The organism is Glutamicibacter sp. MCAF14 (genome assembly GCF_052114325.1).
In the GTDB taxonomy this organism is placed as follows: domain Bacteria; phylum Actinomycetota; class Actinomycetes; order Actinomycetales; family Micrococcaceae; genus Glutamicibacter; species Glutamicibacter arilaitensis.
Window position 1 is genome coordinate 1 of the sequence record NZ_JBFREO010000011.1, and the last position, 45393, is coordinate 45393.

Consider the following 45393-nt stretch of genomic DNA (forward strand, 5'->3'; position numbering starts at 1 on the left):
TCGCCGGTCTGTGGGTTGCGGCCGGTACGAGCTGCACGGTCGGTGCGCTCTACAGCCAACCAACCTGGGATCGAAACCTTTTCACCCTTGGAAATCTGGTCGACGAAAACCTCGAAGACTGCATCCAGAACACCGTTGACGGCAACCTGGGAGTTTTCGGTCTTCGCTGCAACAGCAGCAACAAGTTCGCTACGGTTCATAGCCAATGTATGGTCCTCCTGGACTAGTGATCCAAAGCCCGATGCCGGGCCCCGAACGCCGCACGGTCGCACGGTCTTATCAAGAGTTGAACTTACCAGCTGATGGTGACAAAAAGTGCATCGTCACGCGGATTTTGCTGACTTTTTAGGTTAATCCGGGGTGTCAAAATTCACCCGGGGCCTACAGGGCGAACGGATCCAGGCCCTCATTTGCCCGCACAAACAGCTGCCAGGCCTTGCTCTGAAGTTCCTTGCCCCTTGTCGCTTTCGCCGGTCTGGCCAGTGTGATTGCGCCCTTGGTGAGGTATTTGGGACCCAAGTAGCTGCCCCGCGGGGCGACATCAAGCTCCGGGGCCAGCGCCGCTTCCACCAACGCCACCGCACCTTCGTGTTTGCCCTGCGCGAAACTCGCCTGCAATTGGCCGGCCAACCGCTTGGAATACCCGGGTTCGTTGATCTGAGCGATCTGCGGGCTCAACCCGGAGACCGAGTATCCCGGGTGGATCGCCAGCGCTCGGCCGGGTAATTCCAGCTGGCGCAACCGGTGATCCAACGCGATGGTGAACGCCTGCACGATTGCTTTGGACTGCACATAGGCGCGGTAGGGATGGTAGTCGCGCTCCAGGGCCAGATTCTGCGGGTCGGTGCTGAGCATGCGAGTAGACATCGACCCCAGCCCGATGAATCTCAATGGCTGGCTGAAACGCTCGGCGAGTTCGCCAACCAGTCGGGCATGGCCGATGAAGTTAGTGCTCATGATCTGTTCATAGCCCAGCAGGCCTTGGTGGCGGATCTGCGGGGCGCGGATGATCCCTGCGTTGGCGATCAGCACATCCAGCGGCCGATGACGCAGCTCGGCGGCCAGCCCCATGGCTGATTCAATGCGTGCTGAGTCGTACTGCATGAATTCCAGGTCGGCGCCCGGTACCCGCAGCCGGATCTGTTCCATGGCGGCCTCGGCGCGGCTCTGATTGCGGCAGGCCAGGATTACCTTGGCACCAGCTTGGGCCAGGCCCAGGCTGGCGAAGAAGCCCAGTCCGCTGTTCGCGCCGGTCACTACGACCGTTTTGTCCTGCTCCAACTGCGCCCAACGCTGCCGATTCGCGTAAATGTCCGTTGCTGGTTTGGAATAGGGCATCGCTGGCTTCATGGTTTACACGCTACTACAGCGGCACCTTCCCGGCCGGACGTACTTGGCCAGAGCCGCCGGTGGCTGTCGTTGCCCGCCTGGCACCACGGTGGGATCATGGAGGGATGAGGCACAATGAGGATGCGGCACTGAATGCGGCTCGGTACCAGATGAAGCAGGAGCAAGAGCCGATGCCTGCCGATGAGTACGCGCAGGCAACCGGCATGGCTTCGGTGACCGAGCCGAAAACACCGTTGCAGATCTACGCTCAAGATGAGGCGTGGGAAGTGGCCAACTCCGTGCTCGATGAGGCGTTCGCTAAAGGCGACTTCGACAATTTGGCTCTGGCAGGCCAGAAGATCGATCACATCACCAACAATGATGATCCGGATTGGTGGCTGAAGTCGATGATGCGACGCGAGCAGCTGACCGGGCTTGGTCCCCCGGCACTGACGTTGCGGGTGGAAGATGAGCATATGGCCGAGGTCCTGGATCAGCTGCCGACCAGTGCTGCAGTGCGTGCGCATGTGGAAGATTTCAATGCCCGCATCAAGGAAGCGCGGCTTCAGCTGTTGGGCGGGCCGCCAGTGATTACACCCTTGCGTGATGCCAGCACCGAGGTGCTCGCCTGGCAGCAGCGCCGGGCCTCAACGCCTGGACCGGCACCGGATGCACCGAAGAAGAAGCGGTGGTGGCGGCGTTAAATGGCGAAGCCGCCCTCCCGAAGGAGGGCGGCTTGCTAAGTCAAAAGACTTGCAGGTCTTACCAGGAAGACTTGGTGATGCCCGGAAGCTCACCACGGTGTGCCATGTCGCGGAAGCGAACACGGGAGATACCGAACTTCTGGAAGGTACCGCGTGGGCGACCGTCGATTGCGTCGCGGTTGCGAACGCGGATCGGGGAAGCGTCGCGTGGAAGCTTCTGCAGGCCTACGCGTGCAGCTTCGCGAGCTTCGTCGGTTGCGTTTGGATCAACCAGGGTCTTCTTCAATTCGAGACGCTTTGCAGCGTAACGCTCGACAATGACCTTGCGCTGTTCGTTCTTTGCGATCTTGGACTTCTTGGCCATGTCTTAGCGCTCCTCTCGGAATTCAACGTGCTTGCGGACGACTGGGTCGTACTTCTTCATGACCATGCGGTCAGGATTGTTACGACGGTTCTTACGGGTTACGTAAGTGAAACCGGTGCCAGCGGTGGACTTCAGCTTGATGATCGGACGTACGTCCTTATCCTTCTTTGCCATTTTTAGAGCTTCACACCCTTCGCAATCAGGTCAGCAATAACAGCGTCGATACCGCGAGCATCGATTACCTTGATGCCTTTGACCGACAGGGTCAGGGTCACCTTACGGCGCAGGGAAGGCACGTAGTAGGTCTTCTTCTGGATGTTCGGATCGAAACGACGCTTGTTGCGACGGTGCGAGTGGGAGATGCTATGTCCGAAGGCCGGAGTAGTACCGGTTACCTGGCAAACAGCTGCCATGATCACTCCTCAGTTAGTTAGTAGTAAAATTCGGCGGTACTCGCGCACAGTGCCCATACCTAAATATCGACACCGCTTGATGCGTTATGAGTCCCGCCAACCAGTGAAACACCGTTAATACTGCACACTAGGAAGGTAACCAGGCTGGGTGAGAACCAACCGAAGAGCCTTAAAGTATGTAAGTCGGTGAACTTCGCAACCGGTCGAGCAATGTCCCCGTACTCAGTTGGCTACGATATTCGGTATTACGGGCAACGCGTAGTTGTTCGTCCGTTAGACGGCATAACAACACACGCGATTAACGCCTGATTAGCTTATCGAGAATTCCTCAGTGTTCCAAATTGGAGTTATCCGAATTCAGGATCCAATGATCCGCGTCAAGCGAGGTAGTAATTTTGCGTGCGATCCGGGTGAGATCGTTAACGTCCTTGTCATCGAGGGTATCGAAGAGAAGCCCGTGTACCGAAGCCACGTGATGCGGCGCCATCCGCTGCACAGCTTCCCAGCCAGCGTCCGTTAATGAGGCGATTTTCACACGCGCATCTTCGGCGGACTGCTCGCGTGCGACCCAGCCACGCTTCTCCAGCTTCTTCACCACGTGAGAGAGGCGGGACAGCGAGGCGCTGGTGCGTGATGCCAAAATGGTCATCGTCAACTGGCGATCCTTGGCTTCGGAGAGCATCGCCAGCATGTGGTAGTCAAACAGTGTGATGCCTTCCAGCCCCTGGAGGTCGGAATCCAAGGCAGCTGGAAGTAGTGTCATGACAGCATGTAGTCCAAGCCAGGCATCGCGTTCGGGCTGAGAAAGCCAAACTGGCTTATCACTCATGAAGTTTCCAATCATTTCAAGACCTGCATTCACAGGCCCGCAAGGTATCGACTCGTAGACCATATATTGTAGAGCTAAGTATTTGCTAGGCGCTGTGGCTCTCGCCTCGGTACCGGTATCCCTATTTTGTTGCGCAAATAGCGTTGACTACCCATGCATGTGATCGTTTCCGCAAGCGATGATCCCGCGGGTGCTCTGGAACAGCACGGACCCTCCGGGGATAATCCAGACAAGGCAAGCTTAATGCAGATGCTGCGACAGGCAGCTCCAAGATGCGAGCTAAGTAACGATCATGTTAGTGAATTTCTTTGTTTTTGACTAGCTTGGCGCCTCAAGGCAAGAGGTCCGCACGCAACCGTGCAGACCTCTTGCTCCTAGGAATTTTCTAGCTGTTTCTTCCTCCGATAGCTGATCACCTGGCCGATAACCACCACGAGCAACGCGATAATGAACATCGCCGAGCCAATGACATTGGCCTGGGCCGGGATGCCGCGGGTCGCTGCGACGTAGATAAACTTCGGGAAGGTCTGGAAGATACCGGAGTTGAAATTCGTGATGATGAAGTCATCGAAACTCATCGCGAACGACAACAGCGCCGCAGCCACAATGCCAGGCAGTAGCAGCGGGAAGGTGACCTTCCAGAAAGCCATCTTCGGTGAGGCGTAGAGATCGGCGGCTGCTTCTTCAAGCCGCGGATCCAGCGAGGAGACGCGTGCCCTGACGGTCACGATCACAAAGGACATGCAGAATACGATGTGGGCGATGACGATGGTGGTGTAGCCCAATTCCCAACCGAGGTTCAGGAACTGTGCCAGCAGCGATGCACCAAGCACCACTTCCGGGGTAGCCAACGGCAAGATGATCAGCACGTCGGTGATCTTGCGGAAGCGGAACTTGTAGCGCACCAGTCCAATGGCGATCAACGTGCCCAAGGCAGTAGCCACAATGGTGGCCACGGTGCCCACCTGCAGCGAATGCACCAGCGATTCGCAGACCGCCGGAGCCCCGCACGGGTTCTGCCAGTTATCCAGAGTGAAGCCGCGCCATTCCAAGTTGGTCCGGCCTGCATCGTTAAAGGAGAACACGAAGATGTACGCGATCGGGACCAACAGGTAAATGAAGGCCAGCCCGCCGACCACCGGGATGAACCAGCGTCCAATTTTCTGCTTCACGCTACATCAACTCCTCGGTGCCGAAGCGGCGGATATAAATCGTGACCAGGATCAGGATGGAAATCATCAGCACGAAGCTCAAGGCTGAGGCACCGGGGTAATCGATGACCTTGAAGAACCTGGAGTCGATGACCTGGCCGATCATGGTGGTATTGCGGTTATTGCCCAGCAGGGCCGCGTTGACGTAGTCGCCGGCAGCCGGGATAAAGGTCAGCAGGGTTCCGGCGAAGACACCGGGAGCGCTCATCGGCAGCGTGACCTTGAAGAACGAGGTCATCGGGCTGGCGTAAAGATCCCCGGAGGCTTCAAGCAGGCGGGTATCGAGCCGGCCTAGGTTCGCGTAGATCGGCAGCACCATGAACGGCAGGAAATTATAGGTCAAACCGGCGACCACCGCGAAAGGCGTGGCGGTCAGGTGCCCATCAGCCGGCAGGATCGCCAGGATTTTAAGGCTCTGGGCGATGAACCCCTCATCGGCCAGGATCTGCTTCCACGCCTGGGTACGCAAGATGAAGCTGGAGAAGAACGGGGCGATGAGCAGGACCAGCAAGATGCCCTGCAGCAGCGTCTTCTCGCGCAGCCGAACTGCCACCAGATAGGCCATCGGGAAACCGATCAGCAGGGCCAGGACCGTAGCGATCAGCGCGAACCCGAAGGAGCGGATCAGATCCGGCCAGTAGGCGGCCAGCACGGTGGCATAGTTGCTGATTTCGAAGCCGGGCACGAACTCGCCGATTTCGGCGCCTTCGGGCTTGACGTACAGGCTCATCGCCAGCAGCACTACCACAGGCAGGGCGAAGAACAGCGCGAGCACCAGCATGCCCGGGGCAATCAGGAAGATCCCGGTGCGGCCCTTGCGCCGCTCGGCCCGGATCTCCTCGGCGCTGCGCAGGTCGGTCAGGCCCTTCTTGGTCATCACCGTCATGACTGATCAACTCCGGCGTCCTCGTGCTCATTGCCGGCCAGCCCGAAGGAGTGCCGCGCATCCCAGGACAGGTAGACGTTGTCGCCTTCTTCGGCCGGCTGCTGCCCGCGGTTCTGCGAGAACGTGCCGATGGTGCCGATCCCGTCCACCTCGACCAGGTACTCGGTGGTGGTGCCGGTGAAGGACACGTCGATCACCGTGCCCGACAAGCGGTTCTCCCCCTCATAGCCTTCACGCGAGATCGAGATCTTCTCCGGACGTACTCCCAGCACCACTTCCCCGCTGTTCTGCACCGCCCGGTCCTCGGGAAGCAGGATGGTCTGGCCATTGACCAGCACGCTGAGCATTCCTGCGTTGTTCTGGGTCACCTTGCCCCGCATCAGGTTGGATTTGCCCAGGAAGTTCGCGACGAAGGCGGTTTTGGGCAGTTCGTAGAGCTCGCGCGGCGGGCCCATCTGCTCAATCTTCCCGCCGTTCATCACCGCGACCACGTCGGCCATGGTCATGGCCTCTTCCTGGTCGTGGGTAACGTGGATGAAGGTCAGTCCCACTTCGGTCTGGATGTTCTTCAGCTCCAGCTGCATCTGCCGGCGCAGCTTCATATCCAGCGCACCCAGCGGCTCATCGAGCAGCAATACCTGCGGCCGGTTGACCAGCGCGCGGGCCAGAGCCACGCGCTGCTGCTGTCCTCCGGAAAGCTGGATCGGCTTGCGGTTGGCCAGATGCCCCAGCTCCACCAGCTCCAACCCGGCCTTGGCCTTCTCCATGGCCTGCTTGTCCTTCTTGCGCTTCAGTCCAAAGGCCACATTTTCCAGCACGCTCATATGCGGGAACAGCGCGTAGGACTGGAATACCGTATTCACCGGACGCTGGTGGCTGGCCAGCCCGGTCACGTCCTGGCCGCCGATGGAGATGCTCCCCTCGCTGGGAGCTTCTAGGCCTGCGATCATCCGCAGTGTGGTCGATTTGCCACAGCCCGAAGGGCCGAGCAGTGCGAAGAAGGTGCCCGAAGGGACTACCAAATCCAGGTCCTTGACGGCCACGAAGCTGGCAAACCGCTTGGTGATGCCCGACAGGTTAAGGTCCGCTCCGGTAGTTGTCGTTTCGGTGCGCGATGCCAAGGTGGTCATACCCCAATCACTTCCTGGAACTGGTTCTGGAAATCTGTTTCTTCTTCCACCGACAATTCACGTTCGGTGGTTGCCCGCTTCAAGAAGTCCTGCGTCGGGAAGATCAGCGGGTCGCTGACCAGTTCCGGATCGATCTTCTCCATCTGTTCCTGCGCGCCATCCACCGGGCACAGGTAGTTCACGTAAGCGGCGACTTCGGCGGCCACATCGGGCTGGTAGTAGAAGTCCATGAGCCTCTCGGCGTTGGTCTTGTGCGTGGCACCCATCGGAACCATGAAGTTATCGCTCCACAGCAGTCCGCCCCGTTCAGGCAGTGCGAACTCCCATTTGTTCCCCTCTTCGAAGTTCAGCTGGGTGATGTCTCCGGAGTAGGCCAGGCCCGCGATCGCGTCCCCGGAAATCAGGTCCTGCTTATAGGAGTTGCCCTTGACCTGCCGGATCATCCCGTTCTCGATGTTCTTCTCCAGCACTTCCAAGGCGCTGGAGTATTCATCCTGGCCCCAGTTCCCGGCGATATCCACGCCCTGGTCAAGCAACAGCATCGGCATGGTGTCGCGCATTTCATCGAGCATCGTGATCCGGCCCTTGAGCGCTGGATCCCAGAGGTCCTCGACGTTTTCCAGGCCCTTGGGGAATACTTCCTTGTTCCACACCAGGCCGGTGTAGCCCGACTGCCAGGTCAGCGACTTCTTGCGTCCCGGATCGAAACGAACGTCCTGCAGCTGCGGCAAGAGGTTCTTGATATTCGGGATGTTTGCGTGGTTCAGGTCTTGCACGTAGCCCTGGCGGATAATGCGTTCGGCCATCCAGTCGGTGAGCACCATCAGGTCCTGGCCAATATCCTGGCCTGCAGAGAGCTGAGACTGCACCTTGCCGTAGTAGGAATCGTTGGAGTCGATATCCTCGACGTAGTTGGCCTCCAGCCCGCTTTCCTTCATGAAGCGCTGCAAGGTCGGGTACTTGCGTGTTTCATCGTCGTAATCCAAGTACAACGTCCAGTTGGCCCAGTTCACGATTTTTTCGGAATCCGAAAGGTCCTTCGCTGGGCTCAGCGCCGCGCTGGCTGCGGTGCCGGTGCTTTTGGTGCCGCAGGCCGAGAGCAGCCCGGCCAACGCCAGGCCCGCAGATCCGGCCAGTACCGATCGGCGTGATGCCTGGGCGGAGCCGATGCCGCGCAGCAGGCGCTGGCGTTGGTCATTGATGGCTCGCTGTCGAGTCATGTTTTTCCTTGCTTTCTATGCGCCGATTGCACTCTGGAATTCAGAGTTCAGCGTGGTTTCTTCATCCGCTTCCAGGGAGCGGAATACATGGGCCTTGGCCAGGTCCTCACCGGTCGGGAAAATCAGCGGGTTGCCGACCAGCTCCGGATCGATCTTTTCCATTTCTTCCTTGGCGCCTTCCACCGGGCAAATGAAGTTCACATAGGCTGCGACTTCGGCGGCCACGGCCGGGTCGTAGTAGAAGTCCATGAGCTTCTCGGCGTTGGTCTTGCGCGGGGATCCGACCGGAACCATCATGTTGTCGCTCCACAGGGTGCCGCCGGCCTCCGGGATGATGAATTCCCATTGGTCATCGTTCTCGAAGTTCATCTGCACGATGTCGCCGGACCAGACGATCCCGGCGATTGCATCGCCGGAGATGAAATCTTGCTTGTAGGAGTTGCCCTTGACCTGGCGGATCTGGCCGTTGTCGATGTTCTTGCGCAGCAGGTCGGTAGCTGCACCGAATTCGTTCTCGCCCCAGTCCCCGGCGATATCCACGCCGTTTTGCATCATCAGCAGGCCGATGGTGTCGCGCATTTCATCGAGCACGGTGATCCGGCCCTTGAGCGATGGATCCCACAGGTCCTCTACCGACTTCATGCCCTTCGGGAAGGCCTTCTTGTTCCAGGCGATGCCCGCGTAGCCGGACTGCCAGGTCAGCGAGTGCTTGCGTCCCGGGTCGAAGTCGACTTCCTGCAAGCTAGGCAGCAGGTTGGCCGAGTTCGGAATGTTCGCCAGGTTCAGCTCCTGGGTGTAGCCCTGGCGGATCAGGCGTCCGGCCATCCAGTCGGTGAGCGTGATGATGTCCTGGCCGATGTCCTGGCCTGCTTTGAGCTGGCCCTGCACCTTGCCGTAGTACGAGTCGTTGCCGTCGATGTCCTCGACGTAGTTCACCTTGATCCCGCTCTGCTTGGTGAAGGCATCCAGCGTTGGGTAGGTCTTCTTCTTTTCGTCGTAGTCCAGGTAAAGCGTCCAGTTGGCCCAGTTCACTGTGGGATCCGAAGAGGAGATGTCCTTGACAGCTTCGGCGCTCTTGGTGCCGCTGCTTGAACCTCCGGTGCCGCAGGCGGCGAGCAGTCCGGTCAGGCCTAGGGCACCGGCGGTGGAAAGCACCGAGCGGCGGGAGTAGCTGCGCTGTCCCATCGCCTGGACGAGGGCACGTACTTGCGGATCTTGCGGTAGTCGGCGTTGCGAGTGCGACATGGCTTCAGTCCTAACATCGAATGCAGTGTGATCGTCCACACATGAAAGTGTTGACGTTCATCCTGCCAGCAATGCACAGGTCCAACAAGACCTAGACGAAAGATTCCTTGTAAAAACTGCGTTACTAAAACTGAAATCTTTCAGAAATACCCCTTTCGCAACTGAATCAGTGAAGGTAGGGTCATTGGAAAGTCCCTTAGACCTAGGAGGTCGATATGACGTTGCCCCCGCACCCAGCGCAGGCCATTGATGAAATTTCCAAGGAGATCATCGAACAGCTGCAGGAAGACGGCCGCCGCTCATATGCGGCCATCGGCAAAGCAGTGGGCCTGAGCGAAGCTGCTGTGCGCCAGCGCGTGCAGAAGCTGGTCGAGAGCCGCGTTATGCAAATCGTCGCAGTCACCAATCCGCTGGAGTTGGGGTTCACCCGCCAAGCCATGATCGGCGTCGTCGCTGCCAATGACATCAGCGGCACCGCCGACCTGATCGCCGAATTGCCGGAGGTCGACTACTGCGTGGTCACCGCCGGCACCTCCGATATCCTCGCCGAGGTCATCTGCTCGAACGATGAAGACCTTTTGCGCGTGATCGGCACGATCCGTGGGATCGAAGGCGTGGTCAGCACCAACACGTACACCTACCTTTCACTCAAAAAACAGGAATACAACTGGGGAACACGATGAACACACCACGTGGTACCGATCGCCAGCAAGCCGCCCGCGATCACCTTTGGATGCACATGGCCCGGCACTCCGGGATCTCACAAGGCGGGCACGTGCCGATCATCTCGCGCGGCGAGGGACACAAGATCTACGACGATGCCGGACGCGAATACTTCGACGGGCTGGCAGGTCTATTCGTCGTCAATGCCGGACACGGACGTGCCGAACTAGCCGAAGTCATGGCCAAGCAGGCCGAAAAGCTGGCCTTCATGCCGCTATGGTCCTACGCCCACGAACCAGCCATCGACCTGGCCGAACGTCTGGCCAGCTACGCGCCGGGCGATTTGAACCGCGTCTTCTTCACCACCGGCGGTGGCGAAGCCGTGGAATCGGCCTTCAAGCTGGCAAAGCAGCACTTCAAGATGAAGGGCAAACCTGGCAAGACCAAGGTCATCTCCCGCGCACTGGCCTACCATGGCACCCCGCAGGGCGCACTGGCCATCACCTCGCTGCCGGATATGAAGACCCCGTTCGAGCCATTGGTCCCGGGCACCTTCCGCGTACCGAACACGAACTTCTATCGTGCGCCGGAAATGTTCGCCGATAACGAGAAGGACTTCGGGCTGTGGGCTGCTGAACGCATCCGCGAAGCCATCGAATTCGAAGGGGCCGATTCGGTAGCCGCAGTCTTCCTTGAGCCGGTGCAGAACTCGGGCGGCTGCTTCCCGCCGCCACCGGGCTACTTCGACCGGGTGCGCGAGATCTGCGATGAGTACGATGTACTGCTGGTCTCCGATGAGACCATTTGCGCATTCGGCCGCATCGGCTCGATGTTCGCCTGCAACGACTTCGGCTACGTGCCGGACATCATCACCTCAGCCAAGGCACTGACCAGCGGTTACGCCCCACTGGGCGTGATGGTCGTTTCCGATAAGCTCTTCGAGCCATTCACCAAGGGCGATAACACCTTCTATCACGGCTACACCTTTGGCGGGCATCCGGTCGCCGCGGCAGTGGCCATGGCCAACCTGGACATTTTCGAGCGTGAAGGGCTCAACGAAAACGTCAAGAACAACGCCGACGCGTTCAAGTCCACCCTGTCCAAGCTCACCGACCTGGACATCGTCGGCGATGTGCGCGGCGCCGGCTACTTTTACGGAATCGAGCTGGTCAAGGACAAGGCGACCAAGGAAACTTTCAACGACGCCGAATCCGAACGCCTGCTGCGCGACTACCTCTCCCCTGCACTATGGGAAGCGGGATTGTATTGCCGAGCCGACGACCGTGGCGACCCGGTCATTCAGTTGGCTCCGCCGATCACGATCGGACAGCCGGAGTTCGACCAGATCGAGTCGATTCTTCGAACTGTCTTGAAGGAAGCAGCTAATAAAATCTAGTCAGATCAGGGTTCGCAGGCATTGCCTGCGAACCCTTATCTCTAGTCAGAGGGTGTTACTTCACGAAACTGCACTCAATTGGTACTTTGTGGCACACACCACTAGTCTGAGGTCATTAGACGATTAAGATCGCCTTTTGGAAGATTGCAGGAACCTCATGACTTTGGAACCGACCAGAATCAGGTTGGCACGCGAACGTGCAGCGCTGAGCCGGTCCGCCTTGGCCGCCTCGCTGGGTATTTGCGAGCGCGAACTCGCTCATGCTCCCGAGGCTCTCTCCCTTGCCCTGGCCGAGGCGCTGGGCTGCGCACCGCAGTTCTTCCAGCTTCCAGCAACCCAGGCAATCGACACCGGACGAATCTTCTTCCGCTCCCCTCGACGCACCAGCACCGCGCAGAAGGTAGCCGCCGCCGCGCTGGGCCGCCACGGCGTGGAACTCTACAACTTGATTACCCAAACCTTCCGGCTCCCGCAGACCGAGGTCCCCGAGCTGTGTGGCTTCACCCCGGAAGATGCCGCCGCGCAGCTGCGCACCGAATGGGAGCTGGGCTGCGGCGCACTGCCCGATGTCCTGCACCTGCTCGAATCCCACGGGGTGCGGGTGCTGAGCCTTCCGGCCTCGCTGGAGGAGGTCAAGACCTTCAGCTTCTGGGAAGACGGCCAAGCATTTATCTTCCTGGCCTCCGGCAGCCGCAATGCACAGCGCCTGGCCCTGGCCCACGAACTGGGGCATCTGCTGATGCACTCCTCGCTGGGCGAGAACCGCGAACAGCTGGCGGTTGCCGAACGAGAAGCCGATGAATTCGCCGCCCGGCTGCTCTTGCCCGCACTGTCCTTGCAGGTACGGGTTTCCGATTCCCTGCAGATCCCGCAGCTGCTTTTGCTCGAAGAGCATTTTGGGGCGCCGGCCAAGGTAATCCTGGCTCATGCGCGCGCTTGCCAACTGTTGGGCGAGGACGCCTACCAATGGCTTTCGCAGGAGTTGGCCTTAGAGCCTCCAGCCGAGCACCAGCAACTGGTGTCCCGGGTGTTCTCCCTAGTCTTCCCTTCCCTGCAGCGCGATCATCGGGCCAGCACGGCGCGGATCGGACGCGAACTGGGGCTGACTGCCGAGCAGATCCACGAGCTGAGTTTCGGGCAGGCCTTCGTACTGCTTGAAGGGCAGAATCGATGCGATACCGGTGAAGCGGTACGCGGGCACCTACGCGCACTTTAGCGCAACGGTCGCAGCTTAATCGGCTGGGCTCAAGGCTCGACGATTTCCACTTCGATCAACCCTGCCCGCCATTGCCTGGTCGCTTCCTCCGCCAGTGTGTTTGCGGCAGATGCCTCATCCGGGGTCATGAAGTACGTATTGAAACGCAGCTTCTGCTCCGGATCGAGTTCCGGCGGCAGCAGCACCATCGGGCGACTGCCGGGCACCTTGACGGCGTGGAATAGCCCGCAGTGCCTGGCCGGGTGGTGGATCAGGCAGTTCAAGTCAGCGGATTTGATATCCGTGCGTCCGCCTTTCTCCCAAGGATCCAGATGGTCGATCTCGCACTGTTCGGCGGGCATGGAGCAGCCAGGATAGGAACAGCCGCGATAGGCTGCCCGGATGGCTCGGCCTTGGGCCTTGGAGAAGAACCGCTGGGTTCTGCCCAGATCCAGCGGCAGGCTCTTGGAATTGAGCACCAGTGGATAGATCCCGGCATTGCACAGCGCTGCCCTGGTTTCCCCCGGTGAGAGCGGTATTCCTGCAGAAGTCACCGCGAAGCTGCTGGCTTGCTGCTGCATCTTCTCCCAATTCAAGATGATGCTCACCTGTGCGCGCGCTAGGCCCGGTATTTCTTCTGGCTGGCTACCGGTGGGTTTGCGGTCGGTCATCAACAAGGCCATGAAACCCACCAACCGTCTTCGTTCGGGTTTCAAATCTTCCCACTGTCCAGGTTCTCCCTGGCCGGTGGCCCGATTTTCCTTGGAATCGGATAATTCCTGCTCGGAGTCTGCATCTTCCCCGGCCCATTCGGGTTTGGTTTCCCCATCGTCCCAATCACTGGCTTCTTGGCCGGTGAATTGAGCCTCGGCGTCTTTCAGGCCTTGGCGATTGCCTGCTGCCGTGGCCGGATTGCCCAGCCGGGTGAAGAAGGCTTGCACATAGGCGTCTTGGGAGGGCAAGACGCGCAGCAGGTATTCGACCAGCCCCTTGCGCATGCCGCGCTTGAAGATGCCGATTTCATCGAGCAGGGCCTTCATCGGACGTTGGCCTGATTTGATCTTGCTGATCAGGTCGTTGATGTGCTTGCGCGCCGTCTTGGGTTCCGCACGCAAGAATGCGGTGGCTTGGTCCTGCAGTTCCTGCTTCTTCGCTTCCCCCGCTGTGCCTTCGCCGAGGTCTTTGCGGGCGGAGTGCAGCTTGAGCGCTGTGGAAGCTACCAGTCGCGGGTCCAGATTCCGGACTTCGAATTCTTCGGCCAGTTCCGGCAGCCACGCGGCGATTGGTTGCCCGGCATCATCGACCCCGCCAATCAGGCAGTCGGCCTGCACCAAACGGGTTGAGGCGGTGCCCAAGGCGATGCCCAGCCAGTGCACCATCAGCCCTTTGGCGTCCTTGAAGTGGGTGCGTCCGGTGGTGGTGCGCCCTTCTGCCGCTTCCAGCTGCTCCATGGTGGGATCGAGGCCTGTCTCGGTGATGTTTTGCAGGCTGTCCTGGGTCAGCTTGTGGGCACCGGTGGCGCGCAGGGCGTGAGCGCAGTGGATTTGTTCGCGGGCGACGTCTTCGGAGACCGCTTCGATGAGCATCGCCTTGCAGGCGGCGTGGCCGGCCGGAATGTCCCCGGAGAGCCGCTGCAGAGCAGAAGCCATCAAGGCCTTGGCGTCGGCCAGGTCTTTCAGGGCTTGTGCGGTTTGGGTGCTCATGGAAAACATGATGCCTCGGAACCTGCCGGTGGCGGTGGCGCTTAGGATCGCATGTGGATAACTCAGCCGTGCATGCGATACCAGAGCAGCGCCACCTGCAGTGAGGCACGGGATTCGGCCGAATCCAGCTGCACGCCGAGTTTGGTTTCGAGCTTGGCCAGCCGGGCGTAGAGGGTCGGCCGGGAAAGGTACCCGGCCTTGGCAAGCGCGGATTTGTTCCCGCCGTGGGCCAGATAGAGTTCGAGCAGTTCCAGAGCCGGTTCGTCCACCGGGCTGAGCAGGCCGGAAAGTTCGGCCAGTGCGAAGGTGCGCATTTTCGGGTCGGCGCCCATGGCTGAGAGCACCCCGCGCAGGCGCAGGTCGGCGAAGCGGTAGTAGGGCTGGGCGCGGGTGGGCAGGTGCGGGACGATTTCCGCCACGTGCGCCGCTTCTTCCAGTCCGGCGATGCTGGCGGCCAGGGTGCCTTCGGTTCCGACGCCGATGGCTGCCGGGGCGCGCAGCTGCTCGGCCAGCCGTCGGGTGAAGCCTTGCAGCGTCCAGTCCACCAGTTCGCGGGCGCGCAGCGGCAGGATCAGTCCCAGGTATCCGGGTTTCAGCGAGCCGGCGAGGATGCCAAGGTGCAGGGTGTCGGCGAGCTGATCGAGCACGTCCAGCAGCGCACGGTCGGCCAGCTGGGTTTCGGTGGGGGTTCCGGAACCGGCCAGCGAAATGACCACCGGGACGTAGTAGGGTGCGGCGGCCAGGCCCAGCGCTTGGGTGCGGATGGCGATCTCCTTGGGCGTGTAGCTGTGCCCGGCCTGCAGTTCGTGCAGGGTGGAAGTGCGCGCCTGGTAGAGCAGTTCGCGCTGGTCGCGTCCGGAAAGCCGGGCGATGGTCAGCGCCTGGCCGGCGCGTTCCAGGACCAGTGCGGCGCGGTCATCGTCCTCCAGGGCTTCCGGGATCACCAGTCGGCCCCAGCGGCTGCGCACCGCACCGACCGGGGTCTGCAACCAGTTCTCTGCACCCGCGCGCCCGGTGTGTTCCAGGAAGCCGACGAATTTCGAGCGGTCGATCCAGTTTTCCAGTTCTGCACCGGATTCAGCGAGCACGTGGTGGCGCACGTCTTCGAGCACCACCGGGGCATCGAGCAGCTGGGCGGTGCGGGTGACGATTTGCGCTTCGTTCGCTTCGGTCAGCGAGAGCTCGGTGTAGATTTCGTGCACGCGCCGGGAGAACTGCAGGGCTTCGAGCTGCTGGGCCACCAGCTTCTGGTGGATGACCTCGGTGATGGACACGAAGCGGGTGGTGTTACGCAGGGCGATCACCGGGATGCCCAGATCGGCGACGTCCAGGGCCATTCCGGTGAGTTCTTCGATGATGACACCGACGGCGCCGGCATTACGCAGGGCGGTAATGAAGGCGCGGACATCGCTGACGTTGCGCAGGGTGGTGAGGATCAGCTCGCGCCCCAGCAGCAGGTCGATGTTCTCGGTGGATTCGGTGACGTGCACCCAGCGCAACTGTGCCTCCAGCCCGGTGCCGCAGAGGACCTGCGGGGCCGCGGCCTGGACTACTGGCAGCTGCAAAACCTCGTTCACTGTCAACATTTTTTACACTCCGTAATCGTCCGCGCTTAAATCATGACACAGTGATGGTGTTGCCGCTCACATTGATGACCCATGATGAATGCAAGAACCCAACTTCGAAAGGCCTGACCGATGACCGAAACCTTGCAGCACTGGATCAACAACGCCAACTACTCAGCCGACGACCGCAGCGGCAAGATCTACAACCCGGCCACAGGCGAGGTCTCTGGCCACGTGGCGCTGGCTTCCAAAGCCACCACCGAGCATGCCATCGCCGCCGCCGCGGCCGCCTTCCCGAAGTGGCGCGACACCTCGCTGGCCCGCCGCACCGCGATCATGTTCAACTTCCGCCAGCTGCTGGCCGAGCGCAAGGGCGAGCTGGCCGCGATCATCACCGCCGAGCACGGCAAGGTGCTGGACGACGCGCTGGGCGAAGTGGCCCGCGGCCTGGAGGTCGTCGAGCTGTGCTGCAACGCTCCGTACCTGCTCAAAGGCGAGTTCTCGCAGAACGCTTCCACCGGCATCGATGTGCAGTCCATGCGCCAGCCGGTCGGCGTTTCGGCGATCATCTCCCCCTTCAACTTCCCGGCCATGGTGCCGCTGTGGTTCTTCCCGGTAGCCATCGCTTCGGGCAACGCGGTAGTGCTCAAGCCATCGGAGAAGGACCCATCGGCCGCCAACTGGCTGGCAGAGCTCTTCGCCGAGGCCGGCCTGCCCGAGGGCGTGCTGAACGTGGTGCACGGAGATAAGGAATCGGTGGACACCCTGCTGACCGATGCCCGGGTGAACTCGGTATCCTTCGTCGGTTCCACCCCGATCGCCCAGTACGTCTACTCCACCGGCACCGCGCACAACAAGCGCGTGCAGGCCTTCGGCGGAGCGAAGAACCACATGCTGGTGCTGCCCGACGCGGACCTGGATTTGGCAGCCGACATGGCGGTCAATGCCGGATTCGGTGCGGCCGGCGAGCGCTGCATGGCGATCTCCGTGGTCGTCGCGATCGACACCATCGCCGATGAGCTGGTGGCCAAGATCGCCGAACGTGCCATGACCCTGCGCGTGGGCGATGGCACCCGCGGCTGCGACATGGGCCCGCTGATCACCGGCGAGCACAAGGCCAAGGTGGCCGGCTACATCGAGGCCGGCATCGACGCCGGCGCCGAGCTGGTCCTCGATGGGCGTACCGGCACCGTGGATGCCGAGGGCGAAGGCTTCTTCCTGCATCCGACGATGTTCGACCGCGTGGGCACGGACATGTCCATCTACACCGAGGAGATCTTCGGTCCGGTGCTTTCGGTGGTCCGCGTGGACACCTTCAACGAGGGCATCGATTTGATCAACTCTTCGCCGTACGGCAATGGCACCGCGATCTTCACCAACGACGGCGGCGCGGCCCGCCGCTTCGAAGACGAGATCCAGGTGGGCATGGTCGGGGTGAACGTGCCGATTCCGGTACCGGTGGGCTACCACTCCTTCGGCGGCTGGAAGGCCTCGCTGTTCGGCGACCAGCACGCCTACGGACCGGAGGGCTTCAAGTTCTTCACCCGCAACAAGGTGATTACCAAGCGCTGGCTGGATCCAAGCCACGGCGGCATCAACCTCGGCTTCCCGCAGAACGACTAGGACCATGAGCGAGCAAATGACTGAAGAAATCACCGGCGAGCAGATCGCCGCCGGGAAGCGCGCCTACGAGCTGGACCGCGAACACGTCTTCCACTCCTGGCAGGCCCAGGGCCCCTTCACCCCGATGACGGTGCTCAAGGCCGAGGGCTCCTATGTGTGGGATGGCGAAGGGCGCAAGCTCATTGACCTCTCCAGCCAGCTGGTGAACACGAACATCGGCCACCAGCACCCCAAGGTAATCGCGGCCATCCAGGAACAGGCCGGCAAGCTGGCCACCATCGCCCCGCAGCATGTCAACGACGCGCGCTCGGAAGCAGCGCGCCTGGTTGCCAAGCACACCCCCGGTGAGCTGAACAAGATCTTCTTCACCAATGGCGGAGCGGATGCAGTGGAGCACGCGGTGCGCATGGCGCGGCTGCATACCGGCAAGCACAAGGTGCTTTCGGCGTACCGTTCCTACCATGGCGGCACGCACCTGGCGGTGAACATCACCGGGGATCCGCGACGCTTCGCCTCGGATCATGCAACCGACGGGGTGGTGCATTTCTTCCCGGCCTACCCGTACCGCTCCTACTTCAATTCAACGACTCCCGAAGAGGAGACGCAACGGGCGCTCAAGCACCTGGAAGACACGATTCTGCTTCAGGGGCCGGGCACCATTGCCGCGCTCATCCTGGAATCCATTCCGGGCACGGCCGGGATCTACCTGCCGCCTCCGGGCTACCTTGAAGGGGTGCGCGAGCTGACTAAGAAGCACGGCATCGTGTACATCGCCGATGAGGTGATGGCCGGCTTCGGGCGCAGCGGTAAGTGGTTCGCGGTGGATCATGCCGGCGTGGTTCCGGATCTGCTGACCTTCGCCAAGGGCGTGAACTCCGGCTACGTGCCTTTGGGCGGCGTGGCGATCAGTCCGGAAATCTTCGAGACCTTCCGCGAGCGGGTCTACCCGGGCGGTCTGACCTATTCTGGCCATCCGCTGGCGTGCGCGGCGGCGGTAGCCACCATCACCGCGATGGAAGAAGAAGGCATGGTGGAGAACGCCAAGCGGTTGGGCGAGGAGATCATCGGGCCGCGCCTGGCGCAGTTCGCGGCCGAGCACCCATCGGTGGGAGAGGTGCGCGGCACCGGGGTGTTCTGGGCGATCGAGCTGGTGAAGAACCGGGACACTCGTGAGCCGCTGGCTGCCTATGGCGGCAGCAGCCCACAAATGAACCAGGTGGTTTCCGCGGCGAAGTCCGCAGGGCTTTTGCCTTTCGCCAACTTCAACCGGCTGCATGTGGTGCCTGCAATGAATATCGAGGACGACGTGCTGATCGAAGCACTGGATCGCCTTGAGCAGGCACTGGCCGTGGCCGACACGTTCGTTCAATAATCCCCTACTGGCAGGACAGCACCGCTGTCCTGCCAGTTCTCCTAATAGGAGTCCACCGTGAATGCAGCCGCCACCCACGCCGTACTCAGCGCCCACCCGCGTGCCTCGCTCGATGAGGCCGAGCGCCAAACAGCCAGTATTGACCGCTCCGGCTATGTGCCCCCGAGCTTCGCCGACGGGGTGATCTTTGCCCAGAGCATCGATGACGTGGTGCTGGCGATGAAGTTGGCCCATGAGCATGGGGCGGTGATCGTGCCGCGCGGAGCCGGCACCGGGCTGGCGGCAGGTTCCAGCGCGCAGGCCGGGCAGATCGTGCTGGACATGTCCCGGATGGACAAGATCCTGCACATTGATCCGGTAGAAGCCACCGCTCTGGTGCAGCCCGGGGTGATCAACGCGGCGGTGAACCAGGCTGCCGGGGAGCATGGGCTGTTCTACGCCCCGGATCCTGCCAGTACCGCGATCTGCTCCATCGGCGGCAATATTGCCACGAACGCCGGGGGCATGTGGTGCGCCAAATACGGGGTGACCCGTGAGTCGGTACTCAGCTTGCTAGTGGTCTTGCCCGATGGGCAGCTGCTGCGCACCGGTCGGCGGACCATCAAGGGCGTGGCCGGCTATGACATGAATGCGCTGATGATCGGCTCGGAAGGCACCTTGGGCATTGTGGTCGAAGCGCTGCTGCGCTTGCGCCCCAAGCCCAAGCACACCGCCACCTTGGTCGCCTACTTCCCCGATGAGGATACTGCTGCGCAGGCCGCTTCGGCGGTGATCGCCCAACGGCTGACTCCTTCGGTGCTGGAGCTGATGTGCGGCAAGACCTTGAAGGCCGTTGATGCCGCCCTGGGTACCGAGCATGAATCACGTGGCGGCGCCTTGCTGCTGGCGCAGACCGACGGCTATGGGGCACAGCTGGAAATGCAGGCGCTGCGCGATGCGATCGATCCGCTGGCCGGGCGCATCGAACTGGCCAAGGATGCCCAAGAAGCCGAGGCGCTGATCGAAGCCCGGCGCCAGGCCATCCCGAGCATGGAGAAGCTGGGAACCGCGTCGATCTGCGATATCGGGGTGCCGCGCAATCGGCTGGCCGAAGCTTTCGCTGGCCTGCACCGTATTCAAGATGAACGCGGAGTCTCGATCTTCACCATCGCCCATGCGGCCGATGGCAACCTGCATCCGATCATCGTGGTGCCCGAGGGCCAATCCATTACTACCGGTGCACCCAAGGCCGCATTGGGAGACATGTTCTACCTAGCTCAGTCCTTGGGCGGCACGCTCACCGGCGAGCATGGCATCGGTTTGCTCAAGCAGGATTGGATGGCAGAGGAACTGGGTGAGACCTCGCTGGACCTGCAACGACGGGTTCGCGCGGTCTTCGACCCGCAAGGCATCCTCAACCCCGGAAAAGCGATCTAAATCTAGAAGTTCGCCACTGACTTGGGTAGGGTAAATACATGGATGAGTATCTACCGGTGGCGTTCGGCCTGCCGCTCATGGCGGTGGCAACTTCTGTGGTCTTCCTGCTGATCGGGTTGGCACTGCTGCCCCACGCCCTGTTTCGCCGCAGAAGCTTCTCACGCTTGCGTGACGGGGAACAGACCTACGCCCGGCGTGCATCCATTCGTACCGAGTTCATTGTCGCGGCAGCTGCCGGGGTCATTACGGCCGTCTTCCTGGCCGTGGGAATCACCGGCTATAACAACGCGATGAGCAACCTCGGAGCGAACGTCCACAAGGCGTACAGCCCTGCCGAGCTGGACATCAAGTATTGGAATGGTTCATGGGCCACCGCTGATGTCACCTTTGCGGATGGCACGACCTACAAGGATGCCCAAATCTCCATGCAGGCGGCTTATCGTCCATTTATTGAGCAAAAGATGACGATGGATTAGCTGTCAGAGAACGTACAGCCCCTGCTCTAACGCCTATATGAAATACTGACCACAGAGTATTCTTACACCGATATCCTGTGGAGGGAAAAGATCATGACCGGAAATGGTGCGCCAGCAGGCGATCCGTTCCAGCCGCACCTCGAGTGGGGTCTGAAATCCTCGTTCGTAGGCTACATTTCTTCCCTTGCCGACGGACGCATTGAAGCTTCCAACGGGGTCTGGCAGGTAGGTAATGCTCTGGCGTTCCCTGTCTCCCCCGCGGTTGAGGTTCCCGAGAACGAAATCTGGTTCAACGGTCGTGTTTCCTTCTCCGGCCATGGCGGCATGATGAAGCTGAACCTGATTGAGCCGCGCATCGTGAACCATGATGAGACCATCACCTTGACCATTGACGAAGCAGGCGAGCGCATTGCCATCGCCGAGCTCACCGAAACCAGTGTTTCGAACGCTTTTGGCTTGGTCAAGACCCGCTTCGCAGCGGTACTTACCGAAGCAGGATCGAAGCTCTTCAACGGCCAGTACCCTGCTGGTCAGCAGATGGAAGAAGTTGAGGTCGTGCTGCGCGGCTAGCAGCTGGTTTGCACCAAGGCTCGGCACGGAAGTGCCGGGCCTTTGGCGTACTCAGTTAAGCTGGTTGTGTTCCAGCGTCCGCAGATAAGCAAGGCCGGGGTGCCTTTCCAGCCCTTGCGGCCCCCGCACCGCCCAGATTGCTGTGACGGCAGCATATAGCCCGCCAGTACCTCCGAGCATCAGTGGCTCCGTTGATGGAAATTGCAAAATCATCGTACCGGTTGCACTGTCAACGTCCATGCTGGTCGCTGCCAGGTAATCGAAGCTCACCCATGCTCCATCTTGGCGGCGGCATATGACCCGTTGATTGGTGATCACAGCGAGCACCAGTTGCTGTTCACGCCATTGTTCTTTCGCCATGGCTTCAGCTTGGGAGCGGCGGGCCTTGTTTCCCAATGCCATGGCCAGCACTCCGGCTGCCACCAGCGTGGGATGGCCCATCAAGAATCCCGAGCTGTGCATGTAGCTGACATCGGAACCATAGAACCGCGCATAGTTGGCATTCGCTGTGCAGATGGCCTGTTCGTTGTTTCGCAGTACCACTTCCCATGGAGGGTTCTGTGTTCGCAAATTTCCTTCAAAAAGATCCCGCGCCAGCTCAGCAGCGGCGGCCTGGGCACGTGCCAGTTCGGCCCGCTCTTGCATGATCATCTTTTCGGCTTTGGTAAAGCGTCCCCTGGACCTCATGAATGCTCGCCAGGTAAGACGCATCTTTCCAAACGAGGTCAGCAAGAAGACAAAGCCGGCACAGAAAATAACGAACGAACCGAATACCAGCCCCAGCAGTGACTTATCGGCAATTTTGTCCGTCTGCGACAGCGCGAGGAGAATCAGCCTTCCGCTGGCAAGTAAGAGAACGACAGCCAGGGTCAGACGGATAATCCACGGTGCATGGCGTTGCCAAGCCGAATGGTTGTCGTATTCCATTTCCTTGAGCGCTGTCATTCTGCCCCGCAAACTGCCCATCCTCTTTGTAGCTTGTTCATCTGCTCAGGTGATTTGAATAGGTTTATTGGTGGTGTCTAGGAGTTCTACTGAAACAACACGCTCTGTTGCACGAGCAGTCATCATTGTTTCAAGACTCTAGCTGGCGGGAGAATTCTGAGGCACGCAATACCTGCTCTTCACTTAGTGAATGGCCGGTGTACTTCTGAAACTGCGCCGCGGCCTGCAGGGCGATGACTTCTGCCCCGGTTATGATCTGCTTGCCAGCACTGCGTGCTTTGCAGATCAAGGGCGTTTCACTCGGGAAAGCCACCACGTCGAAGACGGTTCGTGCGGCATCAATCTGCTGAGTACTAAACGCGAGCTCCTCAGACTGCGCCCCGTCCATGCCAAGCGGCGTGACGTTCACAAGAATCTCGTGTCCTGGAGCCGGGTCAGCACCGGTAAATCGGTAACCGTATTTATCAGCTAAGGCTTGGCCGGAAACTTCGTTGCGTGCCAGCACTGTCAGGTCGTTGAATCCGGCTTCGCGGAAGGCGGCTACGACGGCCTTGGCCATTCCTCCGGAGCCTCGGACAAGTACGGTGCTTGCAGGATCGAGTTGATGGCGTTCGATGAGCCTGGCGATCGCTTCAAAATCGGTGTTTGACGCGACTAATCGCCCATTGGTGTTCACGATGGTGTTGACCGAATCGATGGCTTTCGCGGAGGCTTCGATCTCATCGACCATTGCCATGACGTCTTCTTTGAAAGGCATGGACACGGAGCAGCCACGGATGCCTAAGGCACGGACCCCGGCAATGGCGCCGGCCAGGTCATCGGTGGAGAAGGCCTTGTAGATGAAGTTCAGGCCGAGTTCTTCATAGAGATAGTTATGGAAGCGAGTACCGATATTTGACGGTCGACCCGATAACGAAATGCATAGGGTCATGTCCTTGTTCAAAATAGGCACGCGTTGCTCTCCCGCCGTAGTCATTGGTTCGCTACTCAATATACGCGGGTTGCACTTACCGGTGCTTTCGCGAATCCAGGTCGGCGATTATCCTCTTGGGGTATGAACAATGAACTTGATAGCGGTCCGTTCTACCACGGCACCAAGGCCGCATTGCAGCCAGGAGATCTGCTGTCGGCCGGTTTCCCTTCGAATTACCGCCCGCAAATCATCATGAATCACGTGTATTTCACCGCCTTGGTCGACGGCGCCGGCTTGGCGGCTGAAATCGCCGCGCTGGACGGTACTCCGCATGTCTATGAGGTGGAGCCAACGGGTCCCTTTGAAAACGATCCCAATGTGACCGATAAGAAGTTCCCGGGCAATCCGACGCGTTCCTATCGCACTACGGCACCGGTACGGGTCATTCGCGAAGTCCATGAGTGGACCCGGCTGAGCGCCGAAGCATTGCAGGAATGGCGCGAAAGGATCGCACAGCTCACCGAGGATCCAAGCGCTGAAATCATTAACTAGGGCAAAGGCAACGACCGGTGTCCGATGCTCCCACCAGCATCGGACACCGGCCGCTTTTCCAGTGTTTGCCCCTGATCAGCCCTTGATAATCTGAGGCTGGGCCAGCGCCTTCAATCCGTCGAGGCCGAATTCCAGACCATATCCGGACTGCTTCGCTCCACCAAATGGGATACGGGGGTCAATGGTGCCATGGGAGTTGATCCATACGGTGCCAGCCTGGATCTGTGCGGCAACTCCAAGGGCCTTCTCGCGGTTGCTGCTCCAGACCGACGCGCCGAGTCCTACTTCCAAGGCATTGGCGTGCCTAATCGCTTCGGCGCTGTCTTTGACCTTGATGATCGGCAGGGCTGGACCGAACTGTTCCTCGGTGACCAGCCGGTTGCCCGGGTCGATGTCTGCGATCAGCGTGGTTGGGTAGAAGTAGCCGGTGGCGTTCTTTTCTGGGTTGGCACCCAGCAGGACCTTGGCGCCGGAGGCTACCGCATCATTGACGAGGTCAGCCACGATATCGTACTGGGCCTTGTTCTGCAGCGGACCGAGCACGTTGTTCTCATCCAGCCCGGGACCCATTGGCATCGCCTTGGCTACGGCGGTTAGCGCTTCGCAGACTGCGTCATAGATGGATTCGGGGACGTAGAGGCGCTTGAGTGCCGCACAGGTCTGGCCAGTGTTGATGAACGCTCCCCAGAAGAGGTCCTCAGCGATGGCCTGCGGGTCGGCATCTTCCAGCACGATGCCCGCGTCATTGCCGCCCAGTTCCATGGTCAATCGCTTGACAGTGTCGGCCGAAGAACGGATGATCGCCTTACCGGTACGGGTGGAGCCGGTGAACATGATCTTGGCGATGTCCGGATGCGAGGACAGCTTTTCTCCCACTTCGCGGCCACCGGCCACAATCTTCAGGACGTCGGCGGGCAGTACTTCATTTAATACATGAGCCAGTGCCAGGACCGAGAGCGGGGTGTATTCGCTGGGCTTCATCACTACGGTGTTGCCCATGCGCAGGCTCGGGGCCAGCTGCCAGATGGAAATCATCATCGGCCAGTTCCACGGGCCGATGGCACCGACCACACCCAGGGCGCGGTAGTGCTTGGCGGCATAGGTTTCGCCATCGTCCACGACGACTTCTGGATCAACCTCGTAAGCGGTCGCTGCACGCAGCCAGGCAGCCGCGCCTCCGACCTCGAAGCGCGCATTCGGCCCGTTCAACGGCTTTCCCTGCTCGCGGGAAAGCAGCTCAGCCAGCGCCTCGGCGTTGGCCTCGATTTGGTCAGCGGCGGCATTGAGCAGGCGCTTGCGTTCGGCATGCCCCAAGGCATCCCAAGCAGGCTGCGCGGCCTTCGCTGCGGCGACTGCAGCATCAAGATCCGCTGCATTTTGCTCGGCTACACGGCCAACCAGTTCCCCGGTTGCTGGATCGAGAATTTCGGTGCCACCGTTTGCTGGCTGGATTGCTTCCAGCAGTTCTTGGGCATTTGCGTAAGCCATCTTTGAGCTCCTTTGTACTGAAGTGTTATCCGACGGGAAGTTTGTTAGCTTTCGGCGCTTTTCGCGCAGAGGACCCGATAACCAGGGCCAGCACCCAGGCGATGAGGCCCGGGAGAATCACGATGCCTTGCAGGACATAACCGAGCATGCCCGGTTCTTCCATGCCAAGCAAGATCTCGAAGTTGATGATGATTTGCATGAAGACATATGCCAGCGCAATGCCGGCGATCAACGGTGCGATCACTCGGGTGATGACTGAATCGGAGGTGCGGTTTCGCTTGAAGTATCCGATGACAGCAAACGAGGTCAAGGACATGAGCAGCACCAAGCCATAGGCAGCAAAGTTTGTCATCCAAGTGAACATCGTAAACACAACATACATTGGGTCTTTGCCGTGGGAGATGACAGCGAATATCAAGATCACGAGCAAGCCCAAGGTTGACTGTGCCAACGACCCAGCAACGGGTGCGTGGGTGGTGCGCGAGGTGGTGGATAGGAACTTTGGCAGTGCCCCGCCTCGGCCCATGGCGTAGAAGTATCGGGCGATGACGTTATGGAAAGCCAGCAACGCAGCGAAAAGACTGGTGATGAACAGGATATTAGCCAGGTCCACGAACCACAGCGGGGCATGGGCACCGAAGAAAGCGAAGATCAGGTCCGGACCTAGTTCTACAGAAGCGCCAATGACATTCGAAGCACCTTCTCCGACGGCTACGGCAAAGGCCGAGAATGCGTAGAAGCAGGCGATGATCACCACGGCAATCATCGTGGCACGACGAGCGGTGCGCTTCGGATCCTTCACTTCCTCGTTGTAAATGGTGCCTGATTCAAACCCCATGAAAGCAGCAATGGTGAAGGCCATAACCGCGCCCATTCCCGGGGCCACCGCATCAGCGAGGTTGAAGGATGTTGCCGGCTCAGGTGCTTCGGGAGCCACTGCGAAGGCCATGATGTTGTAGATGATCACTATGAGGAATTCAGCGGCGACGACGATGCCCAAGACCTTGACCGAGAAGTCGACACGGTTCATGCCGAGGAATCCGACTACTGCCCACGCGGCCAAGGCCATAACCCACCACGGGATGGCGGTGCCAAAGGAGGCATTCGCGAAAGATGAGGCGGCGAAACCGAACAAGCCGTAGATACCGATCTGCATCAGGTTGTAGCTGACCAAGGCGATCATGGCAGCGCCCACGCCTAGCGCACGGCCTAGCCCCTGGGCTACATAGGCGTAGAACGCTCCGGCATTGGGAATGTAGCGGCTCATAGCGGTGTAGCCGATGCTGAAGATCAACAGAATGGCACCAATGATCAGGAAGGAGGCCATGCCAGTCACTGCGTAGTTGGTAGTCACGCCTCCAGCTACAGCCGTCAGCGGAGCGCTTGCGGCAATGATCATCACGACCAAGGCCGGCACGGTGAGTGTGCGTTGTTCGAGTCCCATTCGTTCTCCCCTTAGGTGAGTGTTCCGATATCAGGATCTCGTGAAGCCGGATTTTTTCCTTGGCCTTGCGTGCAGGAGAATTGCCTGCGCGTGCAGAAACGTGTTCCAGCTCTCATGAAGCATTACGGTATTTGCCCGGGGTTGCGCCGAACTCCTTGGAGAACATGCGGCTGAAACCGGCCGCATCAGCAAGGCCCACCCGTGCACCAATTGCTTGCACCGGAAGGTCTGCCAGGAGCGGGTCACGCAGCATCCGCGCGGCTTTGGCCAGCCGGCGATGGCGGATCAGTGCAGCCACACTGAATGGTTCTTTTTCAAATAGGGCGTGCAGGCTGCGCACGGACATGAAGTGAGCGGCAGCTATGCGCGCCGGGCCGAGTTCGACATCATCCAGGTGCGCCTCGATATAGCTGTTGACCATTTCGCGCTGCCGGCTCTTGGCATCCGCATGGCATTCGCCGCCCATTGCACCGTCCAGCGCGGTAGCCAGCAGGTCTACGGTATTGCGGGCCAGCTGGTACCCGCCGAATTCGTCCCATGCCGGCAAGTTGGAACCAAGATGGCGTAATAGCGGAGCTACCGTTCCCGATAGCGGGTGGGTCTGCTTCAGCGATACTGCGGTCAGTTGGGAAACCTGTTGCTGAGACAGACGGAACTGGTCATGCGGTATCAATGCGACCATGACGGAGGCAGGTTTTTCGAAGGCCAGAGTGTAGGGACGCTGCGTGTCGTAAATAGCCAGGTCTCCGGGAGCGAGCAGGGTCTCCCGACCGTCCTGGATCAGCAGACCATACCCATCGAGCTGGTATGAGACCTTGTAGAAATCCCCATCTCCGCTGGAAGTCAGGTTCTCGGTGCGTTGCACCGCGTGAGGTTTCGCTTGGATGCGCATCAGTCCGATCTCACCGAGCATGGTGGCGCCAAGAGTTGCAGTGAAATGCCCGCCAGAAACTTGCTCGCTATGCAGACGCACAAAGGCATCTGAGATGAGCCGCGACCATGCGGCGAACGAGTCCACGTGCTGAAGTTGATACATCCTTACCTCCCCATCGATCCCCCGTGCTGTGTCGGGCATCACGAATGAGGGTACGCCGAGCGGGAAGAAAAGTCACTATTTTCTTCACACGGAGAATATCCGCTAGGAATCCTTGCTTAATCGACGCAGGGCATCAAGGCGGTACTGGAGCTGCTCTTCCAAGGCTTCAGCAGTATTGACGGCCTCATCGAGCACGCTGCTGATTTGCGCGCCCATCAAGAAGTTGATCATCGAGTCACGTGCCGCCCGCGCCTTGGGGTGCCCAGCTCCGAGCACCTCCTCAAACCAACTGTCCGCAAGCTTGCGCCAGCGGTCCATAGTTTCGGCATTGACGGTGGCCAAGGCACGGTCCGCCAGGGCCAGGTGCCAGAAGTGCACAGCAATACGACCTTCGTTGCGTCGCAACTCGTCCAGCGGCAGCACCTCGCGAGAGAATGCCTCCAATGCTCCCAAGCCCCTAAGGCTCTTGCAGCTGTGGGCAATGCGCCGATCGGTCGCTTCGGCGACATAGCGGAAAGTGGCTACGAGCAATGAGTCGCGCGTTGGAAAGTATGGCTTGAAGGCCCCGTTGGAGTAACCGGCGGCTGCGGCCAAGTCACGCAAATTAAGTTTCTCAATACCCTCGCGGGCAATGAACTTCCAAGTGACTTCAACAATCTCCCGGCGACGCTGATCATGATCCACGATTTTTGGCATGGTTAAAGATTAGCCATAAACACCTTATTTCCCGCGGAGGGTTGCATCGCAGTGGGTCCACCCGTATCCTCTACAACCAGAGAATAATAAATGCTGTAGATCACACTTCGCCGCCGAAGGAGCAGGCCCATGCCTACCACCACCGCCACAGATTTCACGTTGCTCTCAGAAGCAGAAATCACTGCTGCCAAAGAATTGCTGGTTCGCCACCAGTTGTTCACCGAGCACACCCGAATCGCCTACATGGGCTTAGAGGATCCGCGCACCGACCGACCGGGACGTTTCGTTCGCGTGATGCTCATGGATAAGCTGACCAACTCCCCAAAGGATGTTCTCCTGAATCTGACCGCAGCAGCGGTGGTCTCGAAAATCGACCTGGATCCTGCCAAGGTCGGCCAGATGCCCGTGCTGCTGGAAGAATTCGAAATGGTCCAGACCATTCTGGCCGATGACCCGCAGTGGGCTGCAGCCTTGGCCAAGCGCAGCCTGAAACCAGAACAGGTTCGCGTCGCTCCGCTCTCGGCCGGTGTCTACGAGGACGAATACCCGCAGGAGTCGGGCCGCCGCATCCTGCGCGGACTGGCCTTCCGCCAAGATTTCGCCGAAGACTCAGCCTGGGCGCACCCGGTGGACGGACTGGTGGTGTACATCGACACCATTGCCGGCAAGATCGACCAGCTACTGGACTTGGAAATCATCCCCGTCCCTGAAACTCACGGCAACTACACCGACCCCGAGATGACCGGCCCGGTGCGCACCACCCAGAAGCCAATCGAGATCACCCAGCCCGAAGGTGTCAGCTTCACCGTGAGCGCAGGCAACCACGTGGAATGGGAGAAGTGGTCGCTGGATATCGGCTTCGATATGCGCGAAGGGCTTGTCCTCTACAACATCGCCTTCGATGACAAGGGCACGCAGCGCCGCATCCTGGACCGCGCGTCCATCGCCGAAATGGTGGTCCCTTATGGCGACCCTTCCCCGGTGCGAAGCTGGCAGAACTACTTCGACACCGGCGAATACCTGATCGGCCGGCTGGCCAACTCGCTGGAATTGGGCTGCGATTGCCTCGGCGAAATCCACTACATCTCCCCGGTGGTCACCGATGCAGATGGCAACGCCCACACAATCGCCAACGGCATCTGCATGCACGAGGAAGACGCCTCGATCCTCTCCAAGCACGCCGATGACTGGTCAGGAGTGAAGTACACTCGGCGCAACCGCCGCTTGGTGATCAGCTTCTTCACCACCGTGGGCAACTACGACTATGGCTTCTACTGGTACCTGTACCTCGATGGCACCATCGAATTCGAAGCCAAGGCCACGGGCATCGTGTTCACCTCGGCCATGATCGATGACCGCTTCGCCTCGGAAATGGCCCCAGGCCTGGGCGCCCCCTTCCACCAGCACATCTTCGGCGCTCGGCTGGATTTCGCCCTGGATTCCGGGCCGAGCCGCGTGATCGAGGAAGAAGCTGTGCGCCTGCCGATCAGCGCGGAAAACCCGCGCGGCAACGCCTTCACCCGCAGCCATACGGTGCTGGGCACCGAAAAGCAGGCGGTGCGCGATAACAACCCGACGGCCGGACGCACCTGGGTGGTCACCAACCCGGAGTCGAAGAACTACCTGGGCAAGCCGGTGGGCTACAAGCTCATGTCCCAGGGCCTGCCGACCTTGCTGGCGGCTGAAGGTTCCTCCATCCACCGCCGCGCTGAGTTCGCTTCCAAGGCCCTATGGGTCACCAAGCGCGATTATGATCACCGCTACCCGACCGGCGACTTCGTGAACCAGAATCCAGGCGTGGATGGCATCGGCTCATGGATTGAGGATGACAAGAACATCGATGGCGAGCAGATCAGCCTCTGGCACACCTTCGCATTGACCCACTTCCCGCGCACCGAGGACTGGCCGATGATGCCGGTGGATACCGTCGGTTTCACCATCCGCCCCGAGGGCTTCTTCGATCGCTCGCCGGTGCTCGATGTTCCTGCCCCGGTCCAGCATGGTTGCTGCTCCACCGAGGTATCCGATGGCTGCTGTGGCAGCGACAGCTAGCCATATCCACAGCCGTTCAAGCGGACACCGCGCGCTGGGTCTGGCTTCCTTGGGCCTGGCCGCGGTTCATCTGCTGGTGCTTGCATTGCTGCCACATAACGTGTGGTGGGTACTGGCTCTGGGAGCCATGACTTTGTGGTGCCTCAAGTGCTCGTGGTGCGTATTGCGTGGGGGTTCGCCTTTGAGCCTGCTGTCGATGAGCGCGCTCATGGGTTCCTGCCACGTGGCAATGGTCATCGGGCTGCCCTGGTTTGCCGGCCACCACCACAATCATTCCGGGCATGCTGCCACGCATGCGTCGCTCATGCTGGGCATTGCGGTTGCCGAATTCCTGCTGATGTATGGCGCGGCATGGCTCAGCCGCATAGATCAAGACAGGGAAATCCAAGCTCAGTACGGGAAATCAATCTCGGCGCCCATCTAGCGGAACCCGGTCGTCGACGCACGGAATAAGACTGTCGGATACTGGGTTCCGCCTCAGCTGATGAACCTTGACAACCTTGCGCAAGGCAAGCTTAGATGAGTAATGAATCACATTCACTTTGATTCATCTTTTTCGAGAAGAGGGATAGCCTTGACCGCCGAATGGCTCTCATCTGGCATCCTCGGTGCCCAGCAGACGGCAAAGCCGCAAGGACCGCTCGTTGTGCCATTGCCTCGATAGCGACTACTGATCCAGCTATCTTCGAGGAAAGAACCAATGAGCACCATCAATGAACTGACTTTCGACAGGCATGAAGCCGAAGTCTCCCCCGCACTGATCTCCCAGGCACTGGCATCCGCCAAACGCACCAGCTACTGGCTGGACGATGAGCGTCGCCCCGCACCCCACCCGGCACTGCACGGTGCGATCAGTGCTGATCTGCTGATTGTCGGCGGCGGCTACACCGGGTTGTGGACAGCGCTTCAAGCCAAGGAACAGAACCCCGACCGTCATGTGGTGCTCATCGAGGGCCAACGCTTGGGCTGGGCCGCATCGGGGCGCAATGGTGGTTTCTGTGAAGCATCACTGGTGCACGGCGAAGCCAATGGCGAAAACCACCTGCCCAAGGAGAACGCCCTGCTGGCCGAACTCGGTCTTCAGAACCTGGATGAATTCGAGCAATGCGTCAAGCGCCATGCCATGGACGTGGATTTCATCCGTGAAGGGGCCCTGAACGTCGCCACCGAGCAGCATCAGATTTCGTGGGTAGCCGAAGAAGCTGAAGCCGAATGCGTTGAGTACCTCGATGCCCACGAGGTCAAACAGCTGATCAACTCCCCAGATTTCCTGGCCGGCGCCCGCGACCGCCATTCCACCGCGCTGGTCCACCCCGCCAAATTGGTCTGGGAACTGGCCCGGGTCTGCCGCGATCTAGGCGTTGAATTCTACGAGCACACGCACGCCGTGGAATTGAAAGATGAGGGCAGCCAGATTCAGGTGCTGACCGCCGATGGCCAGATCAATGCCAAAAAGGTCGCACTGGCAACCAACGTGTTCCCTTCCCTGCTCAAGCGCCACCGCTCCCGCATCGTCCCGGTGTACGACTATGCGCTGATGACCGAACCGTTGACCGTTGAGCAGCGAGAGGCCATCGGCTGGGATGAGATGGTGGGGTTAGCTGACTTGAACAACCGCTTCCACTACGCCCGGCCCACCATCGATGCCGGAGGCAACTTCCGAATTCTTTACGGCGGCTACGACGCGGTCTATCACTTCGGCGGTAAGGTCCGATCCAGCTACGACACTAATCAGCAGACCTTTGAGAAGCTCGCAGCGCATTTCTTCGGCAGCTTCCCGCAGCTGGCGGATGTGAAGTTCTCCCATGCGTGGGGCGGTGCCATCGATACCTGCTCGCGCTTTTTCTCCTTCTTCGATCTGAGCCACGGAGGCAAGGTTGCCTACTGCGCAGGTTTCACCGGCCTCGGCGTTGGAGCCACGCGATTCGGGGCCAAGGTCATGCTGGATCTGCTATCGGGCCAGAAGACCGAGCTGACCGAATTGGAGCTGGTTCGCACCAAACCGATCCCCTTCCCTCCGGAGCCCGCTGCATGGGTGGGCGTGAAGCTCATGACCGATCATCTGATCAAGGCGGATCACAATTCAGGTGAGCGTTCGGCCTTCCTGAAGCTGATGGACAAGATCGGAATGGGGTTCGATTCCTAATGACCAGCAATTCGCTTCGGGCCAGCCATCATCAAGCCAGCCGCCTTGGACTCCCCCACCAAGAGATCGAATCCGAACAGCAGCTAGCTGGTCAGCCGGCAGCGACTGTCGGCCTCATGGAACTAGGCACCCTCGACGATGCTGAAATTGGCGTCTGGGAAATGTCTGTTGGTGCCATGGCAGATATCGAAAACGACGAATGGTTTGTCGTGCTTTCAGGACAGGCCACAGTGCAGATCTTGGAGGCCGGCGGTTTTGCCGCTCAAGAAATTGAGTTGGCCCCCGGCAGCGTAGTTCGGCTCCATCAGGGCATGGAAACCCGGTGGACCGTTACCCAGACGCTACGCAAAATCTACTTCGCCCGCTGAATCTTCACAGGAGAACTCCCATGACTACTTACGATTTTTCCCTTGGACATCAGTTCATCAATGGCCAGCAAGTCCGTGGACGCGGCCCGGTATTGGAACGCGCCAATCCGGCGACCGGGCTCAAGTTGCTGGATGTCGATACCGCTGACCTGGAACAGGTCGATCTCGCGGTGCAAGCCGCCGCCGAGGCCTTCAAGACCTGGTCCAAGCTCACTCCCGGCGAGCGCTCCGACCATTTGCTGGCCTTCGCCCGCGAACTTGAAAAGCGTGCTGATCTGATCGCCGAGGTGGAGACCGCGCAGACCGGCAAGACCATCCGCATGTCTACCGAATTCGATGTTCCCGGGTCCATCGACAACGTGAACTTCTTTGCCGGTGCCGCACGCAACCTGCAGGGATTGGCTGCCGGGGACTATGCGGGGAATACCACCTCGATGATTCGCCGCGAAGCGATCGGCGTAGTCGGTTCGATCAGCCCGTGGAACTATCCGCTGCAGATGGCTGCGTGGAAGGTTCTGCCAGCGATCGCTGCCGGCAACACCATTGTGCTCAAGCCCAGTGAGCTGACCCCGGGCACTTCGGTGCTCTTTGCCCAGGCAGCCAAGGATGCAGGACTGCCCGATGGCGTGATCAATATTGTCGTCGGCGATGGGCCCAATGTTGGTGCGCCGTTGGTGCGCCATAAGCAGGTGAAGATGACTTCCTTCACCGGTTCAACCGCCGTGGGGCTGAAGATCATGTCCATGGCGGCCGAGACCGGCACCCGTGTTCATCTTGAGCTCGGCGGCAAGGCACCATTTGTAGTCTTCGACGATGCCGATATTGAGGCCGCTGCGCACGGTGCGGTGGCCGGTTCGACGATCAATTCCGGCCAGGACTGCACCGCTGCCACGCGTGCTTATGTGCATACCTCGGTCTTCGAGAAGTTCACCAGCAGAGTCGCCGAGTTGATGGATGCCATGGTGGTGGGTGATCCGACCGATCCGGACACCGACATGGGCTCAATGATCAGCCAGGCGCATCTTCAGAAGGTTTCTTCGATGGTTGAGCATGCTAAGGAGGACGGTGCGAGGGTACTGGCTGGAGGCCAGCAGGTATCTGGGGCGGGCTACTTCTACCGTCCGACCTTGATCGTGGGCGCGACCCAGGATTCTGAGATTGTGCAGCAAGAAGTCTTCGGCCCTGTTCTGGTGGCCTTGCCATTCGACAGCGATGAGGAGGCAATCGAGCTAGCCAACGACACTCCTTATGGTTTGGCGGCCAGCGCCTGGACCAAGAATGTTGATCGTGCCATGCGTGCCAGCGCTGAAATCCAGGCCGGGTGCGTGTGGATCAACGAGCATATTCTGATCGTGTCCGATATGCCTCATGGCGGTTGCAAGGCCTCAGGAATGGGCAAGGATATGAGCCAGTATTCCTTCGATGAGTACACCAACGTTAAGCACGTGATGATCTCTCATGATCCTGCCGCTCATCGGCAGTGGCAGGATACGGTCTTCAAGCAGCGCTAGGACGCCACGAAGGCAGACCGCTGAGCAGCTGGTTCAGTTTCTTCGTTGCCACCCCAGGTTCGGTGGTGGCAAAGAAGTACTGGGCCAGCTGTTTTTGCGCTCCGGCAACTCCCGAAGCAGCGAGTTCCGCCACCCTCTGGGCCAGGCCGTTGGCGTTGCCCAGGTGCTGGCCTAAGGGCAGTCCGTCAAGGAGCTTGCTTGGCCGGTCCCCGGAGAGAAGCAGCGGGATGTTCAGTGCTACGGCGTCATAGGCCATGGCCGAGGTATCGCAGATGGCAACATCAGCCCACACCATTGACTGCGCCGCATCACCGACAGGGTCCAGTGTTTGGGCATAAGCGCTTTTGAGGCCCGTGACGGCCTTTTTTGCCTCGGCCGAAACGTCTCCGGTCTTTGGATGCGGACGGAAGCGCACTTCGAAACGCTCGTCGCTAGTGAGTTGGGCTAGGATCCGCTCGCCCAGCGTACTCACCGAAGAGTACGCCATTGCTTTCGAATCGCCTTCCCAGGTCGGTGCATAGAGCACGCGGATTTTTTCCGATGGGCGGGGCAGCTCCAGTTCGTCGAGCTGCGGGCGTCCGATCTGCACCAGATGCTTCGGGTCGAAACGGGCTATGTTCTCGGTGATCCGTTCCACGGCTGCCGGTCCGGCTACACAAGCGAAGTCATAGGCTTTGAGCTGGTTGGAGACCATGGAAGCCTTTTCGCTTTCGCCATGGTTCAGGTGGATATGCGCCGGTCCGTTGAGTCGAAGCATAGTGAAGTTTCGCTGCGCGTTGTTCACGTAATTGATGGATTTGGTATCCCACTCGCGCAGCTTGGTCTCGATCTGTTCAATGGAACGCGAGAACAAGATCGGCAAGCTGGTGGCGGCCAGGGCTTCGCGTGCGCTCAGGGCGTCCATGAGCACGACTCCGACTTTGAGTCCTTGGGAGGCCAAGCGCTCAAAAGTAGCCAGCCAGACCCCGAGCTGATAGAACTGCCCAGGGCCTTCGGCAAAGAAGATTACATGGTCTGCTTGTTCTATTTCCCGGCCAGCGTCCGCGATTTCTGTCCGCACGGACCGCTCCGCTAGAAGGGAGCGTGCCTTACCTGTCGCTTGAGTGATCTGGGAAGAGAACAATGCCATGCAATAAGTCTACGTAGATTTACCCGTTGATCGCGGAATCCAAGTCGGAAATGTTGGATTCCATCCATTCAAGGTAGCTGGAATCATCCTGAATGGTCTCTGTAAAGTCCACTACCGGCACCTCGCCCTGTTCAGCGCTTTTCTTCAGCTGCTGGGTTTCGCTGCCTTCGGTTTGCACGTTGTAGGCCAGGATATCCGCTTCGCCGGCAGCAAGCTTGTCCTTAGCAGTTTTCAGGGTCAGCGGCGCCACGCCTTCGCCTTCTTCGATGGCTTCGCTCAATCCTTCGGGGGTGAGATTATCCATGCCAGCGTCCTGCAATAAGTGGAATGGAACAGGCTCGGTCATCATGAAGCTCTTACCATCAAGCTTGGCGGCTTGAAGCTGACCCTCCAGCTTGGCCAGTCCTTCGGTGAAGGTTGCTGCGTTCTGCTTGTACTGCTCGGCGTTGGCGGCATCGAGCTTGGAGAAGGACTCTGCCAGCTCGCCGGCAAGTGCCTCCACGGAATCCAAGTCGTACCAGATGTGTTCGTTATAGCCGGCGTGTGCGTGTCCTTCATGCTCGTCTTCGGCTTGCTCTTCATCAGCGTGCTGCGCATGCTCCTCGGCGCTCTCACCCTCATGCTCGTCTTCAGCCTGCTCGGCTACCGGCGAAGAATCGACCGCGTGCATGAGCGTGATCTGTCCCAATGCCTTTTTCGGGAGGGAAGAAACCAGAGAATCCATGAATTGGTCATAGCCTCCGCCGTTTGCCAGAACCACGTCCGCCTCGGAAATCGACAGCTTGTCGCGGGCAGTTGGTTCATAGGAGTGCGGATCCTGCGCGGTCGAGGTGATGATCTCGCTGACCGCGACGCTCTCCCCGCCGATGGCACGGGCGATCTGGCCATAAACATTCGTGGTGGCCACGACGCTCAGCGCAGCATCGCTTTGCGAAGCTTCGCTCTCGGTGGGGCTACCGCATCCGGCAAGGATCAGTCCGGCAGCAGGCAGTGCGACAGCAGCTGCGAGCAGTTTGCGGTAGTTCTTCATGGGACTCTCCATCTATGTCAGGTCGCTATTGAGAACTATTCTACATTACATATGAGAACGGTTCGCACCTAGGAATCTGATCCCACACTTTGCAAAGTCCGTTTACCGTGTGCGCCACCGGTACCCGTGGCCTTCACAACCATGACAGCAATAGCGGTAGTGACCGGGATTGCGAGCACCAATCCAATGGAACCAATCAGAATACGAATGACTTCTTCAGCCATAGCGCCAGAGCCAAGAGTGATTCCAAAACTCTGATTGCTCAAGGCCGCGATGGCCAACACCGGCAGCGCCGCGCCAGCATAGGCAAAGGCAATGGTGTAGACGGTCGAGGCGATATGGTCGCGGCCGATGCGCATGCCTCGGAAGAACAGCTCCTTGGCCGGGGCCTTGGGCGAGGATTCTGCCAGCTCCCATACGGTTGCTGACTGGGTAATCGTCACATCGTTGAGCACACCCATGCCACCGATCAGAACACCGCAGATTAGCAAGCCAGGCAGGGAAATTTGCGGGGCCACCGTCGATAAGGTGATCGCCGATTCGTCATTGGCGCCGGTCAGCGCCGCTGCATCGGTCAGCCAGAGCACCATGCCAGCAGTAACGCCCAGGCCAAAGAGCGTCCCCAGCAGCGCAGTAGATGTCTTTGCGTTCAATCCGTGGGCGAAATACAACGCGACAAACATGATGGCAGTAGAACCGGTGAGACCCACCAGCACCGGATTGCCGCCTTCCAGCAGGGCCGGAACCATGAAGACGACCATGAAGGCGATGCCACCGACCAAGCCAATCATCGCGCGGGTTCCACGCCATCCAGCAACCAGCACCACCACCAGTCCGTAGGCGATCGCCAGCAGCACCATCGGCAAGGTACGCACGAAGTCAACGAACACGTAAGGGCTTCCGCTGGTGGTATCTACGGCAGACAGATCCAGATAGCGGATGCTGTCGCCGGCACGCGCATCACGCGATTGCAGCATTTCTGGTGGGATTTCGAGCTGGATTTCTGCCCCGCCGGATTCAGGCATGACGTAGGTGACTTGGCATTCGAGCACTTTGCCGCCGACGTCTTCCAGACCTTGGGAAGATGGGCAGTCACCTACGACATTGCGCGTGACGGTGCCAACTTGCATGGTGGCTCCACCGGCGGTGTCCATTGCACCGTTCAGTGCGAATTTGTCGTAGTTTCCTTGCGGCCACAGCAAGATGACCATCACCAGGGCCAGGGCACCTACGGGCGCAAGCAATGCCCATAAGATGATTGAGGCCCGACGGCGTCGTTTGGGATCCTGCAAAATCGGTTCGTCATGGTGATGATGGCCCACGGGGTGTTGCTCCAAATCAAAGAAGGCGAATCGTTCTTTCCAAGTCTAAGAGCAAGCCGAACAGAATTCGGCGTGCAGGCCACGTGCCTTGCGTGCGGTCCGTGTCGATGACGTTCAAAAGGATGACCTGATAAATCCTCCGTAAGGTTCATGTCTTCACACGCCGTTGAACGAGAGAATTGACTCATGAGCCTGCCAATGAATTTGCCACCTGAGGTGCAACGCCCCGAGGGTGAAACCGAGTATCCGTTCCATCGCCTGATGCGACGCAGCCAGAACTACCGCTGGTGGAAACCGTTGGCGTTCACGGGCACTGGCATTGGCTTCTTCGCCGCGGCACTTGTCATCGCCATCGTGGTCATGGTCGTTGCATTGCTGGCCAATCCGCTGACCTGGAATGCGGAAAATCCAGATGAAGCTCCTGACGCTTTCCTGATGAATCCTGACCTGAACATGGCTTCGGCCGCGGACTTCTCGATAACCATGGCCTCCCTGATCATCATGATTCCGGCGGTTTACCTGGCCTACCTGCTCCTGGGACCCAAGCCTGTTGGCTTGCTGCTCTCGGTGGCTGGCAAGTTGCGCTGGCGGTGGTTCGGACGGGCCATCGGGATCAGCGCCCTTTTATTCGCCGTGTATTTCGCACTGAACTTCGGATTAAGTGCATTAGGTATTGGCGAGTCCGCCCCCGTGCCTGCCAGCAGCATACCGACCGATCCGCTGTTCTATGCGCTGCTGGTCATCTTATTGACGCCATTACAATGCGCGGCTGAAGAACTGGTATTCCGCGGCGCATTCATGCAGGTGATCGGCAGCTGGCTGAAGCATCCGCTCTTTGCCATCCTGTTGCCAGTACCGTTCTTCGCCATCGGCCATCTCTACGATATCTGGGGGCTCCTGGATGTGTCGGTGTTCGCGATTGCGGCGGGCTATCTCACCTGGCGCACCGGCGGCTTGGAAGCAGCAATTGCGATGCACATCATCAACAACACGTTCTTGTTCTTGCTCGGGGCAATCGGCGTGGTTGATCTCAACGCTACGGAATCCAATCCCCTCTCGCTGGTCTTCTCGATCTGCTTCACCGCCCTAATGACCTTCGTTCTGGTCAAGCTCGCGGCAAAGCACAATATCGCGCGCACCGCTGGCCCGCTTCCGGCAGTTGTGCCGAGCCCGATGCTGCAGCCGTGGCAGATGAACCAGCCGCCGATGAACCCGAATCAGGCGTACTGGGCTCCTCCTGCCTACCAGGCCGGCACCCCGCAGGGAGTCTCCAGGGATCCATCGGTTGCCCCGCCGACTTCCCCAACTGCCGATTTTCCAGATCGGCAGAGCCCAGACAGCTAGAACGTAAATTGATCCGCCCAATTTCTTGGGCGGATCAATTTATGTGCCAGGCTATTTAGGATTTCGGCCAACGTAGCAGGGCTGCGATTCCTGCTCCATCGGGCAGTAGCGAATCCGGGACGTAGCGAATACTTGCATCAGTCAGTGCGGTTGCCCGCAGCAGAACTTCTGGCGCTGGCCATTCTCCGAGGACCGACTCTGCGTGGTCTTCGCCTTCTTGATGGGCAATCCATGGTTCCGCGCTCAAGGCGCGCAGGGTGTGCTCGCTTTGATATTGGCCAACAAGCACCATTTCGGCCTGCGCTGATTGCAACGCAGTAACAACTTCGTCGAGACCAACTGCTAGTTGCGCTCTTCCGTTGCCGGACTGGGCAGCGACCTTTGATTCCAATTCAGCCAGGGCATTGGCTTTCACGTCCTCTACGAGCTTGGTAATTTGCGCATCAACATGCTTGGCATCTGCGCCGCCGGTGCGCGTATGCGAGTCGATGACATCTACGTAATCCTTCAGTGTTCCAGGAAGGGCACCTAAGACTGCTTCACGAGCCTTGATATCGCCAGAAAGAATGATCAGGCGAACGAAGTTCTCGTTGGACATTTCTCTGATTAGTTCGGCAACTTCATCCGCATTTCGACGAACCATCTCATCGGCTGCGGCCTGCGCCTTGGGCTGGTCGTATTCGCCGGGCACCTTGCGCGCATGGTGGATTTCCTCCGGTAATCCGACAATCCCGCGACTGCCCAAGCGTTCAGGGGACGCGGTGTTATACAGGTGCACCTCGCCTCCGTCCTTGCTCACCTCGGCTACGAGGTAGGAGAAGGATCCGCCACGAGCGCGAGCCAGCGCCGTGAAGTTCGGGAACGGACCGACATCAACTGCTGAATTGGAAACTTTCAGGCCTGGGATGACTTCGTTCAAGACGACTTCACCACCATGCACAGCTACGAACCTTGCTACTGGTGCTTTCAGTCCTTGGGCTGGCTCCAGTGCGCCGATTAATGCTTGGACATCGCCGGGCTGCGCCTGCTGGCTCTTGAGCAGCTTGGCCACCTCTTCAGGAAGTCGATCCGCCGCTTCTTGAGCGGCAGTATTTCCTAACGATGCATCCACAAGAGCTGTACTCCATGAGCCACTTCTCCGATAAAGCGAAGCGTCGATTCCATTAGAATCCGCGCGTAGTGCCATGCTGACTCCCTTCCGCACGCGAGCCTTGGCCGCGATGCGACTAGATCCGTGGCACTAACCTAACATCACTATTCAGTGGCTGGAAGAGGTAACCAGAAACTATGTCGTTGTTTGGACGAAATCAGCAAGATAAGAACTGTTTACCAATGGCCACGCCAGTATTGTCAGGAGCTGCCATCTCGGCACCCAGCGCTTGGGCGGCACGGTTGGGCCATTGGGGATCGCCCAACGCCGCACGCCCGATGCAGACCCCGTCAGCCTGCCCGGTCCCAACGATCTGTTCAGCCTGAGCCGGTTCGGTAATGACACCCACCGCGGTGACAAACGCATCCTCCGGGAGCGCTTCTTTTACAGCCTGCGCCAACGGCACTTGGTATCCCGGACCAGAAGGTCCGTGGAACTTGCCAATGCCTGCACTGGACAGGTCAAAGTGGCGCACCCCGAAGCCGTAAAGCTCCTTGGCAAGCTGGATCGTGTCAGCAATGCCCCACCCTTCTTCAACCCAGTCTTCACCCGAGAAACGGATGCCCAAGGCCTTGTTCTCTGGCCACACAGCTGCCACAGCCTCGATGATTTCGCGTAGGTAGCGAGTACGGTTTTCAAAGCTTCCACCGTATTCGTCGGTGCGCTTATTAGACAGCGGCGATAAGAACTGATGCACCAGATATCCGTGCGCAGCATGGATCTGGACCAGGTCGAAACCTGCAGCGTCGGCACGCTTGGCCCCCTGAGCCCAGTCCTGCACCGAGTCCTTGATCTGTGCTGTACTCATCTGTGTTGCCGGCTTCAGCCCGTAAAGCTCGCTCGGTGAGGAAGTAAAGGTTTCCCAACCGCCTTCTTCATCGCCGATGCTGCCCACTTTTCCTGCATCGGCCAAGTCTTTGAGCCAGCCATAGGTCGATGCCTTGGCTCCAGCATGTGCCAGCTGCACCCCTGGCACTGCCCCATGGGAGCGAATGTATTGGGTAATCGGCTTCCACGCTTCGACCTGTTCTTCATTCCACAGACCGGTATCGCGATCGGAAATTCTGCCAGCAGCCGCTACCGCTGTTGCTTCGGTAATCACCAGGGAGTACCCGCCATGGGCCATGGAGCCCAGGTGCGCCAATTGCCACGCCGTTGGAACGCCATCGCGTTTTTCGACGGAGTATTGACACATGGGCGGAAGGACGACGCGGTTGCGCAGCTTCAGGCCTTCGCCGCTTTTGGTAGGGATGGTGACAGGCGCAAAGAGTTGGCTTTGGGGCATACCTAGTACGACACTGGCGTAGCCGAATTTATTCCTTGCACGACACTGCGACTAGAGGCTATCCAAGAATGAGTACAGCAACAGAAAGGTAGACGATCAGTCCGGCAGCATCAACGAAGGTTGAGATGAACGGGTTGGAGAACACTGCAGGGTCCACCTTGAAGAATTTTCCGATAATCGGCATCACCCCGCCAATGGCAGCAGCAATACTGCACAGGGCCAATAGGCTAATCCCGATCACCAAACCGATGCGCGGGTCGAAAATGATTCCGGTAATGGCCCATGCCGCTGCGCCTAGGCAAGACCCCAAGGCCGCACCAATGCGCACCTCGCGCAGCAGGACCCTCCAGAAATCGCTTCCCCTCACATCGCCCATAGCCAAGGCACGAGTCACCGTGGTTGCCGCTTGGTTTCCGGTGTTGCCTCCGATCCCTACGATCAGCGGGATGAACAAGCTGAGCACCACCATGGACTCCAGAGTCTCGTCGAAACTGGAGAGCACTTTGACCGTCAAGGTTGCACCGATGGCCAGCACCAGCAGCCAGGTGATGCGGGCTTTGACCAATTGGCGCAGCGGCGTCCCCAGATATGGCCGGTACAGCGGTTCTGCTCCGGCGCTTCGTGCTGTGCGGCGTTCCTCCGCATCCTCCAAGATCTGGATCGCCGCGGGCAGGCTTACTACTCCAAGCAAGCGCCCTTCCTGGTCAAGCACCGGCAGCAAGCTCAGTTTCTGGTCTGTCGCCAAGCGGGCGGCCTTTATTTCGGCATCGGTGGCTTGAATGCTGGGGCTCGGGCGGTACAGTTCGGATACAGGCCTTTGGGCAGGTTCGGTGAGCAGTTTGCTCAGCTTGAGCGTTCCCAGAAGCCGGCGTTCATTATCAATCACCATGATCAGCCCGGGTTCTTCTGTCCGCTCCAGCTGCGAGCTGAGGCGTTCTATGGTTTGGGCTACTGAAAGCTGGGGGTGGGTCGCCAAGAATTCCGGATCCATGGTACGTCCAACGCTGGCTTCCGGGTATCCCAGGAGGATTCCCGTTGATTGGCGTTCGTCCTTGGATAGTCCGGCCAATAGTTTGGCCACGATTGCGGGCAGTTCACCAAGCAGCGCTACCCTTCCGGCAACCCCAAGCTGGGTGAAAGCATCGATGACCGTTTCTGATTGCAGCGAACGTACCAGTTCGGCTTGCACCGCGGCATCGAGCTCTTGGAATACTCGTACCGCAGTTTGCTTATCGAGCAGACGGTAGGCCACTGCTGCTTCGGTTGCATCCAACGCTTCGAGATGTGCGACGCATTGTGCGGTTCCCATACCGGCAAGCAGGGCTGCGGCGAGGTGGAGATCTGCGCGATTCAGGTGTGAGCGCAGGGTGCGGGAAATAGTAGAGAAGTCTACCTTTTCTGGTGAGATCATGAGTTTGGTCCAAACGGCTCATTTGGCGCAGGAATACGGTCCTGCCAGCAACTTCTCACCGCTTTATCACCATGAGAAAACAGGGAGATAAATCAGTCAATATTTGCGTTCAGGTCTTTGCGCCGGTGACATGGATAAGAGTCACGAACTCGAGGGGATCTCATGGCTTGGGGCGTGCCCGATGAGGCTGCTTCAGCTACGAATTTCCGGGTGAGTTCGTGTGCATAGATCGACTAGAACTGTCTTCCACGACGCTCACCTCCCTGGATTAGTTTGCGAATATACGCAGTGGGCCTACGTCAAGTTCTATCAGGAAATACGGAGCATTGCTCCACCGTAGGGCCAAGATCACTTTTAACTAACGCGGGAGGCCGGCAAAAGCCGACCTCCCGCCAACAGGCTACTACTGGAAAACTAGCATTCAACTACGTTGACGGCCAGGCCGCCCATGGCAGTTTCCTTGTACTTGTCGCTCATGTCCTTGCCGGTTTCGCGCATGGTGATGATGACTTCATCCAGGGTAACGTGGTGCTCGCCGTCGCCCATCAGGGCCATCTTCGCAGCGTTCACTGCCTTCGAAGCGGCGATCGCATTGCGCTCGATGCATGGGATCTGCACGAGGCCGCCGATTGGGTCGCAGGTAAGTCCGAGATTGTGTTCCATCGCGATTTCCGCGGCGTTCTCGACCTGGGCGGGGGTGCCACCAAGGATTTCGGCAAGGCCGCCGGCAGCCATGGAGGATGCCGAACCGACTTCACCCTGGCAGCCGACTTCAGCACCGGAGATCGAGGCCTGTTCCTTGTACAGCACGCCGACAGCACCGGCGGTCAGCAGGAAGCGGACAACCGCGTCATGCTTTTCTTCTTCGTTCCAGTACTTGGCACCCGGAGCGTAGTGGGTGGCGTAGAACAGTACCGCTGGGATGATGCCCGCTGCACCGTTGGTTGGCGCCGTGACGACTCGTCCGCCGGAAGCATTTTCTTCGTTCACTGCAAGTGCGACCAGGTTGATCCATTCCTGCCAGTAGACCGGATCCCGGTCCTTGTCTTCCTTGCGCAGGCGTTCGTGCCATTCCGGTGCACGGCGGCGAACCTTCAGGCCGCCTGGCAGTACTCCGGTGCGTTCCAGCGCCGAGTCCTTGCAGGCTTCCATCACTTCATAGATGTGGACCAGGCCATTGCGGATTTCTTCGCGGGAACGGTAGGCCATTTCATTGGCCATCATGATGTCGGCAATGGACAGACCGGTTTCCTTCACATGCTCCAACAGCTTGGCTGCCGTAGTGAAGGGATATGGCTGCTTGTTCAGTTTGGCTTCGAGGTTTTTCTCAATGCGGTCTTCGGCGCCTTCGCGCACGATGAAACCGCCGCCGACGGAGAAGAAGGTTTCATTGGCTAGTTCGTTGCCCTCAGCGTCGAGGGCAACGAACTTCACACCGTTGGTGTGGCGTGGGAGAACAGTCAGCGGGTGCTGGACCATGTCTTCGACCTTGTAGTCCAGGTCTTTGCGATGCTCCAGCTGTTCTGCCAAGCGCAGGATGCCGGTAGCTTCCATGTCGGCCAACCGCTCATCAACCTGAGCTGGGAGCACGGTTTCCGGTTCGAAGCCTTCAAGACCAAGCATGATTGCGGTGAAGGTTCCGTGGCCGCGTCCGGTAGCGGCCAAGGAGCCGTAGACATCGACTCGGATATTTTCCAGCGCGTCGAGTTTGTCGTCGCGGATTACTTGGGCAATGAATGCGTGTGCTGCACGCATTGGCCCCACGGTGTGGCTGGACGATGGTCCGATGCCAACCGAGAAAAGATCGAATACGCTAACCGCCATGGCGGGTCACATCCTTAGAACTTGGGTAATCCGTGAATTCGAGTTCCGGATCATTGGAATGTAGTTCCAGAGCTGTGCAGTGCGCTGCATGTCTCGGTGGCGCGGTGCGCTGCTCTGGGTGATGAAAGACCGCGGGCCCGAAAAGCGAATGATTCCACTTTCCGGGCCCACATCTTCACGAGGTGATGTTACTCGGAAACCTTAGCCAGCTCCGGGTACAGCGGGTGAGCCTCGGCGAGCTTCAGAACACGTTCTTTCAGCTCTGGCAGCGCAGCAGTGTTGCCTTCTGCGCCGGCGATCAACGTCTGCGCAATGATCTCCGCAACCTCAGCAAACGCAGCCTCAGAGAAACCACGAGTAGCCAACGCAGGAGTACCAATACGCAAACCCGAAGTCACCATCGGCGGACGAGGATCAAACGGCACCGAATTACGGTT

Annotated in this window: 42 protein-coding genes and 1 pseudogene; 16 read left to right on the plus strand and 27 right to left on the minus strand. The window is 59.4% G+C overall.

What is annotated here, in order from left to right; genetic code table 11:
- Both AB4Y71_RS16375 and AB4Y71_RS16380 read right to left on the minus strand, forming a co-directional pair.
- A partial coding sequence (locus tag AB4Y71_RS16375) for an HU family DNA-binding protein (RefSeq protein WP_441722058.1) occupies positions 1–206 on the minus strand: 206 nt, incomplete at its 3' end.
- A gap of 175 nt (positions 207–381) precedes the next feature.
- Positions 382–1350 (minus strand): SDR family NAD(P)-dependent oxidoreductase, encoded by a 969-nt coding sequence (locus AB4Y71_RS16380; RefSeq protein WP_441722061.1) that lies wholly within the window; start codon positions 1348–1350, stop codon positions 382–384.
- A 104-nt stretch (positions 1351–1454) separates the two neighbouring features.
- Between AB4Y71_RS16380 and AB4Y71_RS16385 the strand changes: the two genes are divergently transcribed.
- Complete coding sequence (locus AB4Y71_RS16385) at positions 1455–2033, plus strand: J-domain-containing protein (protein WP_441722063.1); 579 nt, start codon at positions 1455–1457, stop codon at positions 2031–2033.
- Positions 2034–2091: 58 nt separating this feature from the next.
- Here AB4Y71_RS16385 and rpsN read toward each other — a convergent pair whose 3' ends face one another.
- From rpsN to AB4Y71_RS16430, 9 genes are all read right to left on the minus strand, one after another.
- A complete protein-coding gene (rpsN, locus tag AB4Y71_RS16390) occupies positions 2092–2397 on the minus strand; it encodes a 30S ribosomal protein S14 (RefSeq protein WP_013349909.1) in 306 nt (101 codons plus the stop codon).
- Positions 2398–2400: 3 nt separating this feature from the next.
- Positions 2401–2571, minus strand: coding sequence for a 50S ribosomal protein L33 (gene rpmG / locus AB4Y71_RS16395; RefSeq protein WP_013349910.1), 171 nt, complete (start codon positions 2569–2571; stop codon positions 2401–2403).
- Positions 2572–2573: 2 nt separating this feature from the next.
- A complete protein-coding gene (gene rpmB / locus AB4Y71_RS16400; RefSeq protein WP_013349911.1) occupies positions 2574–2810 on the minus strand; it encodes a 50S ribosomal protein L28 in 237 nt (78 codons plus the stop codon).
- 328 nt (positions 2811–3138) lie between these two features.
- A complete protein-coding gene (locus AB4Y71_RS16405; protein ID WP_134779599.1) occupies positions 3139–3639 on the minus strand; it encodes a MarR family winged helix-turn-helix transcriptional regulator in 501 nt (166 codons plus the stop codon).
- Between the two features lie 374 nt (positions 3640–4013).
- The gene (locus AB4Y71_RS16410) at positions 4014–4811 is read right to left on the minus strand and encodes an ABC transporter permease (RefSeq protein WP_441722067.1); all 798 of its coding nucleotides are present in this window, start codon (positions 4809–4811) and stop codon (positions 4014–4016) included.
- 1 nt (position 4812) lies between these two features.
- The gene (locus AB4Y71_RS16415; protein ID WP_441722070.1) at positions 4813–5736 is read right to left on the minus strand and encodes an ABC transporter permease; all 924 of its coding nucleotides are present in this window, start codon (positions 5734–5736) and stop codon (positions 4813–4815) included.
- The gene (locus tag AB4Y71_RS16420) at positions 5733–6866 is read right to left on the minus strand and encodes an ABC transporter ATP-binding protein (protein ID WP_441722073.1); all 1134 of its coding nucleotides are present in this window, start codon (positions 6864–6866) and stop codon (positions 5733–5735) included. Before AB4Y71_RS16420 ends, AB4Y71_RS16415 begins: the two co-directional genes overlap by 4 nt.
- The gene (locus tag AB4Y71_RS16425; RefSeq protein ID WP_441722076.1) at positions 6863–8086 is read right to left on the minus strand and encodes an ABC transporter substrate-binding protein; all 1224 of its coding nucleotides are present in this window, start codon (positions 8084–8086) and stop codon (positions 6863–6865) included. Before AB4Y71_RS16425 ends, AB4Y71_RS16420 begins: the two co-directional genes overlap by 4 nt.
- Positions 8087–8101: 15 nt before the next feature.
- The gene (locus AB4Y71_RS16430) at positions 8102–9331 is read right to left on the minus strand and encodes an ABC transporter substrate-binding protein (RefSeq protein WP_134779598.1); all 1230 of its coding nucleotides are present in this window, start codon (positions 9329–9331) and stop codon (positions 8102–8104) included.
- A 215-nt stretch (positions 9332–9546) separates the two neighbouring features.
- On the opposite strand from AB4Y71_RS16430, the gene AB4Y71_RS16435 reads away from it, so the two are divergent.
- The 3 genes from AB4Y71_RS16435 (at position 9547) to AB4Y71_RS16445 (ending at position 12606) form a co-directional block, all read left to right on the plus strand.
- Positions 9547–10014 (plus strand): Lrp/AsnC family transcriptional regulator, encoded by a 468-nt coding sequence (locus tag AB4Y71_RS16435; RefSeq protein ID WP_013349918.1) that lies wholly within the window; start codon positions 9547–9549, stop codon positions 10012–10014.
- Positions 10011–11390 (plus strand): aspartate aminotransferase family protein, encoded by a 1380-nt coding sequence (locus AB4Y71_RS16440; RefSeq protein ID WP_441722081.1) that lies wholly within the window; start codon positions 10011–10013, stop codon positions 11388–11390. The genes AB4Y71_RS16435 and AB4Y71_RS16440 overlap by 4 nt, the downstream gene beginning before the upstream one ends.
- A gap of 157 nt (positions 11391–11547) precedes the next feature.
- Complete coding sequence (locus AB4Y71_RS16445) at positions 11548–12606, plus strand: ImmA/IrrE family metallo-endopeptidase (RefSeq protein WP_134779596.1); 1059 nt, start codon at positions 11548–11550, stop codon at positions 12604–12606.
- A gap of 29 nt (positions 12607–12635) precedes the next feature.
- On the opposite strand, the gene AB4Y71_RS16450 is transcribed toward AB4Y71_RS16445, so the two are convergent.
- Entirely contained in the window at positions 12636–14288 is a 1653-nt protein-coding gene (locus AB4Y71_RS16450) for an HNH endonuclease signature motif containing protein (RefSeq protein ID WP_441722084.1), read from the minus strand.
- Positions 14289–14350: 62 nt separating this feature from the next.
- The gene (locus AB4Y71_RS16455) at positions 14351–15865 is read right to left on the minus strand and encodes a PucR family transcriptional regulator (protein ID WP_441722087.1); all 1515 of its coding nucleotides are present in this window, start codon (positions 15863–15865) and stop codon (positions 14351–14353) included.
- Between the two features lie 120 nt (positions 15866–15985).
- On the opposite strand from AB4Y71_RS16455, the gene AB4Y71_RS16460 reads away from it, so the two are divergent.
- The 5 genes from AB4Y71_RS16460 (at position 15986) to AB4Y71_RS16480 (ending at position 21310) form a co-directional block, all read left to right on the plus strand.
- Positions 15986–17476, plus strand: a complete 1491-nt coding sequence (locus AB4Y71_RS16460; protein WP_441722090.1) for a CoA-acylating methylmalonate-semialdehyde dehydrogenase — start codon at positions 15986–15988, stop codon at positions 17474–17476.
- Between the two features lie 4 nt (positions 17477–17480).
- On the plus strand, positions 17481–18848 hold the full coding sequence (locus AB4Y71_RS16465) for an aspartate aminotransferase family protein (protein WP_441722093.1): 1368 nt from the start codon (positions 17481–17483) through the stop codon (positions 18846–18848).
- 57 nt (positions 18849–18905) lie between these two features.
- Positions 18906–20264: an FAD-binding oxidoreductase gene (locus AB4Y71_RS16470; protein WP_441722096.1), complete on the plus strand. Its 1359-nt coding sequence runs from the start codon at positions 18906–18908 to the stop codon at positions 20262–20264.
- A gap of 38 nt (positions 20265–20302) precedes the next feature.
- Positions 20303–20740 (plus strand): hypothetical protein, encoded by a 438-nt coding sequence (locus AB4Y71_RS16475; protein ID WP_441722099.1) that lies wholly within the window; start codon positions 20303–20305, stop codon positions 20738–20740.
- 93 nt (positions 20741–20833) lie between these two features.
- Positions 20834–21310 carry an HtaA domain-containing protein gene (locus AB4Y71_RS16480; RefSeq protein ID WP_013349927.1) on the plus strand — a complete coding sequence of 159 codons (477 nt, stop codon included), beginning with the start codon at positions 20834–20836 and terminating at the stop codon, positions 21308–21310.
- Between the two features lie 51 nt (positions 21311–21361).
- Here the strand turns inward: AB4Y71_RS16480 and AB4Y71_RS16485 are convergent, their stop codons facing one another.
- The gene (locus AB4Y71_RS16485; protein WP_441722102.1) at positions 21362–22237 is read right to left on the minus strand and encodes a hypothetical protein; all 876 of its coding nucleotides are present in this window, start codon (positions 22235–22237) and stop codon (positions 21362–21364) included.
- 148 nt (positions 22238–22385) lie between these two features.
- Positions 22386–23207, minus strand: a complete 822-nt coding sequence (locus AB4Y71_RS16490) for a shikimate 5-dehydrogenase (protein ID WP_441722105.1) — start codon at positions 23205–23207, stop codon at positions 22386–22388.
- Positions 23208–23309: 102 nt separating this feature from the next.
- Between AB4Y71_RS16490 and arr the strand changes: the two genes are divergently transcribed.
- Positions 23310–23720, plus strand: coding sequence for an NAD(+)--rifampin ADP-ribosyltransferase (gene arr, locus AB4Y71_RS16495; RefSeq protein ID WP_441722108.1), 411 nt, complete (start codon positions 23310–23312; stop codon positions 23718–23720).
- Positions 23721–23795: 75 nt separating this feature from the next.
- Here arr and AB4Y71_RS16500 read toward each other — a convergent pair whose 3' ends face one another.
- The 4 genes from AB4Y71_RS16500 to AB4Y71_RS16515 form a co-directional block, all read right to left on the minus strand.
- Positions 23796–25208, minus strand: a complete 1413-nt coding sequence (locus AB4Y71_RS16500; protein WP_441722111.1) for an aldehyde dehydrogenase family protein — start codon at positions 25206–25208, stop codon at positions 23796–23798.
- 25 nt (positions 25209–25233) lie between these two features.
- Positions 25234–26652 carry an APC family permease gene (locus tag AB4Y71_RS16505; protein ID WP_441722114.1) on the minus strand — a complete coding sequence of 473 codons (1419 nt, stop codon included), beginning with the start codon at positions 26650–26652 and terminating at the stop codon, positions 25234–25236.
- Positions 26653–26764: 112 nt separating this feature from the next.
- Entirely contained in the window at positions 26765–27688 is a 924-nt protein-coding gene (locus AB4Y71_RS16510) for a helix-turn-helix domain-containing protein (RefSeq protein WP_441722117.1), read from the minus strand.
- 102 nt (positions 27689–27790) lie between these two features.
- Positions 27791–28384: a TetR/AcrR family transcriptional regulator gene (locus AB4Y71_RS16515; RefSeq protein ID WP_441722120.1), complete on the minus strand. Its 594-nt coding sequence runs from the start codon at positions 28382–28384 to the stop codon at positions 27791–27793.
- Between the two features lie 129 nt (positions 28385–28513).
- Between AB4Y71_RS16515 and AB4Y71_RS16520 the strand changes: the two genes are divergently transcribed.
- The 5 genes from AB4Y71_RS16520 to AB4Y71_RS16540 all read left to right on the plus strand — a co-directional run bounded on the left by AB4Y71_RS16520 (position 28514) and on the right by AB4Y71_RS16540 (position 34461).
- Positions 28514–30436, plus strand: a complete 1923-nt coding sequence (locus tag AB4Y71_RS16520; protein WP_441722123.1) for a primary-amine oxidase — start codon at positions 28514–28516, stop codon at positions 30434–30436.
- Positions 30411–30860, plus strand: a complete 450-nt coding sequence (locus AB4Y71_RS16525; protein WP_013349936.1) for a hypothetical protein — start codon at positions 30411–30413, stop codon at positions 30858–30860. The genes AB4Y71_RS16520 and AB4Y71_RS16525 overlap by 26 nt, the downstream gene beginning before the upstream one ends.
- A 276-nt stretch (positions 30861–31136) precedes the next feature.
- Entirely contained in the window at positions 31137–32582 is a 1446-nt protein-coding gene (locus AB4Y71_RS16530) for an NAD(P)/FAD-dependent oxidoreductase (protein ID WP_441722126.1), read from the plus strand.
- Positions 32582–32950, plus strand: coding sequence for a cupin domain-containing protein (locus AB4Y71_RS16535; protein WP_013349938.1), 369 nt, complete (start codon positions 32582–32584; stop codon positions 32948–32950). Before AB4Y71_RS16530 ends, AB4Y71_RS16535 begins: the two co-directional genes overlap by 1 nt.
- 20 nt (positions 32951–32970) lie before the next feature.
- Positions 32971–34461, plus strand: coding sequence for a gamma-aminobutyraldehyde dehydrogenase (locus AB4Y71_RS16540; protein WP_441722129.1), 1491 nt, complete (start codon positions 32971–32973; stop codon positions 34459–34461).
- Here AB4Y71_RS16540 and AB4Y71_RS16545 read toward each other — a convergent pair.
- From AB4Y71_RS16545 to AB4Y71_RS16555, 3 genes are all read right to left on the minus strand, one after another.
- Positions 34448–35521 carry a CDP-glycerol glycerophosphotransferase family protein gene (locus AB4Y71_RS16545; RefSeq protein WP_189638383.1) on the minus strand — a complete coding sequence of 358 codons (1074 nt, stop codon included), beginning with the start codon at positions 35519–35521 and terminating at the stop codon, positions 34448–34450. The two genes, AB4Y71_RS16540 and AB4Y71_RS16545, sit on opposite strands and share 14 nt — an antisense overlap.
- Positions 35522–35609: 88 nt before the next feature.
- On the minus strand, positions 35610–36620 hold the full coding sequence (locus AB4Y71_RS16550) for a metal ABC transporter solute-binding protein, Zn/Mn family (protein WP_441685663.1): 1011 nt from the start codon (positions 36618–36620) through the stop codon (positions 35610–35612).
- A 68-nt stretch (positions 36621–36688) separates the two neighbouring features.
- Positions 36689–37864 (minus strand): YibE/F family protein, encoded by a 1176-nt coding sequence (locus tag AB4Y71_RS16555; protein WP_223261460.1) that lies wholly within the window; start codon positions 37862–37864, stop codon positions 36689–36691.
- A 264-nt stretch (positions 37865–38128) separates the two neighbouring features.
- Here AB4Y71_RS16555 and AB4Y71_RS16560 point away from each other — a divergent pair, with 264 nt between their 5' ends.
- Positions 38129–39286 (plus strand): CPBP family intramembrane glutamic endopeptidase, encoded by a 1158-nt coding sequence (locus AB4Y71_RS16560; RefSeq protein ID WP_441722133.1) that lies wholly within the window; start codon positions 38129–38131, stop codon positions 39284–39286.
- 55 nt (positions 39287–39341) lie between these two features.
- On the opposite strand, the gene AB4Y71_RS16565 is transcribed toward AB4Y71_RS16560, so the two are convergent.
- The 5 genes and pseudogenes from AB4Y71_RS16565 to AB4Y71_RS16585 form a co-directional block, all read right to left on the minus strand.
- Positions 39342–40397, minus strand: a complete 1056-nt coding sequence (locus tag AB4Y71_RS16565) for a baeRF2 domain-containing protein (protein WP_441722136.1) — start codon at positions 40395–40397, stop codon at positions 39342–39344.
- A 196-nt stretch (positions 40398–40593) separates the two neighbouring features.
- Positions 40594–41721: an NADH:flavin oxidoreductase/NADH oxidase gene (locus AB4Y71_RS16570; RefSeq protein WP_441722139.1), complete on the minus strand. Its 1128-nt coding sequence runs from the start codon at positions 41719–41721 to the stop codon at positions 40594–40596.
- 58 nt (positions 41722–41779) lie between these two features.
- The gene (mgtE, locus tag AB4Y71_RS16575) at positions 41780–43132 is read right to left on the minus strand and encodes a magnesium transporter (protein WP_441722142.1); all 1353 of its coding nucleotides are present in this window, start codon (positions 43130–43132) and stop codon (positions 41780–41782) included.
- Positions 43133–43546: 414 nt separating this feature from the next.
- Positions 43547–44956, minus strand: a complete 1410-nt coding sequence (locus AB4Y71_RS16580) for an L-serine ammonia-lyase (RefSeq protein WP_441722145.1) — start codon at positions 44954–44956, stop codon at positions 43547–43549.
- A 188-nt stretch (positions 44957–45144) separates the two neighbouring features.
- Positions 45145–45393: pseudogene (locus tag AB4Y71_RS16585) on the minus strand (serine hydroxymethyltransferase); the annotation flags it as partial.

Bases quoted from the DNA above. Each gene is read 5' to 3' on its own strand.
- AB4Y71_RS16535 (WP_013349938.1), top strand. From the start codon at position 32,582: ATGACCAGCAATTCGCTTCGGGCCAGCCATCATCAAGCCAGCCGCCTT.
- AB4Y71_RS16425 (WP_441722076.1), bottom strand. From the start codon at position 8,086: ATGACTCGACAGCGAGCCATCAATGACCAACGCCAGCGCCTGCTGCGC.
- AB4Y71_RS16520 (WP_441722123.1), top strand. From the start codon at position 28,514: ATGCCTACCACCACCGCCACAGATTTCACGTTGCTCTCAGAAGCAGAA.
- AB4Y71_RS16475 (WP_441722099.1), top strand. From the start codon at position 20,303: ATGGATGAGTATCTACCGGTGGCGTTCGGCCTGCCGCTCATGGCGGTG.
- AB4Y71_RS16485 (WP_441722102.1), bottom strand. From the start codon at position 22,237: ATGGAATACGACAACCATTCGGCTTGGCAACGCCATGCACCGTGGATT.
- AB4Y71_RS16415 (WP_441722070.1), bottom strand. From the start codon at position 5,736: ATGACGGTGATGACCAAGAAGGGCCTGACCGACCTGCGCAGCGCCGAG.
- arr (WP_441722108.1), top strand. From the start codon at position 23,310: ATGAACAATGAACTTGATAGCGGTCCGTTCTACCACGGCACCAAGGCC.
- AB4Y71_RS16435 (WP_013349918.1), top strand. From the start codon at position 9,547: ATGACGTTGCCCCCGCACCCAGCGCAGGCCATTGATGAAATTTCCAAG.
- rpmB (WP_013349911.1), bottom strand. From the start codon at position 2,810: ATGGCAGCTGTTTGCCAGGTAACCGGTACTACTCCGGCCTTCGGACAT.
- AB4Y71_RS16450 (WP_441722084.1), bottom strand. From the start codon at position 14,288: ATGAGCACCCAAACCGCACAAGCCCTGAAAGACCTGGCCGACGCCAAG.
- rpmG (WP_013349910.1), bottom strand. From the start codon at position 2,571: ATGGCAAAGAAGGATAAGGACGTACGTCCGATCATCAAGCTGAAGTCC.
- AB4Y71_RS16430 (WP_134779598.1), bottom strand. From the start codon at position 9,331: ATGTCGCACTCGCAACGCCGACTACCGCAAGATCCGCAAGTACGTGCC.
- AB4Y71_RS16460 (WP_441722090.1), top strand. From the start codon at position 15,986: ATGACCGAAACCTTGCAGCACTGGATCAACAACGCCAACTACTCAGCC.
- AB4Y71_RS16510 (WP_441722117.1), bottom strand. From the start codon at position 27,688: ATGTATCAACTTCAGCACGTGGACTCGTTCGCCGCATGGTCGCGGCTC.
- AB4Y71_RS16580 (WP_441722145.1), bottom strand. From the start codon at position 44,956: ATGGCGGTTAGCGTATTCGATCTTTTCTCGGTTGGCATCGGACCATCG.
- AB4Y71_RS16570 (WP_441722139.1), bottom strand. From the start codon at position 41,721: ATGCCCCAAAGCCAACTCTTTGCGCCTGTCACCATCCCTACCAAAAGC.
- AB4Y71_RS16445 (WP_134779596.1), top strand. From the start codon at position 11,548: ATGACTTTGGAACCGACCAGAATCAGGTTGGCACGCGAACGTGCAGCG.
- AB4Y71_RS16515 (WP_441722120.1), bottom strand. From the start codon at position 28,384: ATGCCAAAAATCGTGGATCATGATCAGCGTCGCCGGGAGATTGTTGAA.
- AB4Y71_RS16530 (WP_441722126.1), top strand. From the start codon at position 31,137: ATGAGCACCATCAATGAACTGACTTTCGACAGGCATGAAGCCGAAGTC.
- AB4Y71_RS16480 (WP_013349927.1), top strand. From the start codon at position 20,834: ATGACCGGAAATGGTGCGCCAGCAGGCGATCCGTTCCAGCCGCACCTC.
- AB4Y71_RS16440 (WP_441722081.1), top strand. From the start codon at position 10,011: ATGAACACACCACGTGGTACCGATCGCCAGCAAGCCGCCCGCGATCAC.
- AB4Y71_RS16380 (WP_441722061.1), bottom strand. From the start codon at position 1,350: ATGAAGCCAGCGATGCCCTATTCCAAACCAGCAACGGACATTTACGCG.
- AB4Y71_RS16420 (WP_441722073.1), bottom strand. From the start codon at position 6,866: ATGACCACCTTGGCATCGCGCACCGAAACGACAACTACCGGAGCGGAC.
- AB4Y71_RS16465 (WP_441722093.1), top strand. From the start codon at position 17,481: ATGAGCGAGCAAATGACTGAAGAAATCACCGGCGAGCAGATCGCCGCC.
- AB4Y71_RS16525 (WP_013349936.1), top strand. From the start codon at position 30,411: ATGGCTGCTGTGGCAGCGACAGCTAGCCATATCCACAGCCGTTCAAGC.
- AB4Y71_RS16550 (WP_441685663.1), bottom strand. From the start codon at position 36,620: ATGAAGAACTACCGCAAACTGCTCGCAGCTGCTGTCGCACTGCCTGCT.
- AB4Y71_RS16405 (WP_134779599.1), bottom strand. From the start codon at position 3,639: ATGAGTGATAAGCCAGTTTGGCTTTCTCAGCCCGAACGCGATGCCTGG.
- AB4Y71_RS16385 (WP_441722063.1), top strand. From the start codon at position 1,455: ATGAGGCACAATGAGGATGCGGCACTGAATGCGGCTCGGTACCAGATG.
- AB4Y71_RS16560 (WP_441722133.1), top strand. From the start codon at position 38,129: ATGAGCCTGCCAATGAATTTGCCACCTGAGGTGCAACGCCCCGAGGGT.
- AB4Y71_RS16540 (WP_441722129.1), top strand. From the start codon at position 32,971: ATGACTACTTACGATTTTTCCCTTGGACATCAGTTCATCAATGGCCAG.
- AB4Y71_RS16500 (WP_441722111.1), bottom strand. From the start codon at position 25,208: ATGGCTTACGCAAATGCCCAAGAACTGCTGGAAGCAATCCAGCCAGCA.
- AB4Y71_RS16505 (WP_441722114.1), bottom strand. From the start codon at position 26,652: ATGGGACTCGAACAACGCACACTCACCGTGCCGGCCTTGGTCGTGATG.
- mgtE (WP_441722142.1), bottom strand. From the start codon at position 43,132: ATGATCTCACCAGAAAAGGTAGACTTCTCTACTATTTCCCGCACCCTG.
- rpsN (WP_013349909.1), bottom strand. From the start codon at position 2,397: ATGGCCAAGAAGTCCAAGATCGCAAAGAACGAACAGCGCAAGGTCATT.